This window comes from Bradyrhizobium sp. UFLA05-89 (genome assembly GCF_059803475.1).
This window is the reverse complement of record NZ_JBANBA010000085.1, coordinates 1-42,502: the sequence shown is the minus strand read 5'-3', so window position 1 is coordinate 42,502 and position 42,502 is coordinate 1. Positions and strand designations below refer to the sequence as shown.

At 63.8% G+C, this 42,502-nt stretch carries 38 protein-coding genes; 15 read left to right on the top strand and 23 right to left on the bottom strand.

From position 1 onward, the window contains the following. Positions 1–20: 20 nt before the first annotated feature. From SO139_RS32750 to SO139_RS32740, 3 genes are all read right to left on the bottom strand, one after another. On the bottom strand, positions 21–902 hold the full coding sequence (locus SO139_RS32750; RefSeq protein ID WP_498541258.1) for an IclR family transcriptional regulator: 882 nt from the start codon (positions 900–902) through the stop codon (positions 21–23). A 153-nt stretch (positions 903–1,055) separates the two neighbouring features. After that, positions 1,056–2,360: a TadE/TadG family type IV pilus assembly protein gene (locus SO139_RS32745; protein ID WP_449379791.1), complete on the bottom strand. Its 1,305-nt coding sequence runs from the start codon at positions 2,358–2,360 to the stop codon at positions 1,056–1,058. Between the two features lie 308 nt (positions 2,361–2,668). After that, the gene (locus tag SO139_RS32740) at positions 2,669–2,920 is read right to left on the bottom strand and encodes a hypothetical protein (RefSeq protein WP_449379792.1); all 252 of its coding nucleotides are present in this window, start codon (positions 2,918–2,920) and stop codon (positions 2,669–2,671) included. Positions 2,921–3,032: 112 nt separating this feature from the next. On the opposite strand from SO139_RS32740, the gene SO139_RS32735 reads away from it, so the two are divergent. Continuing rightward, positions 3,033–3,314, top strand: coding sequence for a hypothetical protein (locus SO139_RS32735; RefSeq protein WP_449379793.1), 282 nt, complete (start codon positions 3,033–3,035; stop codon positions 3,312–3,314). Between the two features lie 208 nt (positions 3,315–3,522). Further along, entirely contained in the window at positions 3,523–5,103 is a 1,581-nt protein-coding gene (locus SO139_RS32730; RefSeq protein ID WP_449379794.1) for a GGDEF domain-containing protein, read from the top strand. A gap of 163 nt (positions 5,104–5,266) precedes the next feature. Here SO139_RS32730 and SO139_RS32725 read toward each other — a convergent pair whose 3' ends face one another. Beyond that, a complete protein-coding gene (locus SO139_RS32725) occupies positions 5,267–5,827 on the bottom strand; it encodes a carboxymuconolactone decarboxylase family protein (protein WP_449379795.1) in 561 nt (186 codons plus the stop codon). 219 nt (positions 5,828–6,046) lie between these two features. Here SO139_RS32725 and SO139_RS32720 point away from each other — a divergent pair, with 219 nt between their 5' ends. Further along, entirely contained in the window at positions 6,047–6,244 is a 198-nt protein-coding gene (locus SO139_RS32720) for a hypothetical protein (protein ID WP_449379796.1), read from the top strand. A gap of 18 nt (positions 6,245–6,262) precedes the next feature. On the opposite strand, the gene SO139_RS32715 is transcribed toward SO139_RS32720, so the two are convergent. Genes SO139_RS32715 through SO139_RS32705 form a run of 3 tightly spaced genes read right to left on the bottom strand, consistent with a single transcriptional unit; the run spans position 6,263 to position 8,477 of the window. Beyond that, the gene (locus SO139_RS32715; RefSeq protein WP_449379797.1) at positions 6,263–6,835 is read right to left on the bottom strand and encodes a peroxidase-related enzyme; all 573 of its coding nucleotides are present in this window, start codon (positions 6,833–6,835) and stop codon (positions 6,263–6,265) included. Beyond that, entirely contained in the window at positions 6,832–7,302 is a 471-nt protein-coding gene (locus SO139_RS32710) for a CMD domain-containing protein (RefSeq protein ID WP_449379817.1), read from the bottom strand. Before SO139_RS32710 ends, SO139_RS32715 begins: the two co-directional genes overlap by 4 nt. 17 nt (positions 7,303–7,319) lie before the next feature. Then, a complete protein-coding gene (locus tag SO139_RS32705; protein WP_449379818.1) occupies positions 7,320–8,477 on the bottom strand; it encodes a PLP-dependent cysteine synthase family protein in 1,158 nt (385 codons plus the stop codon). A gap of 86 nt (positions 8,478–8,563) precedes the next feature. Here SO139_RS32705 and SO139_RS32700 point away from each other — a divergent pair, with 86 nt between their 5' ends. From SO139_RS32700 to SO139_RS32690, 3 genes are read left to right on the top strand one after another with little or no spacing between them, the layout of a single operon-like run. Continuing rightward, complete coding sequence (locus SO139_RS32700; RefSeq protein WP_449379798.1) at positions 8,564–9,544, top strand: LysR family transcriptional regulator; 981 nt, start codon at positions 8,564–8,566, stop codon at positions 9,542–9,544. Next, positions 9,541–11,001, top strand: a complete 1,461-nt coding sequence (locus tag SO139_RS32695; protein WP_498541257.1) for an NAD(P)-binding domain-containing protein — start codon at positions 9,541–9,543, stop codon at positions 10,999–11,001. Before SO139_RS32700 ends, SO139_RS32695 begins: the two co-directional genes overlap by 4 nt. A 27-nt stretch (positions 11,002–11,028) precedes the next feature. Continuing rightward, positions 11,029–12,336 carry a citrate-proton symporter gene (locus tag SO139_RS32690; protein ID WP_449379800.1) on the top strand — a complete coding sequence of 436 codons (1,308 nt, stop codon included), beginning with the start codon at positions 11,029–11,031 and terminating at the stop codon, positions 12,334–12,336. A 59-nt stretch (positions 12,337–12,395) separates the two neighbouring features. On the opposite strand, the gene SO139_RS32685 is transcribed toward SO139_RS32690, so the two are convergent. Then, positions 12,396–12,860, bottom strand: a complete 465-nt coding sequence (locus tag SO139_RS32685; protein ID WP_449379801.1) for an Lrp/AsnC family transcriptional regulator — start codon at positions 12,858–12,860, stop codon at positions 12,396–12,398. A gap of 163 nt (positions 12,861–13,023) precedes the next feature. On the opposite strand from SO139_RS32685, the gene SO139_RS32680 reads away from it, so the two are divergent. Then, the gene (locus SO139_RS32680) at positions 13,024–14,040 is read left to right on the top strand and encodes a 1-aminocyclopropane-1-carboxylate deaminase (protein ID WP_449379802.1); all 1,017 of its coding nucleotides are present in this window, start codon (positions 13,024–13,026) and stop codon (positions 14,038–14,040) included. A gap of 209 nt (positions 14,041–14,249) precedes the next feature. Here SO139_RS32680 and recQ read toward each other — a convergent pair whose 3' ends face one another. From recQ to SO139_RS32655, 5 genes are all read right to left on the bottom strand, one after another. After that, complete coding sequence (recQ, locus tag SO139_RS32675; protein ID WP_449379803.1) at positions 14,250–16,115, bottom strand: DNA helicase RecQ; 1,866 nt, start codon at positions 16,113–16,115, stop codon at positions 14,250–14,252. A gap of 247 nt (positions 16,116–16,362) precedes the next feature. Next, positions 16,363–17,106, bottom strand: coding sequence for a polysaccharide deacetylase family protein (locus tag SO139_RS32670; RefSeq protein ID WP_449379804.1), 744 nt, complete (start codon positions 17,104–17,106; stop codon positions 16,363–16,365). A 110-nt stretch (positions 17,107–17,216) separates the two neighbouring features. Continuing rightward, on the bottom strand, positions 17,217–18,212 hold the full coding sequence (gene metA, locus SO139_RS32665; protein WP_449379805.1) for a homoserine O-succinyltransferase MetA: 996 nt from the start codon (positions 18,210–18,212) through the stop codon (positions 17,217–17,219). Between the two features lie 12 nt (positions 18,213–18,224). Continuing rightward, positions 18,225–19,526 (bottom strand): O-acetylhomoserine aminocarboxypropyltransferase/cysteine synthase family protein, encoded by a 1,302-nt coding sequence (locus SO139_RS32660; RefSeq protein WP_449379806.1) that lies wholly within the window; start codon positions 19,524–19,526, stop codon positions 18,225–18,227. Positions 19,527–19,722: 196 nt separating this feature from the next. Then, the gene (locus tag SO139_RS32655; protein ID WP_449379807.1) at positions 19,723–20,658 is read right to left on the bottom strand and encodes an alpha/beta hydrolase; all 936 of its coding nucleotides are present in this window, start codon (positions 20,656–20,658) and stop codon (positions 19,723–19,725) included. A gap of 148 nt (positions 20,659–20,806) precedes the next feature. Here SO139_RS32655 and SO139_RS32650 point away from each other — a divergent pair, with 148 nt between their 5' ends. Next, complete coding sequence (locus SO139_RS32650; protein ID WP_449379808.1) at positions 20,807–21,694, top strand: branched-chain amino acid aminotransferase; 888 nt, start codon at positions 20,807–20,809, stop codon at positions 21,692–21,694. 223 nt (positions 21,695–21,917) lie between these two features. On the opposite strand, the gene SO139_RS32645 is transcribed toward SO139_RS32650, so the two are convergent. From SO139_RS32645 to SO139_RS32630, 4 genes are all read right to left on the bottom strand, one after another. Then, positions 21,918–22,538 (bottom strand): class I SAM-dependent methyltransferase, encoded by a 621-nt coding sequence (locus tag SO139_RS32645; RefSeq protein ID WP_449379809.1) that lies wholly within the window; start codon positions 22,536–22,538, stop codon positions 21,918–21,920. 237 nt (positions 22,539–22,775) lie between these two features. Beyond that, complete coding sequence (locus SO139_RS32640; protein ID WP_449379810.1) at positions 22,776–23,651, bottom strand: acyl-CoA acyltransferase; 876 nt, start codon at positions 23,649–23,651, stop codon at positions 22,776–22,778. A gap of 36 nt (positions 23,652–23,687) precedes the next feature. Beyond that, positions 23,688–24,668, bottom strand: coding sequence for an amino acid--[acyl-carrier-protein] ligase (locus tag SO139_RS32635; protein WP_449379811.1), 981 nt, complete (start codon positions 24,666–24,668; stop codon positions 23,688–23,690). Between the two features lie 79 nt (positions 24,669–24,747). Further along, positions 24,748–25,968, bottom strand: a complete 1,221-nt coding sequence (locus tag SO139_RS32630; protein WP_449379812.1) for an acyl-CoA dehydrogenase family protein — start codon at positions 25,966–25,968, stop codon at positions 24,748–24,750. A gap of 340 nt (positions 25,969–26,308) precedes the next feature. On the opposite strand from SO139_RS32630, the gene SO139_RS32625 reads away from it, so the two are divergent. From SO139_RS32625 to mtnA, 3 genes are all read left to right on the top strand, one after another. Continuing rightward, entirely contained in the window at positions 26,309–26,581 is a 273-nt protein-coding gene (locus SO139_RS32625) for a phosphopantetheine-binding protein (protein WP_449379813.1), read from the top strand. A gap of 266 nt (positions 26,582–26,847) precedes the next feature. Next, on the top strand, positions 26,848–27,723 hold the full coding sequence (locus SO139_RS32620) for an S-methyl-5'-thioadenosine phosphorylase (RefSeq protein WP_449379814.1): 876 nt from the start codon (positions 26,848–26,850) through the stop codon (positions 27,721–27,723). A gap of 18 nt (positions 27,724–27,741) precedes the next feature. Next, positions 27,742–28,851 (top strand): S-methyl-5-thioribose-1-phosphate isomerase, encoded by a 1,110-nt coding sequence (gene mtnA, locus SO139_RS32615; RefSeq protein ID WP_449379815.1) that lies wholly within the window; start codon positions 27,742–27,744, stop codon positions 28,849–28,851. Positions 28,852–28,965: 114 nt separating this feature from the next. Here the strand turns inward: mtnA and SO139_RS32610 are convergent, their stop codons facing one another. Then, the gene (locus tag SO139_RS32610) at positions 28,966–29,601 is read right to left on the bottom strand and encodes an HAD-IA family hydrolase (RefSeq protein WP_498541256.1); all 636 of its coding nucleotides are present in this window, start codon (positions 29,599–29,601) and stop codon (positions 28,966–28,968) included. A 137-nt stretch (positions 29,602–29,738) separates the two neighbouring features. On the opposite strand from SO139_RS32610, the gene SO139_RS32605 reads away from it, so the two are divergent. The 4 genes from SO139_RS32605 to SO139_RS32590 all read left to right on the top strand — a co-directional run bounded on the left by SO139_RS32605 (position 29,739) and on the right by SO139_RS32590 (position 36,188). After that, positions 29,739–30,500: a S1 family peptidase gene (locus tag SO139_RS32605; protein ID WP_474798603.1), complete on the top strand. Its 762-nt coding sequence runs from the start codon at positions 29,739–29,741 to the stop codon at positions 30,498–30,500. A 119-nt stretch (positions 30,501–30,619) separates the two neighbouring features. Continuing rightward, entirely contained in the window at positions 30,620–32,122 is a 1,503-nt protein-coding gene (locus tag SO139_RS32600) for a flavin-containing monooxygenase (RefSeq protein WP_449384546.1), read from the top strand. A gap of 420 nt (positions 32,123–32,542) precedes the next feature. Continuing rightward, positions 32,543–33,958, top strand: a complete 1,416-nt coding sequence (locus tag SO139_RS32595) for a beta strand repeat-containing protein (RefSeq protein WP_449384545.1) — start codon at positions 32,543–32,545, stop codon at positions 33,956–33,958. Then, positions 33,864–36,188 (top strand): autotransporter outer membrane beta-barrel domain-containing protein, encoded by a 2,325-nt coding sequence (locus SO139_RS32590; RefSeq protein ID WP_449384544.1) that lies wholly within the window; start codon positions 33,864–33,866, stop codon positions 36,186–36,188. Before SO139_RS32595 ends, SO139_RS32590 begins: the two co-directional genes overlap by 95 nt. Positions 36,189–36,382: 194 nt before the next feature. On the opposite strand, the gene SO139_RS32585 is transcribed toward SO139_RS32590, so the two are convergent. From SO139_RS32585 to SO139_RS32565, 5 genes are all read right to left on the bottom strand, one after another. Continuing rightward, a complete protein-coding gene (locus SO139_RS32585; protein WP_449384543.1) occupies positions 36,383–37,204 on the bottom strand; it encodes an MlaD family protein in 822 nt (273 codons plus the stop codon). Between the two features lie 84 nt (positions 37,205–37,288). Next, positions 37,289–39,502: an acetate--CoA ligase family protein gene (locus SO139_RS32580; RefSeq protein WP_474798598.1), complete on the bottom strand. Its 2,214-nt coding sequence runs from the start codon at positions 39,500–39,502 to the stop codon at positions 37,289–37,291. Between the two features lie 123 nt (positions 39,503–39,625). Then, positions 39,626–40,618, bottom strand: a complete 993-nt coding sequence (locus tag SO139_RS32575) for a glycosyltransferase family 2 protein (protein WP_498541255.1) — start codon at positions 40,616–40,618, stop codon at positions 39,626–39,628. A 176-nt stretch (positions 40,619–40,794) separates the two neighbouring features. Beyond that, positions 40,795–41,511, bottom strand: a complete 717-nt coding sequence (locus SO139_RS32570; protein ID WP_449377835.1) for a DUF1614 domain-containing protein — start codon at positions 41,509–41,511, stop codon at positions 40,795–40,797. 175 nt (positions 41,512–41,686) lie between these two features. Continuing rightward, positions 41,687–42,256, bottom strand: coding sequence for a class GN sortase (locus SO139_RS32565; protein WP_449377834.1), 570 nt, complete (start codon positions 42,254–42,256; stop codon positions 41,687–41,689). Positions 42,257–42,502 lie beyond the last annotated feature (246 nt).

Sequence of the window (42,502 nt, the reverse complement as noted above, 5' to 3'; positions counted from 1 at the left end):
GTGGCGCGGGCTGTCACGCCTCACCGACATCGCGCTGGGCGCCATGGTCGGAGGAGAATTTGTGGGTAATTGAAAGCCGGCGCATGCCGGGCGCTCTTGATCGTCGGCGCAAGCAGGTCCGAGATTCGCTTTGCGACTTCAACGAGCTCTTGTCCCAACTGCTCGGCGCGCTGCGCGGTGATGCGGAACGTCGGACCGGCCACGCTGATGGCGGCCAACGGCTTCCCGCCGGGATCCAGAATTGCCGTTCCGACGCAGCGCGTGCCGAGGATGATTTCCTCGTCGTCGATTGCATAACCGCGTGCGCGGACGATTGCGAGATGAGCCCTCAATTGCTGGGGATCGCAGATCGTATTGTCCGTGAATTTCGTGAGCTCGCCGCGCAGCGCCAGCTCGAGCTGAGACTCCGAGAGATGGGCAAGAATTGACTTGCCCTGACTCGTGCAATGCATCGGTTTCAGTGCCCCGAGCCTTGCATTCGACCGTTCGGAATGAACGCTTTCGAAACGGCCGAGCGACAGAACATGACTGCCCTCTTGCACCGCAAGGTAGGCTGTCTCTCCCGTCAAGTCGCGTAGTCGCCGAAGTTCAACGGAGGCGATCGATGCGAGATCCGACGACGACCACGCGTTCTGTGCCAAGTCGAGGAAGTTGAAGCCGAGCGTGTAATTTTGAGTTCGAGGATCGGCGCGGATCAACCCGCGCGAGATCAGCGCAGCCAGGATGCGGTAAAGCGTTGCGCGCGGAATGCCGGTTTGCTCGGCGAGTATCGCTTGATCCAGGGAACCCGGCGACCTGCCGATCAATTCGAGGATGTCGCAAGCCTTGCCCAGCAGCGCCGTTCCGGCGACGCTCTTGGGATGGATCAGGTCTGGCGACCACTCGATCTCGCGTTCAGGCATGGCTCGAGTTTAGTTTCAATGGATGAGACGATCCAGCCTGGTGCGCTGCACCAAAGAGCTCAATTGAACTGAGCTGCCCACATCATGGGACTTGGATGCCGGTGGCTTTTGCCGCGCCAGCTCGGAGCTGCGACGCGCCGCCAGCGGGTACGGCTACTGCGTCAGGTGCGCGGAGGAGATGGCCTTCTGAAACAGCGCCGTCAGCGCGTCGCTGATGCTGCTGTCGCTCGACACCTCATAGTAATAGCCGGAGGTTGCGCAGGCCTTCATCTGGGTCGCGATCGAGCTGCGCCAGGGCGCGATGTAGGTGGTGTACCAGCTGTTGTTGGTGATCGCGAGATACGTGGTGTAGAGGATCGCGATGTTGATGCCACGATTCTTGATTGTATCGCAGATCGTGGTGGTGAGCGGCTCCTGGCATCGTCCCGACGAGGTGATGACGGTCTCGGAGCAACTCGACGGGTAATAATAGTCGGCCACACCGTCCGAGATGAAGAATAGCCATTTTTGCGGCGAGGATGCAGTTCCGGTGCCGGGAGTAGGAATCGTGCTGTTCATCGAGGACAGAATGCCGTCGAAGTCGGTGCACATGTCGTTGTTGTAGTTGGTGTAGGGAATCGTCATCAGGTCGACAGAAGAGACGGCCGTCTTGACCGACGAGAGGTTCGACGTGAGCGATGAGATCGTCGTCAGGCCGATGGAGCTGCAATCGCTTCCCATGGTGTAGACCGCCATCCGGTATTGGTTGCTGACGAGCTCGCTTGATGTGGCGGTATCCGTCAATGACTGCGTTGCGGTCCGCACCAGGTCGATCCGCATCGTGATGCCGAGCTTCTTCGCGATCGAATAGTAGCTGCTGGTTTGTTTCGTCTTTTTGGAGCTCGACGTATAGGTGTCGTGGCAGGCGAAGGCGCAACTGTCGGAAGTTGCGGCCTGCAAGGCGGTCATATCAGCAGTGGTCGCGCCAAGCCCCTGCGATGGCGAGTTGTCGAGCAGCACGTAGAAGTCGATATAGCTGGGCAGCGAGGCCGCCGCCGACGAGCTCGCCGAAACCGTCATGGTCTTGTAGCCCACTAGACCCATGAAATAATTCGAAACGGTCAATGTTGCCGTGCCGGTAGCCGTCCGGGTGGTCACGGTATCTGTCACCGTGATGGACACTGAGCTCGTTGTCATGCCGTATGCGGACATCTGCGCGGCATACGTGTTCAGTGCATCGCTCTGTGCCGTGGCTGCGGCGTTTGTGATCTCGCTCTTTGCGGTGGCGACCAGCACCGCGGTGTCGAGTGCTGCCGTCAGCTTGGCTCGGGCCCGCACTGCGAGGGAGTAATCGACCGCGGCGCCGACGGCGGCGAGAACGGGCAGTGATGTAATGGCGAAGATCACGACGACATTTCCGCGGCGATCGGAGCAGAAACGCGAGAGCAGGCGACCAAAACGCGTGGCAGCAAACGTCAACTTGGTGCACCCCCTAAGCGAAGAATTGAGCGCTTCAACGTAGCGCCCAGATGCTTACGGGTCGGTTGCTCAACGCGTGAGGAGACGTTTCCGCAGCGTTGCTGACTGTGTCGCGTACTCGCGGCACAGCGTATCGAATCATCGACGTGGAAAGGTGGGCGCCGATCGTCCCTTGGTACTGCTGAGATTGATTCGGTAGTCGTCCTGGAGCGCCGCTCTCTCATTTGAGCGCAGAAGTGGAGCGTCTCTCCAGAACAGTCGCCGGGGGCAGCCGATGCCACCTTCTCACGCAAGAGGAGGAAGAGAGCTCAGCCTCTTGCGCTCAGCACCGCTCGGGCCGCTGCCACATACTCCCGCCAATGCGTTTCCGCGAAGCGCTCGGCCTGTCGTGCGCAGGTGATGTCGGGCGCGTGCGCGGCCGCGATCATCCTGGCGAAGCGTTCTTCGGCTATCGTCAGGTCCACCACATCGTCGGTTGAAGCCAAGGCGCTGCTTGCGGCCTGCGGCGCGGCGACGAGCCCTGCCATTCCGGCCAACAAAACACGGCGTGATGTCTTCATTGCTTTCATCCTCTCTGGTCCTGATCGCGCGGTTCTGGCAGGCGAGTGTGTCGTTGCGATCACGGCAGGGTAACGGCGTGCGCCCGGACAGTCCACAGATTGCAGATGCGGCTTGACGCTGCGGGCGATCGCGGCCCAACTTGCACGAAGCAATCCGCACCGAGCAATTGTAGGGGGCACCGGCCGCGCCGACGTGCAATCGTTCGGCGGGGCGCGGCTTGGCCGCCTGGCACAGGTCCAGCCCCTCACCCAACCGATCGTGCGGCTCCAGCTCGATCGCATGAACGACGACGGCAACCGCCTGTTCGGTATCACGACGCTTGTCGCGCGGATGCCGAAACCGTCTTGTCAGGTGACTTTGCAACGGAGTTCCTGCGTGGTGGATTTTCGGTAAAGCAAACCCATCGCAATTGTCCGGATGACGGTGCTACGGCTTCTCTTGCACTCACTGATGGACAAAGGCTTTTGTCACGCGTCGACCTTCGCCCGGCAGCGTTGCCCGTCAACAGATCGTTAGCCTTTCCCGCGAAATCGCCCGCTGCGTTATCCTGCCGCAAGGGGCATTGCGGCAGACTGGAACAGATTTCGTCTGGGAGGTTGCGATGCCCCGCTTGACGCCGGAACGAACGTTCCTGGCCGGGAAGATTATCTTCAACTTTGGGCAATCGTCGCTCGATTGCGTGGTGCGCCGCATGTCGGAGGAAGGCGCCACGCTTCAGCTCGAGACCGGTCTTGGCGTACCCGACCAATTCCAGTTGAAGCTTGCGGACGACGAGTTGCTGGCGTGCCGCGTGGTTTGGCGTTCCGATCGCGAGATCGGTGTCGCGCTCGGCACGGCTGGTGGCGAGGCGAGAAACGAGGAGGCGCCGACCCGGCGCGGCGACGCCTTGATGCGTAGCCAGATGCTGGCGCTGCGCGCCGCGCTCGATCACGTGCCGACCGGCATCGTGCTGCTCGACGCGCAGCTCAGGGCGCGCCTGATCAATCGGTCATTCCGCCAGATGTGGCGGCTGCCCCAAGAGGTCGCCGACAGCAATCCCTCGATACTCACACTGCTCTATCACGGACGGGATACGGGAGCCTACGAAGTGCCGGCCGCCGAGCTTGATGCGCTCGTTGCAAGGCGTGTTCGCCAGATCGAGGCAGGAGACCCCACGCCGGTCGATCTGCGCCGAACCAATGGCGATGTCATGCGCGTGCAGTGCACGCCGTTACCTGACGGCGGACGGATGCTGACCTACACGCCCGTCACCGATATCGTGCGCTCCTCCGACGAGCTGAAGCTATTGCGAGATGCGCTGGAGAACGTCCAGGATGGCGTGCTTCTCCTCGACTCCGAACTGAACGCGAGCTTCATGAACCGGCGGATGCGGCGGTTCTGGGAGGTCAGCGACGAGGAGGCAGTAGGCCGGCCAGCCTACGCGTCGCTGGTGCGGCGCGTGCATCGCGCCAGCGCGCCGGATCTGCCCCCAAGCGAACTCGCAAAATTTCCAGCCAAGCGCGTCGAAGAGGTCAAGGCCGGCGATCACGTGCGTGACCTTCAGACGCCGGACGGTAGGCGCATCCGCGCCCATTGCACGACGATGTCGAATGGCGGCCGCATGCTGACCTATGTCGATATCACCGATCTTACGCAAAAGGCCAAGATGCTGGAGACGCTGGCCACCACCGATCCGCTCACCGGCCTCTTCAACCGCCGCCATTTCCTGGAAAGCCTCGATGCCGAATGGAGTCGCTTCCAGCGCTACTATCGCTCGGTGTCGGTGTTGATGCTCGACATCGATCACTTCAAGTCGGTCAACGACCACTACGGCCATGCGGTCGGCGATGCCGCGATCAAGACGGTCGCTGCCGCATGCCTCGATGGCAAGCGCAAGTCTGATATCATCGGCCGTCTCGGCGGCGAGGAGTTCGCGGTTCTCCTGCCCGAGACCAGCCTGTCCCGCGCCAGAACGGTCGCCGAGCGCATCCGCAAGCGCGTGATGTGCTCGCATATCGCCGCCCACAAGATCCAGTTCGGCGTCACCGTGAGCATTGGCATCGCCGAGGCCAGCGTCAGCATGTCCGGCACCGATGCGTTGATGAGCGCGGCCGATCACGCGCTCTACCAGGCCAAGGCCGGAGGTCGCAATCGCTGCATTGCCTGGTCGCCACCGCTGCCCGCAAGCAAGGCGGCGGAGTGATCGCCGAAGTCGCTTCTATTTCTACCGTGTCACAAGCACTCTTCCTCATCCTGAGGAGCGCGGAACGCGCGTCTCGAAGGATGGCCGCGGGTGATATCCGGGCCTTCATGGTTCGAGACGCGCTCCGCGCTCCTCACCATGAGGGTCTTGTGACGCAGTAAGACTAATCCGGCACCGGCACATCGAACGTGTTCAGCGTGACCGAGACCATGCAATAGACACCGACGAGATAGGACAATTCGGCTGCGCCGTGCTCGCCGAACTCCTTCACCGCGGCGCGCCAGGTCAACTCGGGCAGCACGCCGCCGCTCACCAGTGCGGATGCCATGTCGTAGGCGACGGCTTCCTGCTTGGTCAGGTCGACCGGCCGTTGGCCGGCCACGATGGTCGCGAGCTTCTCATCCGACAGGCCGCGCTGCTCGGCGACCAGCACATGGGCATAGAGTTCGTAGCCGGAGCGGAAATGCGAGCCGGTGACGAGGATCGCGACCTCGCGCACCGGCGCCGGCAGCAGCGGATTCGATGCGATCGCCTTGACCAGATCCCACACCGGCCTGCCGAAACGCGGTTCGCGGAGCCAGGGATTCCACGGGCCGAGCAGCGCGCCGTCCTCGCGCATGTTCACAAAGCCCTTGAAATGATCCTTGATGCCCGCTCGCATGTCGTCATACAGCGGCTTCTGCTCGGCGGTCAGCTCTTTCGGATCGAGAATGGGAAGGCGCATGGCAGCTCTCCTCGTTCAGGGAGTGCCGAACGTTGCCCGGGCAGCGGCGCAAGGCAAGTGAAGTTGCCGTGACATGCGCGTCGCGATCCTGGTGGCATGGAGGCGCCGCTGCAACCGTGCTATGTTTTGGCGGGAGTCGCAGGCCGCACAACGAATTGAGGCGCCCGTGTCCTGGGTCTGCCAATTTGGACAATAAGCTTCTTGCTAAATGGATTTGAGATGAGAAAGGTTCTGGTTTTCGCTTTGGCCATTGTGATGCTGCTTGGAGGTCTGTACGTCGCGGGCCTCCAATTGTTCTTCAGCAGCAAGATCTATCTTTGGTTCGTCATTGGCGGGGTCACGGTGGCTACGGTGGGCGCCCATCTTTTGTGGACCGATATTCTCGCTCCAATGCTCAATATCCAAGCTAAAGACTGATTTTGCTCGTTGAACCGCTTACGCCACCGGTTCGCCAAGTGTGTGCATCAGCCGGTTGGCCCAGCCGAAGATCGCGGCCGACAGCACGAGGTCGAGCTGTTCGAGCCCGCTGAGGCCAGCGTCCGCCAATCTGCGCGCGTCGTCCGTCGTAGCCTCGATCGGCGTCGTCGATAGTTTCGTGGCGAAATCGAACAGTGCCTGCTGTCGCGCCTCCAGCCTGGCGTCGCGCTCGCCGGCAAAGATCTCCTCGACCACATCGTTCTGCCCCGTGAGGCCGATGAAGCGTGAGGCGTGAACGGCAGCACAATAGATGCAGCGGTTGACGATGGAGGCGCTGAGCGCGCCGAGCTCGCGCTCGGCAGTGGACAGGCCATCCTTGCCGTACATGATCATGTTGAACAGCGGCGAGCGGACCTCGAGCGATTCCGGATCATGCGCCAGCGTCAGCACGTAAGGCGACACGCCCTTGTTCGACGGCGTGACTTTCATCGCCGCGAGCTGCTCCGGCGTTGCGGAGGCGAGCTCTACCGGGGTGACGTAGGGCGACCAGGTCGGGATCGTGGCAGTGAAGCTGTGAACGACCTCGCTCATCTGGCCTCGACTGCCTTGAGAAGTTTCAGGCCGGCAACGACCCGCAACTGATAGTTCACGAAAGCGGCGAGTTCAGACAGCCGCACGATGTCGGCCTCGCTGACCCCGGCGGCCTTCAGCGTCTCGACGTCCTGTCGCGTCGCCTCGCGCGGGGAGAGCGTCAGGAGGTCGGCGTGGCGCGCCATGGCGTCGTTCAGCGCATCGCCGCAGGCTCCGCCGGGCTCGGCGAGGGTGGCGACATCCAGATCATGCGAATGCGCGAGATAGGATTCGTAGTGCGCAGTCAGGGCGGCATCGCCGACATGCCGGCACATCCGCGCCGCGAGCGCCGCGCGCAGGCCGTGGCTCAGCCCGCCGGGTTCGCGCGGCAGCAGCACCGCGTCATGCGCAGCTTCACTCAGGCGCAGGATCTCAGCGCGCGTTTTCAACGCCTGATTAAGCCGCGATCCCTCGGGCACGCCGGCCATCGTTTCGATCAGCGTGGTCACGCACCACCTCGTGAGTTCCGTGGGTTTGCGACATCCGCGACCGTAAAGCTGAGCGGCTTGCCCGTCTCCAGGAAGGCCGACAACTCGGCTTCATACGGCGCGGGATCGAGCCCACGCGCGGCGAGCCATTGTGGCTCATAGTAGGTCTGACGGTAGCGCTCGCCGGAATCGCAGATCAGCGTGACCAGCGAACCCGTCTCACCCGCGTTACGCATCTCGTTGGCGAGCCGGCACAGCGCCAGGAAATTGGTTCCGGTTGAGCCGCCGACCGCACGGCGCAGCCGGCGCGTCAGCAAATTCATCGCCGCGATCGTCGCGGCGTCCGGGATCTTCATCATGCGGTCGACGACGCCCGGCACGAAGGATGGCTCGCAACGCGGACGGCCGACGCCTTCGATCAGCGAGGGCCGCTCGCAGGTCTGCGTGCGATCCTGGGTCCGGAAGCACTCGAAGAAGGCGGAATGCTCGACGTCGGCGACGCAGAGTCGCGTTTGGTATTGCCGATAGCGCAGATAGCGCCCGATGGTTGCCGAGGTGCCACCGGTGCCGGCGCCCATCACGATCCAGTCCGGCACCGGGCGTGGCTCGCCCTTGAGCTGGGTGAAGATCGACTCGGCGATGTTGTTGTTGCCGCGCCAGTCGGTGGCGCGCTCGGCAAAGGTGAACTGGTCCATGTAGTGGCCGTTCAGGCGCGCGGCGAGCGCGGCGGCCTCCGCATAAAGCGCGCGGCCGTCGTCGATCAGATGGCAGTTGCCGCCATAATGCTCGATCGCGGCGATCTTCTCCGCCGAGGTCGTGCGCGGCATCACCGCATAAAAGGGTACGCCGATCATCTGCGCGAAATAGGCTTCCGAGACCGCCGTCGATCCCGATGACGCCTCGATCACTGGCGTACCTTCGCCGATGTGACCGTTGCAGAGCGCGTAGAGGAACAGCGAACGCGCGAGGCGATGCTTCAGGCTGCCGGTCGGATGGGTCGATTCATCCTTCAGATAGATGTCGATGCCGGCGAGCGCCGGCATGATGAGGCGGATCAGGTGGGTATCCGCCGAGCGGCACTGATCGGCCTCGATCGCCGCAACGGCCTCGTCCACCCAGCCGCGCCTGTAGGCCGGTCCGACCGGGTTTTGGTGGCGGAAAGGGACTGGCTCCATCGGCATGGCAAAAATCTCTCATAATTCTTCTTGCGCATCAAGAAATATTGTTCATGCTATATCCGAATAATGCAAGCGCGCTGCCCATGAACAATGAAATTATCGACATCCGGCTCTTGGAGGCCTTCGCGGCGGTGATGTCGGCCGGCAGCATCACCGGCGCGGCGCGGTTGCTCGGCCGCTCGCAGCCGGTCGTGACGCGCCAGATCCAGGACCTCGAGGCCGATGTCGGCTACCTCCTGTTCTCCCGCAACGGTCCGCGCATCAGCCCGACGCCGAAGGGCGTGCTGTTTCATGCCGAGGTCGAACGGCTCCTGATGGGCCTGAAACACATCCGCCAGCGCGCCAACGCGATCGGCGCCGGTGCGTTGCCTGTACTGAGTCTCGCGGCGATCCCGGCGCTGGCCGCGGGCTTCGTCCCGGCCGCGCTTGCCGCGCTGGAGCGCGAGCTGCTGCCGGGGCAGGTCCATGTGCAGGCGCTCTCGGCTGAGAACGTCGTGCAGTCGGTGCTGTCGCAATCGGTGGATTTCGGGCTCGCCAGCCTGCCGGTCCAGCATCCCGGCCTCGACGTGCAATGGGTCTGTGAGGTGCCGTGCGTCGCTTGCCTGGCGATGGATCATCCGCTCGCGAAGAAGAAGGTGATCCGGCTCAAGGATCTCGGCGGCGCCCGTCTGCTGACGATGGCCAATCCCTACCGTCTGCGCCGCCGGGTGGACGAGGCGCTGGAACGCGAGGCCGTGCTGCCTGCGGAGGTCATCGACACCAATTCCTCGATGACCGCGATCGCGATGGCCAAGCAGTCGCTCGGTGTCGCCATCGTCGAGCCGGTGCTGACGTCGAGCCTTCCGGTGGAAGGCGTCGTCACCCGGCGCTTGGATGTCGTTATTCCCTTCCTGTTTGCCGCGCTCTCGCCGACCGGACGCGAGCTGACGCCGACGGTCGTCTCCCTCAACGACGCACTACGCGCGGCGGTGGCGCTGATGCCCGGCGCGAAGCTGCACAGCGGCGCGGCCGCAAGCCTCGAGCCCGATGAGGCGGCCGGCGAATTCGAGAAAGCCAATTCATGACGATGATGACGCCAAACGCGGCCGGCCTTGCGGCGCTCGAAGAACGACTCAAGCAGGACCTTTCGTGGCTGGAACTGCCGGCCAAATCCTGGGTGCCACGTCGCGTCGTGAACGGTGAGGCCACCGTCGACGTCGTGATCGTCGGTGCCGGCATGGCGGGCCTCGTTGCATCGGCCATGTTGAAGCGGCTTGGCGTCGACAACCATTTGGTGCTCGACCGTGCGCGCGCCGGCGAGGAGGGACCGTGGGTCACGTTCGCGCGGATGCGCACGCTGCGCTCGCCAAAGGAGCTGACCGGCCCCGCGATGGGAATGCCGGCGCTGACCTTCCGCGCGTTCTATGAAGCGCAATACGGCCGCGACGCCTGGAGGACGCTCGACCGCGCGCCGCGCACGATGTGGATGGATTATCTCGTCTGGTACCGCAAGGTGCTCAACCTGCCGATCCGCAACGAGGTGACGGTCGAGCGCATCCGCGCGCGTGCCGACGAGCTGTTCGAGCTTGATGTCGGCGAAGGTGGCGCGCCGCGAAAGATCCTGGCCCGCCATGTCGTGCTGGCGACGGGACGCGACGGTCTCGGCGGCGCCTACGTGCCGCCGCTGGCGAACAGCATCGACCGACGCTTCTGGGCGCATTCCTCCGATGCGATCGACTTCGAAAAGCTGCGGGGCAGGCGTGTCGCCGTGGTCGGCGCGGGCGCATCCGCGATGGACAATGCGGCGGTCGCGCTGGAGAGCGGCGCCGCGCGGCTCGATCTCTTCATTCGGCGCGCGGATATTCCGCGCATCAACAAGTTCACGGGCATTGGCAGCCAGGGCGTCGTACACGGCTTTGCAGGCCTGTCCGACGCGTGGAAATGGCGCTTCCTCGATCACACGCTGAAGGCGCAGACGCCACCACCGCGCCAGAGCGTGCTGCGCGTCTCCGCCTATCCGCATGCGCATTTCCACCTGGCAAGTCCGATCGATGATCTCGTCATTGAGGGCGACCACCTTGTCGTGACGACGCCGAAGGGGCGCTATGAGACCGACTTCATGATCTTCGGCACCGGCTTCAAGGTCGACCTCGCGTTACGGCCTGAGCTTAGGGAGTTCGCACCGCATATCCGCTTCTGGCGCGATCGCTGCCCGACGCCTGTGGGCATGGACAATGCCGAGCTGGAAGGCTCGCCCGATCTCGGCGACGTCTTCCAATTTCAGGAGAGGGTAGCCGGCGCCTGTCCAATGCTGTCGCGGCTCTACTGTTTCAACTATCCGGCGACGCTCAGCCACGGCAAGCTCTCGGGCGACATCCCCGCGATCAGCGAAGGCGCCGACCGGCTCGCACGCGGCATCGTCCGTCGCCTCTTTGTCGAGGATCGCGAGATCCACTTCGCCAATCTCAAGGCGTTCGCCACGGCCGAAATTCTCGGCGACGAATGGATCGACGCCGACGCCACCCACCAACCCGCCGAGTAACCCAGCAACCGGACAGGCAAGCGCGAGATGCAGACGAACAAAAAAGCCATCGTGGCAGCGATCGCCGGCAATGCGATGGAATGGTACGACTTCACGGTGTTCGCGCTGATGACGCCGGTCATCAAGAACCTGTTCTTTCCGGTCGACCCGAAAGTCCCGGGCAGCGAGATCAACGCGCTGCTGCTCACCACCGCGCTGTTCGGCACCGGCTTCTTCATGCGGCCGGTCGGCGGTCTCGTGCTCGGCTATTTCGGCGATCGCAAGGGGCGGAAGGCGGCGATGACGCTCGGCATGGGCATCATGGCGCTCTCGGTCGCGCTACTAGCGTTGACGCCAACCTATGCGACGGCCGGTATCGCCGCGCCGTTGATCGTGCTGCTGGCGCGGCTGCTGCAGGGTTTTTCCGTCGGGGGTGAGTTCGGCACCTCGACCGCCTATCTGATCGAGGCGGCTCCTGCCGGCCGCACCGGCTTCTACGGCTCCTGGCAGATCGCAGGCCAGCTCATGGCGAACGTGCTGGGCGCAGTGCTCGGTGCCATCCTCACGCTGACGTTCACGCAGCAGCAGCTCGCGGCCGGCGCCTGGCGCATTCCGTTCTTCGTCGGCCTCGTCATCGTTCCGATCCTGCTCTACATGCGCGCCAAGGTCGTCGAGCCCGAAGCCTCCCGGCGCAACATGGCGGCCGTGCACAAGGAGCACTTCATCGCCGCCCTGAAACATCCCGGCCGCAATTTCCTGATTGGCATGGGCATGGTGGTCGCGAGCGCCGTCTCGTTCTACGTCACGTTCGGCTACACCGTCACCTATGCCAAGGAGGTGCTGAAGCTGCCGTTGATGCAGAGCTTTCTGGTGCAGATGATCGCGGCGATCGTGATGGTGGTCGTCGTCCCCATCGCTGGCGCCGTGTCCGACCGCTATCCGCGCAAGCCGCTGCTGCTCGCCTCGCTCACCGGCTATTTCGTCTCGCTCTATCCGCTCTATGCCTGGGTGATCTCCGAGCCGTCGATCGCAAAGCTCCTGGTTGCCCAGGTCGTGATTGGCTTCTTCAGTGCGTTCTTCCTCGGCGTCTACTGCACCACGCTGGTCGAGCTGTTTCCGATCCGCGTCCGTTCGACCGCGCTTGCGATCGTCAACAATGTCGCGGTGCTGATCTTCGGCGGCTTCGCCCAGTTCTTCGTGACCTGGCTGATCGCGCTCACCGGCTCTCCGCTCGCGCCGATCTTCTACGTCATGATCGGCGTCGGCCTCGGCCTGATCTCGGTGATCGCGATGCGGCCCGAGGACAGCGAGCGGGGCGTGGCCGTGGCGGAGCGCGTCGCCGAACAGGTCTCGTGACGCCGCGCGCCGCTCAAAGCGCGATGAGATGAGGATCTCATCGCGCTCCGGATCATGCTCTAGAACTCCAGCGGTGCGTTGTCGACGACCTCCTTCATCACGAAGAAGGTGCGGGTCTGGCGCGCGCCCGGTAGCGCGATGAGCTGCTCGGCGTGGATGCGGTTGAAGTCCTCCATGTCGCCGACCCGGATTTTCAGGAAATAGTCGAAATCGCCGGCGACGAGGTGGCAGTCGAGCACGCATTTCAGCTTCGCCACCGCCTGCTCGAAGAGCGCAAAGCTTTCCGGCGTCGAGCGGTCGAGCACGACGCCGACCATCACCAGCGTGCCCTTGGCCACCTTCTTCGGCGCGACCATCGCGCGCACCGAGGCGATAAAGCCGTCCTCGAACAGGCGCTGGGTGCGGCGATGACAGGTGGCGGGACTGATGGCAGCCGTTTCGGCCAGCTCCGCATTGCTGAGCCGGCCGTTATTCTGCAGCAATCGCAATATCTTAAGGTCGGTGCGATCGAGTCTTCCGGACATGGAAGATAATTCCGTTTTTGAGATATATTATGAGAGAAAAGATATCATCATGCGGCTGCAGTGCAAGACTCGGTGAAAGTCTAGCGCAATATTCGAGAGCACATTTCATCTGAGGAGTGATAGTTCCTCCCTTCAGTTCAACGCCAGATCGGGATGATTTCGCATGAAGCTGGAAAAATTCGAGCGCTATCCACTGACCTTCGGGCCGACCCCCATCGAGAAACTGGAGCGGCTGTCGAAGCATCTCGGCGGCAATGTCGAGATCTATGCCAAGCGTGAGGACTGCAATTCCGGTCTTGCCTATGGCGGCAACAAGCTGCGCAAGCTCGAATACATCATTCCCGATGCCATTGCCTCGAATGCCGACACGCTGGTGTCGATCGGCGGCGTGCAGTCCAACCACACCCGCATGGTCGCCGCTGTCGCGGCCAAGATCGGCATGAAGTGCCGCCTGGTGCAGGAAGCCTGGGTGCCGCACGAGGACGCCGTGTACGACCGCGTCGGCAACATCCTGCTGTCGCGCGTGATGGGCGCTGATGTACGTCTCGTCGAGGACGGCTTTGACATCGGCATCCGCAAGAGCTGGGAGCAGGCGATCGATGAAGTGAAGGCCGCGGGCGGCAAGCCCTACGCGATTCCGGCCGGCGCCTCCGTGCACAAATATGGCGGCCTCGGCTATGTCGGCTTCGCCGAAGAGGTGCGCAAGCAGGAGCAGGACCTCGGCTTCAAGTTCGACTACATCGTCGTCTGCACCGTCACCGGCTCGACCCATGCGGGCATGCTGGTTGGATTCGCCGCGGACGGCCGTGCGCGAAAAGTGATCGGTATCGACGCCTCCTTCACCCCTAGCCAGACCAAGGCACAGGTTCTTTCGATCGCGCAGAACACGGCAAAACTCGTCGAACTCGGCAAGGAGATCGTCGAAGACGACGTCGTGCTGGTCGAGGACTACGCCTATCCGACCTATGGCGTGCCGTCGGAAGAGACCAAGGAAGCCATCCGCCTCACCGCGCGTCTCGAAGGCATGATTACCGACCCCGTCTACGAGGGCAAGTCGATGCAGGGCCTGATCGACCTCACCAAGAAGGGCTATTTCGAGAAGGGCGCGAAGATCCTCTACGCCCACCTCGGCGGTGCGCCCGCGCTCAACGGCTACGCCTACGCGTTCCGCAACGGCTGAGGTCGGCCCGGATCGCGCCCTCCTGCCGGTGTCGTCCCGGCGAAGGCCGGGACCCATCAGGCAGTGGTTTGGCGAAGACTCTGGGTTGCCAGCTCGCGCAACTCCGCCCTGTGGTCATCGCGACGAGCGCAAGCGCTCGCGCGGGGATCCCGGATCAGCGCTCCGCTTCGCTGCGCTTGTCCGGGATGACAGCGGAAATATGGCGCGCTCTATCGCGTCCTGACCAGCCGCAGCAGCTCCTCGCCGTAATGCTCGAGCTTCTTGTCGCCGATGCCGGCCACGTTGCGCAGCTCGTCCAGCGTCGTGGGCCAGGCGCGCACGATGCCGTCGATCGTTGCATCATGCAGCACGACATAGGCGGGCACGCCGCGCTCGCGGGCGACCTCGGAGCGCCAGGCGCGCAGGCGTGCGCGCAATTCGGGATCAACGTCGCCCTGTGGCGCGCTAGCGGCGGGTGCAAGGTCGCCGCGGCGGGATTTTGCGCGGCTGGCGCGAATGCGCGAGCCAGGGGCTTCCTCGCGTAGCCAGACTTCCGTCTCGCCGCGCAAGACGCCGCGTGAGGACTCCGTCAGCTTCAGCGCGCCGAAAGCCTCGCTGTCGCTCTGCAGGTGCCCCATCGCCACCAATTGCCGCAGCACCGTGCGCCACTGCTTCTCGTTGAGCTCGCGGCCGATGCCGAACACCGACAGCTTGTCGTGGCCGAACTGCGTCACCTTCTCGGTCAAACGTCCCACCAACACGTCGATCAGGTGCATGGCGCCGAAGCGCTGTCCGGTGCGATAGACGCAGGACAAGAGCTTCTGCGCCAGCACCTTGCCGTCGCGCATTTGCGGCGGTGTCAGGCAGTTGTCGCAATTGCCGCAACTCTCCGCCGTAACCGTCTCGCCAAAATAGGCAAGCAGCCGCCTGCGGCGGCAATGCGCCGTCTCGGCAAGCCCAACCAGCGCGTCGAGCTTGCCGATCGATGCCCGCTTGAACGCGTCGGAAGCGGCGGACTCGTCGATCATCCGGCGCTGCTGCACGATGTCGGAGAGGCCGTAGGCCATCCAGGCGGCGGACGGATTGCCGTCGCGGCCGGCGCGCCCCGTCTCCTGGTAATAGGCCTCAATGCTCTTGGGCAGGTCGAGATGCGCGACGAAGCGCACGTCCGGCTTGTCGATGCCCATGCCGAAGGCGATGGTCGCGACGATGACGATGCCGTCTTCGTTCAGGAAACGATCCTGGTTGCGCGAGCGTACGCTGCCGTCGAGCCCGGCATGATAGGGCAGCGCCGGAATGCCGGCATCGCTCAAGGCGGCAGCGACCTCCTCGACCCGGTTGCGCGACAGGCAATAGACGATGCCCGCATCGCCGGCATGGCGCTCCCTGATGAACTCCTTCAGTTGCGCCACGGAATTGCGCTTATCGACTATCTCGTAGCGGATGTTCGGCCGGTCGAAGCTGGAGACGAATTGCGGCGCGTCCGCGAGTTGCAGCCGTTCGACGATCTCCTTGCGCGTCAACTCGTCGGCGGTGGCGGTGAGCGCGATCCGCGGCACGTCGGGAAAGCGCTCGGCGACGACCGAGAGCGCGACATATTCAGGACGAAAATCATGGCCCCATTGCGAGACGCAGTGCGCCTCGTCGATCGCAAACAGCGCGACCCTGGCCTGCGCCAGCATCGACAGGCAGCGCGGCGTGACCAGCCGTTCGGGCGCGACATAGAGCAGGTCGAGATCTCCGGCGATCAGGCGCCGCTCGACCTCGGAGGCCTCTTGCGGCGTCAGCGAGGAGTTCAGCGCGGCCGCGTTGACGCCGGATTCGATCAGGCCCGCGACCTGGTCGCGCATCAGCGCGATCAAAGGCGACACCACGATGCCGCAGCCTTCGCGCAACAGTGACGGCAACTGGTAACACAGCGACTTGCCGCCACCGGTCGGCATCAGCACCAGGCAATTGCCGCCTGCTGTCACATGCCTGATAATCTCGCCTTGCGCACCGCGGAAACCGGAGAGCCCGAACACCGAATGCAGCACCGACAGCGCGTCGCGGCCCTCGGCTGGCGCGGTCTGCGGGGCGGTGGAGGGGGCGGACATGGGCGTGTCGGTCCGGGCCGTGAGATTCGGTCAACGGCAGTGGCATGGCGAGGCGGCGGTGGCAAGGGTGTTTGCGCGGAACGGACGCTCTTCTCCTCTCCCCCTGTGGGAGAGGTGCCAAGCGAAGCTCGGCGGGTGAGGGGTTTCTCTCCGCGCGTGGATCTGGCGCAATGTGATGCGCGGAGAGCCCCCCTCATCCGGCGCTTCGCGCCACCTTCTTCCGCAAGGGGAGAAGGGAAGAAGTGTGCTACGCCCCAATTCGGCGTAGGGCTTCAGCGACCGTCACGATCGGAACGTCGCGCTTCTGCGCCGCCTTCAACGCGTGGTGCAACAGCGACGGCGTGCAGCCATAGGGGCTCGGCCGATTGACGACGTCGTGGCCGTAGAAGATCAGCCAGCCGCCGCTGGCCAGGGCCTCGTCCAGATAGCGATCGACGCCGCCGACATCGATATCCTTGTCGACCAGGGGAGACGAGCGCAGGAACTGCAGGTCGATGACGTCGCGATTGACGCCGGGAAGGATCCCGCGTGCTGAGCGGAAGCTCTTGGTGAGCTGCGGCTTGCGCCAGATCGAGGCGAGACCATACGGATAGGCAAAGTTCTCGAGCTTGATCGTCGGATCGAGCGCGTGAAAATAGTTACGGTTCAGCTCAATCTCGCGCGCCAGCGTGGCCTCGTCGAGATCCACCGCGCGGCGATGCGAGAAGGTGTGGCAAGCGATCTCGTGGCCGCGATCATGAAGCCGCAGGATGGCGTCGTTGGACAGCCCGAGCCAGTGATCGGACTTCTGGCCAATTTGGCTGCCGGCCAGATAGAAGGTCGCGCGGCCGCCATACTCTTCCAGCATGGGGGCGCCACGGCTCGCGGCGCTGTCGGGAGCATCATCGAAGGTGAAGCTGACCATCGGCGCGTGGGTCGGCAGCCGATGCGGCATCACGGCAAAATGCCGAGCCAGCCGATTGCTTACGCGTCCGTTGATTGCCGACCACACCAGGTTGTTTCCCTGTATTTCCCAAACGGGCGGTAGCAATGAACCATCCGCCCTTGGCCGAACGCAAGTTGTACAAGTCGTTATGCCTAACGAGGAAACCACCCCGCCCTTCAGCGCAGAGACAGCGGTGCGGCGGCATCCTCGGCGAGAAAATCGAGCCAGTTCCTGAAAAGCACGGCAGCAGCGCTGCCGGCGGCGATATCGCCGCGCAAATTCAGCGCAGGCAGTTCGCTCGCCATTGCCGGATGACGCTGATGCCTAGCGCGCTTTTCGAAGCGGCTGAGCTTCTCCTCGGTCGCCGCGTCGAAATAACTCGTGGGTAGCGCTGGATAGGCCTCGCGCTCGCGCGCGAGGAAACGGCCGATATCGCGCAGATATTCACGCTGCAGCGACAACGCGTCATACTCGGGATGGCCCTGGAAGAACACGAACCGGCTGGCATACTGCCGGGCGAAAACGTCAACGCCCGCCTTTGCCGAGCGTGTCAGCACCTGGTAACCATGCTTGGTGAGGTCGGCTTCCGCGACCTCATTCAGTCGCGAGTGCGAGACTTTGAGATGCGCCGGCGCGGCACGCGTGAGCGGATCGTTCGCGATCGTCTCGCAGTCGAAAATGCCGTGGCATTTGACGGCAAGCGGCCGCCGCACGATCCGGTCGAGATGCAACACCGCTGCATGCGCGGCAAGGCACGACCAGATCGCCGAGCGCGTATTGGTCCGCGCCCAGTCGATGATGTCGGTGAGATCGCGCCAATAGGGCTCCTGGTCGAGATCGGGCGCGACCGGCTCGGCGCCGGTCACGATCAACCCATCGAATCTTTGCCGCGTCAGATCGGAGAGATCGGAATATTCGCTCTCGACATGCCAGCGCGCCTCCGGCGAACGCTTGACCGAGGGCAGCGAGAAACGCTGGAAGCGGATACGGCGCCCGCGCCCGGCGGCTTGCAACAGCTTCATGAACTGTCGCTCGGTCGCCTTCAGTGCCGGATCCGGCATGTTGTTGATCAGCCCGATGGTGATCTCGCGGCCGTCACCGCGCGCGTCCTCCAGCGCCGGCACCAGGGCCGGGCTCAAAATACCTTGATCCTTGTCGATCAAGATGGTCATCGGCGCTGCCGTCTACTCCGCAGCTTGAAGCCGTTTCGACGGGCAGGCCTTTGCCAGCGCTTGGTCGATGTCTTCGATGATGTCGGCGATATGCTCGATGCCGATCGAGAGGCGGATCGTCTCCGGCAGCACGCCGGCGGCACGCTGCTGCTCCGCTGACATCTGGCGGTGCGTGGTCGAGGCCGGATGACAGGCGAGTGATTTTGCATCGCCGATGTTGACGAGTCGCGTGATCAGCTTCAGCGCGTCATAGAACGCCTTGCCGGCCTCCATGCCGCCCTTGATACCGAAGGTGAACAGGGACGAGCCGTTGCCGGCGAGATATTTCTGCACCAGTGCGTAATATGGGCTGTCCGGGAAGCCGGCATAGTTGACCCAGGCTACGCGCGGATCAGCGCGCAGGAATTCCGCGACCTTGCGTGCGTTCTCGACGTGGCGCTCCATGCGCAGCGCCACGGTCTCGATACCCTGGAGTAGCAGAAAGGCGTTGAAGGGCGACAGCACCGAACCCATGGTGCGCTGATAGATGCTGCGCGCGCGCTCGATGAAGGCGGTCTTGCCGAATCGCTCGGCATAGACGAGTCCGTGATAGGACGCGTCGGGCGTGTTGAAGGCCGGGAAACGTGCGGCGCGCTGCGCCCAGGGAAAACTTCCGGAATCGACGATCGCGCCACCGAGCGTGGTGCCGTGGCCGCCCAGAAATTTCGTCAGCGAATGCACGGAGATGTCGGCGCCGTAGTCGAACGGCTTGAGCAGGATCGGCGTCGCCACCGTGTTGTCGACGATCAGCGGCACGCCATGGGCATGTGCGATCTTCGCCAGCGCCTCGATGTCGCAGACATTGCCGGCAGGATTGCCGATGGTCTCGGCGAACACCGCGCGCGTGCTCTCGTCGATCAGGCGCGCGAGCGCTTCGGGCTTATCGCTCTCGGCGAAGCGGCCCGTGATGCCCTGGCGCGGCAGGATGTGGGAGAGCAAGGTATGCGTGGTGCCGTAGAGCTGCGGTACGGAAACGATGTTGCCGCCATGATCGGCGATGTTGACGAAGGCGAAATGCAGCGCCGCCTGTCCGGTTGCGACCGCAAGCGCGCCGACGCCGCCTTCGAGCTCGCTGATGCGCTTCTCCAGCACCGCGGTGGTCGGATTGGCGATACGGCTGTAGCGATAACCTTCCGCTTCGAGATTGAAGAGAGCTGCGCCATGATCGGCGCTGTCGAACGCATAGGCCGCAGTCTGGTAGATCGGCACGGCGACCGCATGCGTGGTCGCTTCTGGTTCGTAGCCGGCGTGAATAGCGATCGTTTCGTTGCGCATCGTCCACCTTCGCGTCCAGCGGGTCGCACTTTTGGGCACGTCAGTGGATGTGCGTTATCCGCCGTCCTCGTGTTAGAGGCGGGTGGTAAAGCGGGCAATAATTCGTCTAGAGATCGACGAAGTAACCCTAACGATTGATGCCGAATTAGCTAAAATTTGAATCAGGTTGCCGGCGCAGTCTGCGAACGCTCCTTCGTCACTTCGAGACCGCCCGCCGGACCTGTTCGCCGATCTGCGAGAGCACGAGCTGCGCCTGCGGCAGGATCGCGCCCATGGCGTGGAAATTGTGAACCATGCCATCGTGGCAGACATGCTCGACGACGACGCCGGCCGCCAGCAGCTTGCGCGCGTAGGCGTTGCCTTCGTCGCGCATCGGGTCGAACTCGGCGGTGTGGATGATCGCCGGTGGCAAACCGGCCAGTCGCGTCGCGCGGAGCGGCGAGATGCGCGGATCGGCGGCGTCGGTCCCGTCCGGCAGATAATCGGCGAGATCGGCGTCGATCGTGACGCGATCGATCAGGTGATTCTCGGCGAAGGCCTCGCGCGAGGGCGAGGTCTCCTCGAAATCGAGCACCGGGCAGATCAGGCATTGCGCGACGATGGAGAGCCCGGCGTTCTGCGTCGCCTCCTGGCACACGACGGCGGCAAGCGTTGCGCCGGCGGAATCACCGCCGATCACCAGCCGCTCGGCGTCGATGCCGAGGAGCGAAGCGTTTCGCGCCACCCATTCGGTCGCCGCGATCGCGTCGTCGATCGCGGCAGGAAATTTGTGCTCGGGCGCGAGGCGGTAGTCGACCGATACCAGGCGGCAACCGGTCACGTGCGCGATGCCGGCGGCGATGCGGTCATGGGTCTGGATGCTGCCGGCGACGAGCCCGCCGCCATGGAAGAACATGAAGCCCGGAGCTCGCGGTGCCGCGTTCTCCGGCGCATAGAGACGGTAGGCCAGCTCACCGCCGGGGCCGGGCAGCGTGCCGTCGGACGTCGCAACGCCAGGAGCCTCCGCGCGCGCAAACTGCATCAGCTTCGCCAGCGACTGCCGCCGTCCCTCGACGCTCGGGCGAGCGCGCGCCGCCGGCCCGGCCGCGGCCATCATGGTCAACAAGCGCTTCGCAAGGGGATCGAGCGGCATGGGGCGTTCTCTCGGGATCGCTGCCTTGAATCTGTGGATCAGCAATCCAGAATCGAGCCCCGTCGGTCAAGTTCCAAGCAGGAAATCCTTTAGGAATTCGGCCAATAGTGACGCATATTGCGGCATCACGGTAAGGGGAGGCTGGCTAATGGCCGAGAGCACAAAATCCATCGAATACTCGGCGAGCTGGACTTTCTTTGAAGGCAAGTGGCACGAAGGCAACGTACCGATCATGGGACCGCGCACGCATGGCGCCTGGCTCGGCTCGGTCGTGTTCGACGGAGCCCGCGCGTTCGAAGGCGTTGCGCCCGATCTCGATCGCCACGTCGCCCGTGCCAATCAATCCGCGATCAATTTTGGCCTCAAGCCAGTCGTCGAGACCGCCACATGGATGACGCTCGCGCACGAAGGCATTGCGCGCTTTGCGCCGAAGGCCGAGCTCTACATTCGTCCGATGTACTGGGCGCAGAACGGCTCGGGTGGCGGCGTGCTGTTCGACCCTGAAACCACCAACTGGTGCCTCTGCATCTACGAGGCGCCGATGCCGAAGCTGGTCGGCAACGCGATCACGCTGTCGCCCTTCCGAAGGCCGACGGCGGAATGCGCGCCGGTCGAGGCGAAGGCGGCCTGCCTCTATCCGAACAACTCGCGCGCGCTCGCGGAGGCGGCCTCCCGCGGCTTCCAGAACGCCCTGATGCTCGACATGCTCGGCAATGTCGCGGAGTTCGGCAATTCCAACGTGTTCATGGCGAAAGACGGCGTGGTCTTCACGCCGGCGCCGAACGGCACCTTTTTGAACGGCATCACGCGCCAGCGCGTGATCGGCCTGCTGCGTGCCGACGGCGTCACCGTGATCGAGAAGACCTTGCGCTATGCCGATTTCGTCGCCGCCGACGAGATCTTCTCGAGCGGCAATTTCGCCAAGGTCGCCCCCGTCATCCGCATCGACGACCGCGAGCTGAAGCCGGGCCCGTTCTACACCAAAGCGCGCAAGCTCTATTGGGACTTCGCGCATGCCGTGAAGCTCGCGGCGTAGGATTCTCTGCGCTCACATGACGATCGGGCGCGAGCTCGCCTTGCTCTCCGCTGTCATCGCCCGGCCTTGCCGCCTCCGCTAAAGCCTCGGCGAGCCGAGTTCGCAAGCCTCGTCGGAGCCTTGGCGGAGACGGGACAGGGCGATCCAGTATTCCAGAGGCTGTGACGAATACGGAGAAGCCGCGGCGTACTGGATGCCCCGCCTTCGCGTGGCATGACCGACGCTATTGGCTGCGCCTCCGAAAGCGGCTGAACTGAAACGCCTGCGTCGAATCCCAGGGCGTACGGTGGACGTCGTGACGCGTCTCCAGCAGCGCGAAATCCGGGCCGAGCTCTGCGGCGAGACTGTTGCCGTCGTGGCGTTGTACGGGCAGGCCGCTGCATTTCTCGGGACCGTCGAGCGCGAAGGTGCCGATGATGACGTGACCGCCCTCGCGCACTGCCGATCGCAGGCGATCGATATACGCCGCCCGATCGGTGGGCTCGGTCAGGAAATGGAACGCGGCTCGGTCGTGCCAGACGTCGTATGAGCGTGCCGGCCGCCATGTCGTGACGTCGGCAACGATCCAGTCGATATCAGCGGCGGCAGCGCCGATCCGCGTCTTTGCGGCGTCCAGCGCATGGGCGGAGATATCGAGCACCGCAATGGAGCGATAGCCCTCCCGCAACAGCGTATCAACGAGCCGCGATGCGCCGCCGCCGACATCGATGATGGCGGCACCATGGCCTGGACTCGCTGCGCGGATCATTTGAAGCGAGATCGCCGGGCTCTCCTGGAACCAGCTCACTTCGGTCTCGCCCTTGGTCGTGTAGACCTTTTCCCAATGCGTGCTGCGCTCGGACATGACGGCGGCTCCCGTGATCGCGAGAGCTTACCACGTCGGTCGTGCCATTGCCCCGTGAATGCACGAACTCGCCACACACCCCGCCGTCATCGCCCGAAGCTTGACCGGGCGATCCAGTACTCCGAGGCGCCTGTGATTGAACCGCGACAACGCGGCGTACTTGATGCCCCGGGTCAAGCCGGGGCATGACAATGGAGAGCGAGGCCAGGCTTGCGGTCTCTTGCCGCCCGCTGCGGCCTACGGCCCGTACAGCACGAGCTCCGTATCCGTGAGATCGGCCAGTTGCGGCTGGTGCGGGCCCTTGAAGTATTTGCGGCCGCGCCGCTCGGTATAGACGCCGGTGAGGCCGGGTATCGGGCCGTTGGAATCGACGATGACCGAGATCTTGCCGAGCCGCAGCAGCAGGCGGCCGATGCGACCGGCGCAGGTGACGAATTCGGTGATGCTGCGGCAATAGATCAGCTGCATCGCAGGCGGCGCGATCCAGCCGCGGCGGATGCGCACCGGTTGCAGGATGAAAGGGAATACACCCTTCGGCGTGCGGACCACAAGGCTCAGGCAGTTGTAGCGCGCGTGCCGGGTCAAAAGCTCGGTCTCGACCTCGTCGAGGCCCTCGATCTGCTTGGCGTGCGACGCGATCACCTCGATCCTGGTCCAGCGCGGCACGCGCGACAGCACCGGCACCGAGAAGAACAGGCCGCGGCAATAGGCCCTGAATCCCTGGGTCTCGATGATCGGCCAGGTCCACACCGCCGGGCTGATGTTGAGGTAGGTCACGTCCTTGTGCCGCTGCGCGATCTTGGTCAGTAGCGGCGCGTAGTTACGGAACGCCGGCTCGACATACCAGCTCGACAGGTTGCAATGGATGGCGATGGCCTCGCCATCCTTGCGCGCCGTGTAGATCAGAAGCAGCACGCCGACCGGCATGCCGTCATTGTCGAGCATGTAACCGAAGCGCGGGTAGCCCTCGGGCACGGGCCGGAAGGCCTGCCTGCGCAGGCCCTGGATCCAATAGTCGCGCGTGCGGCCGACGAAGCCGCGCGTCAAGAGGTCCGCGATGGCGTCGACATCGGACTCCGTGATCTCGCGGCATCGGACCTTGGTATGGATCACGCTCGTCTTGCCCGTGGAAATGATCGGCCTCGTCGCTTAGCGCCAGCCTTCGACATGGACGTCAGTCGTCACATGCGGCGACAGGCCCAGGATGTCCCGCACCTTGGCGGGCCAGGCGGCAAGATCGGTGCCGTGGGTGTGGAACATCGCGACAGCGAGGCGATCCATGCCGAAGGCGACGCAGCCCGTGTGGGCGGGCTCGCCGTGGGCGTCCTGGATGCCCCAGGTCGTGCCAAAGTGCTCGCGATGATAGTTGAAGCTCATGCAGGCCGTCGGCTGCTCTTCCGAGCGCAGCGGAATGAGCAGCTCGAACTTGAGCTGCTGCTGCTTCTGGCTCACGGCCTTCATCTGGCCGACGCGGCCGAAGAAGGGATCACTGGCATAGTCGACCCGAAAGGTGAGACCGAGATCGCGGGCGATTGCCTGCGCGCGCACCATCCAGCGCTCGCGGAAATCGGCGACGTCGTCGGGGCTGCCGATGCAGACATATTCGCGCATCCGGAACGACTGCAGCCGGTCGAGATGACGCGACGGCTCGCGGCGGAAGCAGTCTGCGGCGACGTCGAAGCGCAGGCCGCCCTTCGGCAGCTGCCCGCGGCTCGCCGCGATCGGATAGACGGGATAGCAGGCTGCCGGCGACAGCACGAGATCGGCGGGCGACAGCGACGTGGTCCAGTCGCCGCCGGCATCGAAGCGGCTCACGGCGGCGTTGATTTCGCGCTCGGTGCCATGCAGGCCGCAGACGCAGCCGAGCAGGTTCGGGAAGCTCTTGAGGTAGCCGGATTTTTCCAGCTGCGCCCGGCTCATCACCGGCGGAAAGCGCATCACCTCGGTGCCGGCCTCACGGTGCCGCGTGATCAGCGCGGCGAGCCGCTCCACGACATCCTCATAGAGCGCGGTGCGAGCGTAGACGCCGTCCGAACCCATGCGGTGGAACAGCACGTCGGTGAGATGGTCGAGCGGATCGATGGCTTGCGGCGCGGTGTCGGGCGAGGTCGGGAGAACGGCAACGTTCATGGCCAAAACTTCCTGTTATCTGCAATTCTTCTTGTTGGTCGCGTAGGTTCGTCGAAGGCTCGTTAGTCGCGAAGGCTTATCAGTCCCTAAGGCTTGCCGGCACGCCGCTCATCAAGGTCGAGGTCGCAGCATTGGCGAGGATGCGGTCATTGTTGATCATGATCGGCGCGGACAGTACGTCGCGCAGGTGGCGGCCCATGGTGAAGTCGCCGTCGTTGCGATAGCCGGCAAGGCCGGTCGTGCGCATCGCGTGCATCACGGTCTCGACCGCAAGCTCGGAGGCCTGCACCTTGAGGAGCGTGATCGAGGACTGGACGTCGAGCGAGCCGAGCGCGCGCTCGTCATGCTCATGATGGGCGAAGGTGTCGATATTGGAGGCGATCAGCGCGCGGAGTTTTGCCAGCGACATCTTCGCGGCGGTGAAATGGGCGGCCGCCGGTGGCATCTGCCCGCCGGAGGCCCGCGCCGCCTTGCGAACGAATGCCTGCGCGCGCGTCACGGCGGCAGCGGCAACGCCGGCCCAGGCCGACGACCAGCACAGATGTGCAAACGGCGTCATCGTCTGCGCGTGGATCTTGTCGTAGGATTCCGGGAAGACGCGGTCCGCGGGGCAGTCGACCCTCAGCTCGAAGCCGGTCGAGCAGGTGCCGCGCATGCCGAGTGTTTCCCAGCCGAGCGTCCGCTTCAGCGAATAGTCATCCTTGGCGAGCGCCAGCAGCACCTGGTCGGAGGCGACAGCATCGCTCGTGCGGCGCGCGATGGTGACGAGGCCGTCGGCCTCGGCGCCGTAGGAGATCACGGTGGCATCGCGCGTCAACGCGATCATGTCGCCTTCATGATCGACCGCGGCCGCGCTCGCGCGGATGTTGCCGCCGTTCTGGCCTTCGGTGGTGGAGGAAGCGAGCAGCCACTGGTCGCGGCCGACCCGGCGCATCATGGTTTCCATCCAGGGAATGCCGTGGCCGTGCCGGATTACGCAGGCGACCTTGGTGGTATGCATCGCATAGATCATTGCGGTCGAAGCGCAGGCGCGCCCGAGCGTGTAGCAGATGTCGGTGACGTCGTAGATCGAGGCACCGAAGCCGCCGAATTCGACCGGGATCATCACGCCGAGCAGTTTCTGCTCGCGCGCGGCGTCGAATGCCTTGTGGGGAAAGCGGCCGTCGCGATCGACGCCCTCGGCTTCGCCGGCCGCCACCGTCGCCACGCGCGCGGCGCGCTCGACCAGAGAAGGGCTGTGCTCGAGAAAGCTTGCCTGGGCATCGTCGACAGGTTGAAGGGCCGCTTCGCGCACGTTCATGATGGTCCGCCTCCGATTCGTCGTTCGAGATCGGTACGGTCACGCCATGCCGATCATCCGACCATGTTTGCTTGGCCCAGAGGCTTACGGATTTAATTCAAATTCGTCGACGAAATTGAAGGTAAACAAGGCTTAATTCGGAACGAGCAGTTAAGGCTTGGTTTTTCGCAGCCCCCTACTTTTCGTGAACGCGTTAGTGATCAGAGGAAGCACGAGTTTTAGTCAATCTGAGTCATCGTTTACTAAGAAACGGGAGTTAAGAGTCGCGCCCGTTGCAGGATCGGCCCGTCATGCCCATCGTAGACGGTGGTCCGGACCTTATCAGAGTGGGATATTGCAGATGCAGGCGTTCGATACCGATGTGCGGGATCGCATCATCAAGCTGGTGAAGGGCATCCTCGAACAGAATTCGCTTGCTACGAACCTCACGCCGAGCGCGCGCCTCGTCGATGTCGGCCTGACCTCGATGGACATGGTCAACCTGATGCTCGGCGTGGAAGCCGAGTTCGACTTCACCATCCCGCAATCCGAAATCACGCCGGAGAATTTCCAGTCGGTCGATACGCTCGAGCGGATGGTGGCGAGCCAGTTGCAGCCGGCGACCGCGGCGTAGCCGCCCCCACGGGGTCGTCCTGGCGAAAGCCAGGACTCATAACCCCAGGGAGCAGTTTGACGAAGACAAGTCGTTCGGAACTGCCACCATCAACTATCGATAGATTCCGCGGTATAGGTCCTGGTTTTCGCCAGGACGACATCGAATGTGTGGCGAGCGCCCACGCTAGCTTGCAACGTCACTACCCCCACCATCCCCGTTCCAAATCCGTCCCAAAACTGGCATAGCTTAACCACGTTGCACATCGCGGACGGGGTGAAGCAGGCATGGCGCAGGCGGTATTGGGCATCATCGGCGGCTCCGGCATCTACGACCTGCCGGGGCTCGAGGGCGCGCACGAAGAGGTGATCAGCAGTCCCTGGGGCGAGCCGTCGGCGCCGGTCAGGCGCGGCACCATCGCCGGTCTGCCGATCGTGTTCCTGCCGCGGCATGACAAGGGCCACCGCCTGTCGCCCTCCGACATCAACTATCGCGCCAATATCGACGTCCTGAAGCGCGCCGGCGTCACCGATCTGGTGTCGCTCTCGGCTTGCGGTTCCTTCAAGGAGGAACTGCCGCCCGGCACCTTCGTGCTGATCGATCAGTTCGTCGACCGCACCCACAAGCGCGAGAGCTCGTTCTTCGGCAAGGGCTGCGTCGCGCATGTGTCGATGGCGCATCCGGTCTCACCGCGGCTGCGTATCCATCTCGCAGCCGCGGCCGAAGCCGAAGGCATCGCAATTGCGCGCGGCGGCACCTATGTCTGCATGGAGGGGCCGCAATTCTCGACGCTTGCGGAAAGCATGACCAACAAGACGCTGGGCTATTCCGTGATCGGCATGACCAACATGCCCGAGGCCAAGCTCGCCCGTGAGGCGGAGATCTGCTACGCCACGGTCGCCATGGTGACGGACTTCGATTGCTGGCATCCGGATCACGACGCCGTCACCGTGCAGGATATCATCCGTGTGCTGACCTCGAACGCGGACAAGGCCAAGGCGCTGGTGGCGCGTCTGGCAAAGGATTTTCCGCGCGAGCACCAGCCGTGTCCAATCGGCTCGGACCGCGCGCTCGATACGGCGCTGATCACCGCGCCCGAGGCACGCGATCCCGAGCTTTTGAAGAAGCTCGATGCCGTGGCGGGGCGCTTGCTCCGCGCGTAGGACGAAAGGCAGAACGCCATGAAGGTCGACGGCAAGCATTACCGCAGCATCTGGCGCGAGCGCGACGGCTGGTCGGTCGGAGCCATCGACCAGCGCCGGCTGCCGCACGAATTCGTCATCGCTCGTCTCACCACGAGCGAGGAGGCGGCTGACGCGATCCGGACCATGCTGGTGCGCGGTGCGCCGCTGATCGGCGCCACGGCCGCGTTCGGCGTGGCGCTCGCCATGCGCGAGGACGGTTCCGACGCCGCCTTGAAGCGCGCCTACGAGACGCTGGTGGTGGCGCGGCCCACGGCCATCAATCTCAAATGGGCACTCGACGAGATGCGTGCGACGCTGGCGCCGATCGACCGCCTGGAGCGCGCCGAAGCGGCTTACGCGCGGGCCGACGAGATCCTGGAGCAGGATGTCGAGATCAACCGGGGCATCGCCCGCAACGGTCTGGAGCTGATCGAGACGATCGCCGCGAAGAAAAAGCCGGGCGAAACCATCAACGTGCTGACCCATTGCAATGCCGGCTGGCTTGCCACCGTCGACTGGGGCACCGCGACGGCGCCGATCTATCTGGCGCATGACCGCGGCCTCAAGATCCATGTCTGGGTCGACGAGACGCGGCCGCGCAACCAGGGCGCCTCGCTCACCGCCTGGGAGCTCGGCCATCACGGCGTGCCGCACACCGTGATCCCAGACAACACTGGCGGTCATCTGATGCAGCACGGCATGGTGGATCTCGCCATCGTCGGTACCGATCGCGTCGCGGCCAATGGTGACGTCTGCAACAAGATCGGCACTTACCTGAAGGCGCTCGCTGCACACGACAACAACGTGCCGTTCTATGTCGCACTGCCCTCGCCCACGATCGATTTCGCGGTCAATGACGGCATCCGCGACATCCCGATCGAGCAGCGCAACGGCGTGGAGGTCACCGACATGACCGGCCGCACCGCCGACGGGCGGCTCGAGACGGTGCGGATCGTGCCCGAGGGCTCGCCGGTCGCCAACTACGCCTTCGATGTGACGCCGGCGCGGCTGGTGACGGGCTTGATCACCGAGCGCGGCGTGCTCAAGCCCGATCGCGCCTCGCTCGCGGCCGCGTTTCCTGAGCGGATGGCCGCGGAAGCGGAGTAGCTCTGGTCTCTCGGTGGGCAAAGGCGCATCGCGCCGTGCCCCACCACTTTTCTTGATGTCATTGAAAGTGGTGGGCACGCTTCGCTTTGCCCACCCTACGGTTCGTCGATGCGGCTAACCGAGTTTCAGCCCCGTTGCTGCCTCGAGCTCGGCGATCGCCTGCGCGCCGCTCACGACCTTGATCGTCGTCATTCCCATCTCGCGGGCGGGCTTCAGGTTGAAGCCGAGATCGTCAAGGTAGACGCAGTGCGCGGGATCGACCTCTAGCGCCTCGACCATCATCCGGTAGATGCGAGGATCCGGCTTGCGCAGACCGATTTTGGCGGACTCGATGACGTGGTCGAACAGCACCATCACGTCGGCGACGTAGAGCGAGCGGCCAGTCATGCTGCCGATCGCGTTGGCCGGCAGATTATTGGTGATGCAGCCGGTCTTGAACTTAGTCTTGATGCGCTTCAGCGCCTCGACCATCTCGGGGCGCAGATCGCCCTGCAACAGCGGCAGCACGTCGCGGCCGCGCACCTCCGCGCCGAGCGCAAGTGATTCCGCGGCGAACAGCTGGTCAAATGTTTCGATGTCGACCTCGGCGCGCTCGAACTTCGCCCAGGCGTTTTCCAGATGATTGGCGGCATTGGTGCGGCGGATGATGTCGGCAGGTAGGCCGCGCTCCTGTTCGAAGCGCGTGAAGGCCTCGAAGGGCGAGCTCGTCAACACGCCGCCAAAGTCAAAGATCACAGCCCCGATCGCCACTGTCCTACCCTCGTCGATATCAGGTGAAAACCGCTAGCACGCTGCTGCCACAACGGCCAGCATGAAGGATCTCTTCCAGAAGGCGCTTCTAAGGGGTCTCTTGGCTAATGACGCCCCAGCGGCTACCACACTCGCCCATGAACAAGACGTCCATCCTGCTCGCCGCGACGGCGATGCTCTTCACCGTGCCGGCGCAGGCCATCGTCGGCGGCGGTACGCCGCAGTCCGAAGGCGTCGCACGCTCCATCGTCACGATCGTCGGATCGCGTGGCAATTTCTGCACCGGCAGTCTGATCGCAACGAGGCTGGTGCTCACCGCCGCACACTGCGTGCAGCCCGGAGCGGAATACAAGATCCTCGACTATGGCGCCGACGGCAAGCCGCAATTGCAGAACGTGCGCGCGGTCGCGATCCATCCAAGCTTCAACATGCAGGCCATGCAGTCGCATCGCGCGACCGCCGATGTGGCGTTGCTGCAACTCGAAATTCCGCTCAAAGGAAAATCGACATCCCAGATGGGCGCGCCGCAAATTCCGATCGTGATCGGCAGTCGCTTCACCATCGCTGGTGTCGGTGTCACGGTGCCTGGCGATGGCAAGAGCAGTGGCGTGACGCGCGTTGCTGGCCTTGTCGTGACCGGCCAGCCCGGTACCTTGCAAATGAGGCTCGTGGACCCCGTAACCAACGGCGTTCGCGCCGGAATCGGCGCCTGTACTGGCGATTCCGGCGGTCCCGCATTCGAGGACAAGCTGAGCGGTCCGGTCGTCGTCGGAGTCATCAGCTGGTCGACGGGGCCGAATGGCAGCGCGGGCTGCGGCGGTATGACCGGTGTCACGCCGCTCACGCTCTACCGCGACTGGATTCTGCAGACAGCGCGGAGCTGGGGTGCGGCGCTGTGATTTGATTGCGATTTGATCTATGTCATTTTGAAGCGGAAGCGCGGTGGGCGACCATGATCCCGTCGCGGAGGAAACGCGTCGCCTGATCAAGGGCGACCTCAAAAGGCAAAGAATCAACAATGAATGTCGCCGTCCGTACGCAGCCCACCACGCAGCAAGCCACTGAACATTTCGATGTCCTGATCGTCGGCGCCGGCATCTCCGGTATTGGCAGCGCGTATCATCTGACAAAGCAGCTTCCTGGCACGAGCTTCGTCGTCCTGGAGACGAAAGACAGCTTCGGCGGCACCTGGATCACGCATCGCTATCCCGGCATCCGCTCCGACAGCGATCTGCACACCTTCGGCTATCGCTTCAAGCCATGGGTGGGGCCGCCGATCGCGACTGCCGAGGAGATCCTCGCTTACATGAACGACGTGATCGAGGAGAACGATCTCGGCAGGCACATACGCTACAAGCACAAGATCCATTCGGCACGCTGGTCGAGCGAGAGGAATCTCTGGACCATCGAATCTGTGACCACCGACACCGGTGAGGCCAAGACCTTTACCGCAAACTTCCTCTGGATGTGCCAGGGCTATTATCGCCATTCCGAAGGCTACACGCCGGAATGGAAGGGCATGGACCGATTCAAGGGCCGCGTCGTCCACCCGCAGACCTGGCCGGATGATCTCGATCTCACGGCCAAGAGGGTCGTGGTGATCGGTTCGGGTGCAACGGCCGCGACGCTGCTGCCCAACATCGCCGACAAATGCGCACACGTCACCATGCTCCAGCGCTCGCCGACCTATTTCCGCATCGGGCGCAATGCGATCGAGATTGCGGAGGAGTTGCGCAGGCTCCAGGTGGATGAGGAGTGGATCCACGAGATCGTGCGGCGGAAGATCCTGTTCGAGCAGGATGCATTCACAAAACTCTGCGTGGCCAAGCCCGAAGAGGTGAAGAAGGAGCTGATCGGGCAGATCAGTGCGATTCTCGGTCCGGACTACGATGTCGAGACGCATTTCACGCCGACATATCGGCCATGGCGGCAGCGCATCGCTTTCGTGCCGGATGCCGATCTGTTCAAGGGCATCGCCGGCGGCAAGGCCTCGGTCGTCACCGACGAGATCGAGTGCTTCGTCGAGAACGGCATCCAGCTCAAATCCGGCAAGCTGCTCGAAGCCGATGTCATCGTCACCGCCACCGGTTTCAATCTCGCCGCGCTCGGCGACATCGCCTTCGAGATCGACGGCAAACCGCTCGCCTTCGGCGACACCGTCACCTATCGCGGCATGATGTTCACGGGCGTGCCGAACATGGTCTGGGTATTCGGCTATTTCCGCGCCAGCTGGACGCTGCGCGTCGATCTCGTCGCCGATTTCGTCTGCCGGCTTCTCGGCCACATGAAGGAGAAGGGCGCCAGCAAGGTCGAGGTCAAGCTGCGTGCCGAAGACCACAACATGCCGATCCTGCCCTGGATCGATCCGGAAAACTTCAACCCCGGCTACATGATGCGCAACATGGACCTGCTGCCGAAGCGCGGCGACAAGCCGGAGTGGCAGCATAGCCAGGATTACTGGACCGAGAAGGACGCGATTCCGAAGACTGATCTCGATGACAAGGCGTTCGTTTACGGGTGAGGTGGCTAGCCGTTGCCACACCACCGCTGTCGTCCTCTCCTAGTGCGCAATTGCGCACGGGGGCTGGGTCCCGTACCGCGGAATCTATCGAGCAAGGATGCTGGTCGTCTTACGGCAACAAGTCTTCGCCAAACTGCTCCCCGTGGTCATGGGTCCTGGCCTTCGCCAGGACGACATCGTTTGTTGCGCGAGCAGCGTCCGAACTCATTTGTAGCAAGGGAACGCCTCAACGGGCGAATCGTGCTCTGGTTGAGAGGACCAGCCGACCAAGCGTTGCGCGGGTACAACACCCCCTGCGGAAAGTTCCACTTTCGGAAGCAGTTCAGCAAAATTCAGAAGCCAACCGCAAAATTGCGGAACACCCCGTGCTAGCGTTGCGTCCGACGGCGCCCCAGGGCGCCGGGGGAATGGGGCGTTGAAGTGTTTTATTTGTTGTTTCGAGGCCGGGCGCTTCGAGGCTCGACGGCGCTGGCCTTCTGCGCCGCGGCCGCCGCAAGCCTGTTGCTGATGGGATCGGCGCGCGCGCAATTTTACACTTGGGGCGGTACCGGCAGCACGACTGCGACGTCCATCTATAATCTTGGATCCAACTGGTCCAATCCGCCTGCCGGCGCGCCGCCCGTGACGAACGGCCAGGGCGCGATTTTTGACGCGACCGGATCGGCGTCGATCGACGTGACCAGTACGGTCACGCCCTATTCGTGGACCTTCACCGCGAATTCGCAGTCTTATTCGGTGAGCGGTGCCGACATCAAATTCGACTCAGGCGCCTATGGTATCTTCAACCAGGCGAACTCGGGCCAGGTCATCTCGATCTCCAACAACATAGGTCAGCTTTCACTCGCGCAAGTCTGGCAACTCGGCGCGAGCACGCTCAATTTATCAGGCAACAACACCTACACCGGCGGTACTTTGATTTCGGCCGGCACCGTGCAGGTCACCAACAACAACTCCGTCGGCACCGGCGCGGTGAGGCTTAACGGCGGCACGTTCCAGACCGATGGTGCCAGCGACCTGACTTTCACCAATGGCTTTATTGTCACTCCGAATGGCGGCGCTGTCGACAACAATGGGGTGGTCTTAACGCTATCCGGTGTTATCGCCAACGACAGCGGCTTCGTCGCCACTGGTGCGCTGCGGCTGATCGATTCCTCCGGCGGCTCCGGCACGACGGTGCTCTCCGGCGTCAACACCTATTCGGGCGGCACAAGCGTGATCGGCGCTACGGTGCAGGTAACCAACAATTCGTCGGTCGGGTCTGGCACCGTCACGCTTCAGGATGCCTTGTTCCAGGCTGACGGTCTGAGCGATCTGACCTTCACCAACAATTTCAAGATCGACAATTCTGCGAGCGGCAGCGCGATCGACGCCAATGGCGTGGTGCTGACCATCGCCGGCAACGTCACCGACGGTAACGGCGCCGGCAAGCTGACTGTTCTCGACAGCACCTTCGGCAACGGCGTCGTCACGCTGCTCGGCACCAACACCTATACCGGCGGCACGACGATCTGCGTCTGCGCCAGCCTGGTGCTCGGCGACGCCACCCATACCGCCTCCATCGTCGGCACGGTCACCAATGAGGGGCGGTTTACCTTCGTCAACGCCAACAATTCGGGCATCACCGCACTGATCAATGACGGCGGCTTCACGACCTTCATGGGCGCGACCAGCGGGAGCGCGATGACCATCACCAACACCAATGTCGGTGCGGTCGCGTTCCTGGAGTCGAGCAGCGCCGGCAGTGCCACGATCAACAACCAGATCGGCAGCGTCACGCTGTTCGGTACCCACGGCGGCACCGATACGGCGACCGGCGGGCACCGCCAGGATCGATAACGACGGTGCGGGCACGATCTTTTCCGCCCTGACCAATGCGGGCACCGCCACCATTACCAACCGCAATGGCGGCGGCACCGTCTTTGTCGACCAGTCGTCGGCCTCGGGCGCAAACATCATCAACACGGGTGGCTTGACCGCGTTCGGCCAGCCGTTCGGCACCGACACGCCGACTGCCGGCAACGCCGTGATCACCAACAACAATGGCGGCGAGACCGACTTCAACGCCTTCTCCACTGCCGGCAGCGCTGTCATCACCACCAATGACGGCGGCGCGACCTACTTCTTCGACAATTCAACCGGCGGCACCGCGCAGCTCATCACCACTGGCACCGGCTTTGTCGATTTCTCCGGCAGCCTCGGGCCGAACGGCGACGGCCGCATCCCCGTGGGCTCGATCGCGGGCTCCGGCTTCTACTATATCGGCGCCGGCAACACGCTGGTGGTCGGCGGCAACAACCTGTCGACCAAGGTCAGCGGCGTGATCGCGGACACCAATCCGTGCGTCTGCGGGGGCGCCGGCCCGGGCAACCTCGAGAAGGTCGGGGCGGGCACGCTGGCTCTGTCTGGGCTCAACACCTATACCGGCACCACCGTCGTCAATGGCGGCATCCTGCAAGTCGACGGCTCGATCGCAGCCTCGAGCCTGACCACGGTGAATGCCGGCGGCGCGCTCTCCGGCAGCGGCACCGTCGGCAACACCACGATCGCAACCGGCGGCATCTTCCTGCCCGGTAACGGCACGCCGGGGACGTCAATGATCGTCGCGGGGAATCTCGCCTTCCAGTCCGGCGCGCTCTATCTCGTCAGCGTCAACTCGACCGCCTCGAGCTTCACCAACGTGACCGGCAGCGCGACGCTCGGAGGCTCGGTCGGCGTCAGCGTCGCGGCCGGCACGACGCTGGCCAAGCAGTATACGATCCTCACCGCGACGGGCGGCCGCAGCGGCACGTTCAGCGGCGCCGATACGGTCGGAGCGCCGGCAGCGATAGCCACCCTCAGCTATGACGCCAACAACGTCTATCTGAATTTCGCGCTGGATTACGGCGCCAAGGGCAATCTCAACGTCAATCAGACCAACGTCGCCAACGCGCTGACGAACTTCTTCAATGCCAATGGTGGCATTGACGTGGTCTATGCCTCGCTGTCGCCGAATGGTCTGACGCAGGCCTCCGGCGAATCCGCGACCGGCGCGCAGCAGACCACGTTCAATGCGATGAACCTGTTCCTCAGCCTGCTGACGGACGTTTACGGCACCAGCCGCGGTGGCGCGACCGGCGCAACCCCCTTCGCACAGGAAACCGGCGCCGCGGCCTATGCCGCAGCAGGCAAGAGCACGCGCGATGCTTTTGCATCCATCTATCGCAAGGCGCCGCCGGTCGATTTCGATCAGCGCTGGAGCGTGTGGGCGGCGGGCTATGGTGGCTCGCAGACCACCAACGGCAATGCGGCGCTGGGTTCGAACAATACAACGAGCAGCCTCTACGGGACTGCTGTCGGCGTCGACTATCGCTTCTCGCCGTCGACACTCGCCGGCGTTGCGCTTGTCGGCGGCGCGACCAATTTCGGCGTCAACGGGCTTGGCTGGGGCCACTCCGATCTGTTCCAGGCTGGCGCCTTCCTGCGTCACACGGCCGGGCCGGCCTATGTGTCGGCGGCGCTCGCTTATGGCTGGCAGGACGTCACCACCAACCGCACCGTCACGGCTGTCGGCTTCGACCAGTTGCGCGCGCAGTTCAACGCAAACGCGTTCTCCGGCCGCATCGAAGGTGGCTACCGCGTTGTCACGCCGTGGATGGGCGTGACGCCCTACGCCGCGCTACAGGCGACCAATTTCAACCTGCCGAACTATGCTGAGAATGTGGTGGTCGGCACCAACGCCTTTGCGCTCGCCTATGCGGCCAAGAGCGTGACCGACACCCGCACTGAGCTCGGCCTGCGCACCGACAAGTCGTTTGCTGCCTACGACGGCGTCGTCACGCTGCGCGGCCGCGTCGCCTGGGCGCATGATTTCAATCCGGATCGCAGCATCGGCGCCGTCTTCCAGGCGCTGCCGGGCGCGGCCTTTGTCGTGAACGGCGCGGCCCTTTCCCGCGACTCCGCGCTGACAACGGCCTCCGCCGAGATGAAGTGGATGAACGGCTGGTCCGCGATCGGAACGTTTGAAGGCGAGTTCTCCAACGTCACCCGCTCCTACGCCGGCAAGGCCGTCGTGCGCTACGCCTGGTAGCGTCACCCCGCCATGGCCCGCCGTTGAGTTCATGCGCTGCGGATATGCGACTATCGGCGCGCGATGGGCGCGTGCCGCCGATTTGCCCGACATATCAGGGGCTTCCGGTGTGATTCACCTCATCCGGGCTGGCGGGGCCATCCTACTTTGCATGGGGTTGTTTTCGACATTTTTGTGGGGGGCCGTCCGGGCGCTCACTGCTTCTGCTGCGTGGGCTTGCGCGGCGGTCGCGGTGCCACCGGCGTGCCGGCCATCTTGTTGGCGGCCTCGCTGATGTCGAGGAGGGTGCGGCGCCCGTCCTCGATGAAGCTCGCCGACTTCTTCTTCATGGTATCGGCGAGCTCGCGCAGCCCCTTCACCTTCTCGAACAGCTCGTCGGCCTTGCCATCGGCGAAGCCGGGCACGACGTTCTCGATCTTGGTGACCGCATTGTCGAAGCTCGCGAAGCCATTGTCGATCTTGCCCATCACGGCGTCGATCTCTTCCCCCTTGCCCTTGAGGTCGGCGGTATAGTCTTCGAATGTGCGCAGGCCGTCCTTGATCGCGGCCGAGTTGCTCACGATCATGCGGTCGACATTGTGCAGGGTCTCGACGATCGATTCGGCGTCGCTGAGATCCGCGGTCAGCACGGGAATGCCGTCGTCATCCAGCGGCACGGGCGGTGCCGAGTGCGCGCCACCGATCAGCGAGATCGCGGCGATCCCGGTCAGGCCCTGGAACTCGATGCCGGCCACGGTGTCCTTGCGGATCGGGGCGGCGTTGTCGAGCATGACGAGCGCGACGATCTTGCGGGGATTGTCGAGCTTGATCGAGATGATCTGGCCGGCCGGTACGCCGTCGAAATTCACCGGGCCGCCCCGGCGCAGGCCGCTGGCCGAGCCGCCCTCGAACACGACGCGCAACTGGCTGCGGCTCTGGGCCGCGCGATATTTCTGCACGCCAAGCAGGCCGCCGAACGCGACGGCGAGCGCCAGCAGCGTCGCGGTTCCGATCATCAAGTTGCTTCTGCGCGCCATTATCCGTTCCGGCTCGTGCCCCGCGTCAGGGAAAGCGGAGTCGCTCGCCAATTTTATGGGCAAAGCGCGGCCAGTGGAAGCCGATCAATGCCGGGCCGCGCGCCGGGCGGCTGCGTTGTTGAGGACGATCAGTGCGTCTACGGCGACACCGGTCCTGGTATTGATCAGGAACGGATTGACGTCGATCGAAGCGATCCGGTCGCCGGCGTCTGCGATCAGGTTGGAGAGGCCGACCAGGGCCTTCACGGCGGAGGCCTCATCCAGCTTCGGCTTGCCGCGATAACCGCGCATCTTGACCCCGGCCTTGGTGCGGCCGATCAGCTGCCGAGCCTCGGCAGGATTGAGCGGCGCGCCGGCCAAAGCGACGTCCTTCATCAGCTCGATGTCGACGCCGCCGGTGCCGAACAGCACCACCGGCCCCATCTCGGCGTCGAGCGATGCGCCGACCACGAGCTCGAGATCGGCCTTGACCTGCTGCGCGATCAGGATGCCGTCGAGCCTGGGCTTGCCCTTCAGCTTCTTGACGCGCGAGGTGATGTCGTTGAACGCCTGCTTCACCTCGGTCGCGCTGTTGAGGTTTAGAACCACGCCGCCGATGTCGGATTTGTGCAGGATCTCGGCGCTGACGACCTTGGCGACCACGGGGAAACCGATCTGCTTGGCGATCTTCACGGCGTCGGCCGGCGTCTGCGCGATTCCTTCCTTGGAGATCGGGATGCCGTAGGCCTTCAACAGCTTCTTCGATGCGACCTCGTCGAGCGCGGCGCCGGTGGCGGCCCTTAGCGTCTTTTCCAGCAAGTTGCGCGCCGCGGGCTTCGAGCTTGCGACGACATCAGGCACTTCCTTGGCGAGCTTTGCGTAGTCGAGCAGCGACTTGACCGCGGTCACGGCACGGTCGAGGCCCTGCATGACAGCGATATGCGGTAGCGATTTGCGTAAGGCTTTCGTGAACTCGGTGAAGCCGATCGACATGGCGCTGATGTAGATCACCGGCTTTGCCGCCCTGGTCGCCATCTCGTTGACGATGCGCAAGTTGCGCTCGCGCTGCTCATGTGGCGCCTTCGGCAGCTCAGCATCGATGATGACGATGTCGATGTCGGGATCGTCGATCATCAGCTTGATCGATCTCATGTACACGGAGGGATCGACCACCGCCGCAAAGCCGGCGTCGAGCGGATTGCCGACGATCGAGCCGGGACCCAACATCTTTGCGAGCTCGCCGCTGACATGCGGGCTCAGCGCCGCAAAATCGAGCCCGGCCGCATAGAAGGCATCGATCAGGAGCCCGCGTTTGCCGCCCGAGAGTGTCACCGCCGCAAGGCGATTGCCTTTCGGCACAGTGCTGTGCACGAAACATTCGGTGGTCTCGATCAACTCGTCGAGACCGCGCACGCGGATCACGCCCTCGCGCGTTGCGATCGCGTCGAAGGTTTCGATGGACCCCGCAAGCGCACCGGTATGCGCCATTGCCGCCGCCCGGCCGCCCTCGGAGGCGCCGAGCTTGAGCGCGATCACCGGCTTGCTGGCGGCACGCGCCGCCTTGCAGGCGTCGCGAAACGCCTTGGTGTTACGCACGCCCTCGAGATAGACGACGATCACGCGGACACTCGGATCCTCGGCGAAATAGCGCATCAGATCCGGCGTCTCGAGTCCGGCCTCGTTGCCGGTGGTCACCATGTAGCCGACACCAACGCCGCGATCCTCCAGCGCTTGGCGGATCGCCATCACGATGGCCCCGGACTGTCCGGCGATCGCCACCGTGCCCCGTTCCATGGTGACGACGCGGTCGTCGATATTGGTGAAGAGTTTTTCGCCCGCGCTTAAGTTTCCCAGGCAGTTCGGCCCGGTGACGGCGAGGCCGGTCTCGCGTATCGCCTGCTGCAATTCGGCTGCGAGTTTCTGGCTCTCCTCATCCTGCAACTCGCTGAAGCCCGAGGTGACGATGGTGGCAGAGCGCGCGCCGGCTGCGGCGGCATCGCGGATCACTTGCACGGCAAAGCGCGCCGGCACCAGCACCAGCACGTGATCGGGCGTTTCGGGGAGGCTTGAAAAGTCCTTGTAGCAGGACACGCCCCAGATCGTTTCGCGCTTTGCGTTGATCGGAAACAACGAGCCTGCGAATCGGTACTTGATCAGGTTGTTCCAGATGCGCTCGGCATAGTTGCCGGGCTTGTCGGTGGCGCCGACCAGCACGATGTTGCGCGGATGCAGCATCGCGTGGATGCCCTTCACGACGTCGCTGGCATCGGGAGCTGGAGACCATGGCAGGGCGGTCGCAGCAGTTACCTTTGCTTCCATGGTTCCTCACCTTGTTCTTCTTGGCGCGCGTTCTTGTCGGCACGTCCGCTTTTGTAGGGTGAGTTCGCATGGGTGGCAACCGTGCGGCCCGCATGCCGCCGCGCGGAATAGGGCGTGCCGCAATCAGTATTTCAGGAGGCCGAACTTGTAGCCGTAGTGATAGGCGATCTGGAGCGCGAGATAAGGCGCGATGACACGGCGGATCTCGGCCTGCGTCGGATCAATACCCAGCACGCGCCGCCGCAGGATTCCCATTTCCTTCACGCCGACCGCATAGGTGGCGGCGGTCTTCTGCGCATCGTGGATGCGGAAGCACGATAGAAAGCGCGGCAGGCGGACGAATTTGAAGCCCGCCGCTTGGGCGCGCAGAATGAAGTCCCAGTCCAGCGCATAATGGAAGTTCTCGTCGATCGGTCCGACCTTGTCCCACACCCGCTTGCGCCAGAACATGGTCTCTTGCGGAATGTAGTCGGCATATCTGAGCGTCTTGCCGTGATAGGGCGGTAGCACGGCGCGGCCGACCTCCAGCCCGTCGCGGTCGACGAACACGCGATGTCCATAGACGATGTCGACGTTCGGATTGGACATGAAATAGTTGGCGACATAGGCAAGCGTGCCGGGCAGCAGCATATCGTCGCTGTTGAGGTACGCCATGATCTCGCAGTCGACGCCGGAAAAGCCGATGTTGATGGCGTTGGACTGGCCCCTGTCGGGCTCGCTGCGCCAGCTCAGGCTGTTGCCGCGCTTGCTCAGCAGCTCAGCCGTTCCGTCGATCGAGGCGCCATCCTGCACGTGATAGTGCAGGTTCGGATAGTTCTGGTTGAGGATGCTGTCGATGGTGGCGTCGAGATAGTGCACGTGATTGTAGCTCGGTGTCACCATCGCGATCCGCAGTGCGTTCGCAGGTGCCGGTGGCGCGGGCTGAAAGCCGTTCACGTTGAGCAGGCGCGGCGGATATTGCTCGAACGTCCACATCGGCGGCCGCCGCCAGAGGCTGCGCAGCGACTCCCGTCTTTGTCCCGCGGCGATGAGATGCTGGTTTCTCTCGAGAAGTGCGATGCGACTTTCGATCTGATCGAGCTGTTGCAAGACCTTCTGCTTGAATTCGTTGTCCATCAATAAAAGTTCCGCAACAGGAATGCAGTATCAAAATTCGACCGGCCGAGCCGCTCGCTACGAGCCGCTCTGTATACGTCTACGGCCCGAGATGCCAGTTCAGTTCCCCGCTCAAAACGGGTGTCCGGAAGCCATGGTTAGAAGCCACCGTTAATTGTGCGCGACATGAGAAGCTCTCACCAGACCTCCCTGGGTCTTGGGGGCGAGGCGATGCCAGCCAGCAGCACGGCCAGGATGCCCGTCAGGAAGATGCCGTCGAATGTGCCGGCGCCGCCGATCGACGCGACGGGGGCGCCGAGATTGCCGATCTTGTCGAGGTTGAGTAAATCGGCTCCGATCAGGGTGCCCATCGAGCCGCCGATATAGGCGAGCGGTGCGGCATATTCGCGCGACAGCAGGAAGGCCAGGATCGCCGTGACCACGACAGGCGCGAAGACGGGAACCGCAATGCCGACACCCTGCACTGGTGTTGCCATCATGTGGATGACGAAGGCGATCGCGATCACCGCGATCGCAGCCTTCAGCCAGAGCTGGTAGCGCAGCACGAGATAGCTCGACATCAATGTCGGGATCACAGCGCCGCCGACATTCACCGCAAGCACCGTGCCCGGCCATTGCGTCACCAGCGGCACAACATAGCGCATGCCGAAGAAATCGACGATCTCGCCCGAGCGCACCGCCTTGCCGGGCAGCACCGTGACCGGGATGTTGAAATAGCTGCCGATCAGCGAGCCGAACAACAGCAGCAGCGCAACGCCCGGTCCGACGCCAAGCTTCATATAGGCATAGCGCAGGATGCGGAGCTGGATCAGGACGATCAGCCCGGCGAACAGCAGCACCAGGACGGAAAACAGGCCGGGTGTGATCGGCAGGTACTGAACTTGTGAATGCATGGTCACACGGTTGGATCTGGCGCGGTACGGCCTTGCCACCATCCCACGGGATGGCCGCGATGACAAACTCGGAGCATGATCGCGAAAAGTGTGAAGCGGTTCTCCCTCGCGACAAACGCGGAACGCGGAGATTCATGCTCGAACAAGAACCCAAGGCGCGATGATAATTCGCCCTTTAGCTGCCGGTTCCAATCAGCGTCGCGTGCAGGATGTAACGGTCCGGACCCGGCGTGAGCGCGTTGAACGGCCAGCAGGTCGACAGCACGAGCTCGTAGCCTTGCGCGTTGGGATCGATGCCCGAGGCGTCGAAGCGCACAATGGCGGAGGAGTCGGCCCGGTAGTCGAAGCGCTTGCCGTCGCCACGTGTGACCTCGATCTCGTCGCCGATCGCAACATCCTTCAAGAAACGGAAATGCGTGTCGCGGTGTGCTGCGTAGACGGCGACGCCGCGCTCGCCCGCGTCCGCGGTCTGTTCGACATGTCCGGGACCGAAGGCGAGTGCCTGGCCGCTGCTGCCGGCGAGCACGATGGCGCTGGCGCCGATCCGCTTCACCTCGATCCGTGCCACCGGCCACGTATCCGCCCATGACCATGGCTTGATCGGCTGCCCAGTTGCGATGCTCCTGATGAACGCGCGTTCCAGCAGCACCTGCGCCAGCCATGCCTTGGCGTGGATGTAGGCGCCGTCGCCAAGCAGAACGAGACCAACGAGGGCCAGAACGAGGGGGGAGATTAGGCGGGGCATTTGTGTTCACTCCCGGCGTTGCGAGCGTGTGTGAGCTGTCCTGCGTTCGCGAGCCTCGCCTCAGCCACCGTTGTCATTCCCCGCGAAAGCGGAGAATCCAGTACGCCGCAGCCTCTCCGTATCCTCGCACGCTCTCTGGAATACTGGATCGCCCGCTTTCGCGGGCGATGACGATGAGAGTGTGGCGCGTGCGCGCCCCAAACTCGCAATGACGGTGTTGAGACAAAAGGCGCGCGCGGCTGTTTG

Excerpts from the sequence above, each read along its gene's own strand:
- SO139_RS32750 (WP_498541258.1), bottom strand. The coding sequence starts at position 902 with ATGCCTGAACGCGAGATCGAGTGGTCGCCAGACCTGATCCATCCCAAG.
- SO139_RS32740 (WP_449379792.1), bottom strand. The coding sequence starts at position 2,920 with ATGAAGACATCACGCCGTGTTTTGTTGGCCGGAATGGCAGGGCTCGTC.
- SO139_RS32730 (WP_449379794.1), top strand. The coding sequence starts at position 3,523 with ATGCCCCGCTTGACGCCGGAACGAACGTTCCTGGCCGGGAAGATTATC.
- SO139_RS32725 (WP_449379795.1), bottom strand. The coding sequence starts at position 5,827 with ATGCGCCTTCCCATTCTCGATCCGAAAGAGCTGACCGCCGAGCAGAAG.
- SO139_RS32720 (WP_449379796.1), top strand. The coding sequence starts at position 6,047 with ATGAGAAAGGTTCTGGTTTTCGCTTTGGCCATTGTGATGCTGCTTGGA.
- SO139_RS32715 (WP_449379797.1), bottom strand. The coding sequence starts at position 6,835 with ATGAGCGAGGTCGTTCACAGCTTCACTGCCACGATCCCGACCTGGTCG.
- SO139_RS32710 (WP_449379817.1), bottom strand. The coding sequence starts at position 7,302 with ATGGCCGGCGTGCCCGAGGGATCGCGGCTTAATCAGGCGTTGAAAACG.
- SO139_RS32705 (WP_449379818.1), bottom strand. The coding sequence starts at position 8,477 with ATGGAGCCAGTCCCTTTCCGCCACCAAAACCCGGTCGGACCGGCCTAC.
- SO139_RS32700 (WP_449379798.1), top strand. The coding sequence starts at position 8,564 with ATGAACAATGAAATTATCGACATCCGGCTCTTGGAGGCCTTCGCGGCG.
- SO139_RS32695 (WP_498541257.1), top strand. The coding sequence starts at position 9,541 with ATGACGATGATGACGCCAAACGCGGCCGGCCTTGCGGCGCTCGAAGAA.
- SO139_RS32690 (WP_449379800.1), top strand. The coding sequence starts at position 11,029 with ATGCAGACGAACAAAAAAGCCATCGTGGCAGCGATCGCCGGCAATGCG.
- SO139_RS32685 (WP_449379801.1), bottom strand. The coding sequence starts at position 12,860 with ATGTCCGGAAGACTCGATCGCACCGACCTTAAGATATTGCGATTGCTG.
- SO139_RS32680 (WP_449379802.1), top strand. The coding sequence starts at position 13,024 with ATGAAGCTGGAAAAATTCGAGCGCTATCCACTGACCTTCGGGCCGACC.
- recQ (WP_449379803.1), bottom strand. The coding sequence starts at position 16,115 with ATGTCCGCCCCCTCCACCGCCCCGCAGACCGCGCCAGCCGAGGGCCGC.
- metA (WP_449379805.1), bottom strand. The coding sequence starts at position 18,212 with ATGACCATCTTGATCGACAAGGATCAAGGTATTTTGAGCCCGGCCCTG.
- SO139_RS32660 (WP_449379806.1), bottom strand. The coding sequence starts at position 19,526 with ATGCGCAACGAAACGATCGCTATTCACGCCGGCTACGAACCAGAAGCG.
- SO139_RS32655 (WP_449379807.1), bottom strand. The coding sequence starts at position 20,658 with ATGCCGCTCGATCCCCTTGCGAAGCGCTTGTTGACCATGATGGCCGCG.
- SO139_RS32650 (WP_449379808.1), top strand. The coding sequence starts at position 20,807 with ATGGCCGAGAGCACAAAATCCATCGAATACTCGGCGAGCTGGACTTTC.
- SO139_RS32645 (WP_449379809.1), bottom strand. The coding sequence starts at position 22,538 with ATGTCCGAGCGCAGCACGCATTGGGAAAAGGTCTACACGACCAAGGGC.
- SO139_RS32635 (WP_449379811.1), bottom strand. The coding sequence starts at position 24,668 with ATGAACGTTGCCGTTCTCCCGACCTCGCCCGACACCGCGCCGCAAGCC.
- SO139_RS32630 (WP_449379812.1), bottom strand. The coding sequence starts at position 25,968 with ATGAACGTGCGCGAAGCGGCCCTTCAACCTGTCGACGATGCCCAGGCA.
- SO139_RS32625 (WP_449379813.1), top strand. The coding sequence starts at position 26,309 with ATGCAGGCGTTCGATACCGATGTGCGGGATCGCATCATCAAGCTGGTG.
- SO139_RS32620 (WP_449379814.1), top strand. The coding sequence starts at position 26,848 with ATGGCGCAGGCGGTATTGGGCATCATCGGCGGCTCCGGCATCTACGAC.
- mtnA (WP_449379815.1), top strand. The coding sequence starts at position 27,742 with ATGAAGGTCGACGGCAAGCATTACCGCAGCATCTGGCGCGAGCGCGAC.
- SO139_RS32605 (WP_474798603.1), top strand. The coding sequence starts at position 29,739 with ATGAACAAGACGTCCATCCTGCTCGCCGCGACGGCGATGCTCTTCACC.
- SO139_RS32600 (WP_449384546.1), top strand. The coding sequence starts at position 30,620 with ATGAATGTCGCCGTCCGTACGCAGCCCACCACGCAGCAAGCCACTGAA.
- SO139_RS32585 (WP_449384543.1), bottom strand. The coding sequence starts at position 37,204 with ATGGCGCGCAGAAGCAACTTGATGATCGGAACCGCGACGCTGCTGGCG.
- SO139_RS32580 (WP_474798598.1), bottom strand. The coding sequence starts at position 39,502 with ATGGAAGCAAAGGTAACTGCTGCGACCGCCCTGCCATGGTCTCCAGCT.
- SO139_RS32575 (WP_498541255.1), bottom strand. The coding sequence starts at position 40,618 with ATGGACAACGAATTCAAGCAGAAGGTCTTGCAACAGCTCGATCAGATC.
- SO139_RS32570 (WP_449377835.1), bottom strand. The coding sequence starts at position 41,511 with ATGCATTCACAAGTTCAGTACCTGCCGATCACACCCGGCCTGTTTTCC.
- SO139_RS32565 (WP_449377834.1), bottom strand. The coding sequence starts at position 42,256 with ATGCCCCGCCTAATCTCCCCCCTCGTTCTGGCCCTCGTTGGTCTCGTT.